The sequence below is a fragment of the Corynebacterium tuberculostearicum SK141 genome, from assembly GCF_000175635.1.
Lineage (GTDB): Bacteria > Actinomycetota > Actinomycetes > Mycobacteriales > Mycobacteriaceae > Corynebacterium > Corynebacterium tuberculostearicum_C.
Map to the genome: position 1 here is coordinate 170093 of NZ_ACVP01000012.1, position 55537 is coordinate 225629.

At 58.7% G+C, this 55537-nt stretch carries 52 protein-coding genes and 1 pseudogene (2 of these 53 cut by a window edge); 32 read left to right on the forward strand and 21 right to left on the reverse strand.

Translation table 11 applies throughout. The features are described 5' to 3' along the window. The 4 genes in view from CORTU0001_RS04280 to CORTU0001_RS04295 are tightly spaced (at most 24 nt apart) and all read left to right on the forward strand, a layout consistent with a single transcriptional unit that may run on beyond the window. Positions 1–386: the end of a THUMP-like domain-containing protein gene (locus tag CORTU0001_RS04280; RefSeq protein ID WP_005327656.1), read on the forward strand. 748 nt of this gene lie to the left of the window's left edge; 386 of the gene's 1134 nt are visible here — the last part of the coding sequence; the start codon falls outside the window, past its left edge; it ends in the stop codon at positions 384–386. Positions 387–410: 24 nt separating this feature from the next. Continuing rightward, the gene (locus CORTU0001_RS04285; protein WP_005327657.1) at positions 411–1193 is read left to right on the forward strand and encodes an electron transfer flavoprotein subunit beta/FixA family protein; all 783 of its coding nucleotides are present in this window, start codon (positions 411–413) and stop codon (positions 1191–1193) included. 8 nt (positions 1194–1201) lie between these two features. After that, positions 1202–2143, forward strand: a complete 942-nt coding sequence (locus tag CORTU0001_RS04290; protein ID WP_005327658.1) for an electron transfer flavoprotein subunit alpha/FixB family protein — start codon at positions 1202–1204, stop codon at positions 2141–2143. Continuing rightward, a complete protein-coding gene (locus CORTU0001_RS04295; protein ID WP_005327659.1) occupies positions 2143–3258 on the forward strand; it encodes a cysteine desulfurase family protein in 1116 nt (371 codons plus the stop codon). The genes CORTU0001_RS04290 and CORTU0001_RS04295 overlap by 1 nt, the downstream gene beginning before the upstream one ends. Here the strand turns inward: CORTU0001_RS04295 and CORTU0001_RS04300 are convergent. After that, positions 3255–4451, reverse strand: a complete 1197-nt coding sequence (locus CORTU0001_RS04300) for an HNH endonuclease signature motif containing protein (protein WP_005327661.1) — start codon at positions 4449–4451, stop codon at positions 3255–3257. The genes CORTU0001_RS04295 and CORTU0001_RS04300 overlap by 4 nt on opposite strands. Before the next feature lie 181 nt (positions 4452–4632). Between CORTU0001_RS04300 and CORTU0001_RS04305 the strand changes: the two genes are divergently transcribed. Continuing rightward, positions 4633–5793, forward strand: coding sequence for a glycoside hydrolase family 25 protein (locus tag CORTU0001_RS04305; RefSeq protein WP_005327663.1), 1161 nt, complete (start codon positions 4633–4635; stop codon positions 5791–5793). Here the strand turns inward: CORTU0001_RS04305 and CORTU0001_RS04310 are convergent. Beyond that, a complete protein-coding gene (locus CORTU0001_RS04310) occupies positions 5774–6610 on the reverse strand; it encodes a spermidine synthase (RefSeq protein WP_005327665.1) in 837 nt (278 codons plus the stop codon). The two genes, CORTU0001_RS04305 and CORTU0001_RS04310, sit on opposite strands and share 20 nt — an antisense overlap. 94 nt (positions 6611–6704) lie before the next feature. Between CORTU0001_RS04310 and mnmA the strand changes: the two genes are divergently transcribed. Further along, positions 6705–7790: a tRNA 2-thiouridine(34) synthase MnmA gene (gene mnmA / locus CORTU0001_RS04315; protein ID WP_034668141.1), complete on the forward strand. Its 1086-nt coding sequence runs from the start codon at positions 6705–6707 to the stop codon at positions 7788–7790. On the opposite strand, the gene CORTU0001_RS04320 is transcribed toward mnmA, so the two are convergent. Further along, positions 7783–8151 carry a PH domain-containing protein gene (locus CORTU0001_RS04320; protein WP_005327668.1) on the reverse strand — a complete coding sequence of 123 codons (369 nt, stop codon included), beginning with the start codon at positions 8149–8151 and terminating at the stop codon, positions 7783–7785. The genes mnmA and CORTU0001_RS04320 overlap by 8 nt on opposite strands. Positions 8152–8228: 77 nt before the next feature. Between CORTU0001_RS04320 and CORTU0001_RS04325 the strand changes: the two genes are divergently transcribed. After that, on the forward strand, positions 8229–9143 hold the full coding sequence (locus CORTU0001_RS04325; protein ID WP_005327669.1) for a uroporphyrinogen decarboxylase/cobalamine-independent methonine synthase family protein: 915 nt from the start codon (positions 8229–8231) through the stop codon (positions 9141–9143). Here the strand turns inward: CORTU0001_RS04325 and CORTU0001_RS04330 are convergent. From CORTU0001_RS04330 to CORTU0001_RS04345, 4 genes are all read right to left on the reverse strand, one after another. Then, entirely contained in the window at positions 9140–10261 is a 1122-nt protein-coding gene (locus CORTU0001_RS04330) for an ATP-binding protein (RefSeq protein ID WP_005327671.1), read from the reverse strand. The two genes, CORTU0001_RS04325 and CORTU0001_RS04330, sit on opposite strands and share 4 nt — an antisense overlap. Positions 10262–10601: 340 nt before the next feature. Next, complete coding sequence (locus tag CORTU0001_RS04335) at positions 10602–11594, reverse strand: serine hydrolase domain-containing protein (RefSeq protein ID WP_005327674.1); 993 nt, start codon at positions 11592–11594, stop codon at positions 10602–10604. Then, the gene (locus CORTU0001_RS04340) at positions 11594–12091 is read right to left on the reverse strand and encodes an ArsR/SmtB family transcription factor (RefSeq protein WP_005327675.1); all 498 of its coding nucleotides are present in this window, start codon (positions 12089–12091) and stop codon (positions 11594–11596) included. The genes CORTU0001_RS04335 and CORTU0001_RS04340 overlap by 1 nt, the downstream gene beginning before the upstream one ends. A 40-nt stretch (positions 12092–12131) precedes the next feature. Then, positions 12132–12803 (reverse strand): 3'-5' exonuclease, encoded by a 672-nt coding sequence (locus CORTU0001_RS04345; RefSeq protein WP_005327677.1) that lies wholly within the window; start codon positions 12801–12803, stop codon positions 12132–12134. Between the two features lie 45 nt (positions 12804–12848). Between CORTU0001_RS04345 and ligA the strand changes: the two genes are divergently transcribed. After that, positions 12849–14918: an NAD-dependent DNA ligase LigA gene (gene ligA / locus CORTU0001_RS04350; RefSeq protein ID WP_005327679.1), complete on the forward strand. Its 2070-nt coding sequence runs from the start codon at positions 12849–12851 to the stop codon at positions 14916–14918. A 10-nt stretch (positions 14919–14928) separates the two neighbouring features. Here the strand turns inward: ligA and CORTU0001_RS04355 are convergent, their stop codons facing one another. Then, the gene (locus CORTU0001_RS04355; protein ID WP_005327680.1) at positions 14929–15588 is read right to left on the reverse strand and encodes an ACT domain-containing protein; all 660 of its coding nucleotides are present in this window, start codon (positions 15586–15588) and stop codon (positions 14929–14931) included. A gap of 180 nt (positions 15589–15768) precedes the next feature. On the opposite strand from CORTU0001_RS04355, the gene gatC reads away from it, so the two are divergent. The 3 genes from gatC (at position 15769) to CORTU0001_RS04370 (ending at position 18158) form a co-directional block, all read left to right on the forward strand. After that, on the forward strand, positions 15769–16089 hold the full coding sequence (gene gatC, locus CORTU0001_RS04360) for an Asp-tRNA(Asn)/Glu-tRNA(Gln) amidotransferase subunit GatC (protein ID WP_218840749.1): 321 nt from the start codon (positions 15769–15771) through the stop codon (positions 16087–16089). Beyond that, positions 16090–17577, forward strand: coding sequence for an Asp-tRNA(Asn)/Glu-tRNA(Gln) amidotransferase subunit GatA (gene gatA / locus CORTU0001_RS04365; RefSeq protein ID WP_005327682.1), 1488 nt, complete (start codon positions 16090–16092; stop codon positions 17575–17577). It begins immediately after the preceding gene. Positions 17578–17663: 86 nt separating this feature from the next. Further along, a complete protein-coding gene (locus CORTU0001_RS04370) occupies positions 17664–18158 on the forward strand; it encodes an META domain-containing protein (RefSeq protein ID WP_005327683.1) in 495 nt (164 codons plus the stop codon). A gap of 73 nt (positions 18159–18231) precedes the next feature. Here the strand turns inward: CORTU0001_RS04370 and CORTU0001_RS04375 are convergent, their stop codons facing one another. Further along, positions 18232–18555, reverse strand: coding sequence for a hypothetical protein (locus tag CORTU0001_RS04375; protein ID WP_005323344.1), 324 nt, complete (start codon positions 18553–18555; stop codon positions 18232–18234). Between the two features lie 47 nt (positions 18556–18602). On the opposite strand from CORTU0001_RS04375, the gene CORTU0001_RS04380 reads away from it, so the two are divergent. The 3 genes from CORTU0001_RS04380 (at position 18603) to CORTU0001_RS04390 (ending at position 22083) form a co-directional block, all read left to right on the forward strand. Then, positions 18603–19979 carry an MFS transporter gene (locus tag CORTU0001_RS04380; RefSeq protein WP_034668144.1) on the forward strand — a complete coding sequence of 459 codons (1377 nt, stop codon included), beginning with the start codon at positions 18603–18605 and terminating at the stop codon, positions 19977–19979. Between the two features lie 24 nt (positions 19980–20003). Continuing rightward, complete coding sequence (locus CORTU0001_RS04385; protein ID WP_005327686.1) at positions 20004–21035, forward strand: ATP-dependent 6-phosphofructokinase; 1032 nt, start codon at positions 20004–20006, stop codon at positions 21033–21035. A 79-nt stretch (positions 21036–21114) separates the two neighbouring features. Then, positions 21115–22083 (forward strand): bile acid:sodium symporter family protein, encoded by a 969-nt coding sequence (locus CORTU0001_RS04390; RefSeq protein WP_005327687.1) that lies wholly within the window; start codon positions 21115–21117, stop codon positions 22081–22083. 13 nt (positions 22084–22096) lie between these two features. Here the strand turns inward: CORTU0001_RS04390 and CORTU0001_RS04395 are convergent, their stop codons facing one another. Then, positions 22097–22882, reverse strand: coding sequence for a DUF4261 domain-containing protein (locus CORTU0001_RS04395; RefSeq protein WP_005327688.1), 786 nt, complete (start codon positions 22880–22882; stop codon positions 22097–22099). Positions 22883–22939: 57 nt separating this feature from the next. Between CORTU0001_RS04395 and gatB the strand changes: the two genes are divergently transcribed. From gatB to CORTU0001_RS04415, 4 genes are all read left to right on the forward strand, one after another. Beyond that, positions 22940–24445, forward strand: a complete 1506-nt coding sequence (gatB, locus tag CORTU0001_RS04400; protein WP_034668145.1) for an Asp-tRNA(Asn)/Glu-tRNA(Gln) amidotransferase subunit GatB — start codon at positions 22940–22942, stop codon at positions 24443–24445. 137 nt (positions 24446–24582) lie between these two features. Continuing rightward, entirely contained in the window at positions 24583–25635 is a 1053-nt protein-coding gene (locus CORTU0001_RS04405) for an NAD(P)-dependent alcohol dehydrogenase (RefSeq protein ID WP_005327690.1), read from the forward strand. 202 nt (positions 25636–25837) lie between these two features. Further along, on the forward strand, positions 25838–27265 hold the full coding sequence (locus CORTU0001_RS04410; protein WP_005327691.1) for a YkvI family membrane protein: 1428 nt from the start codon (positions 25838–25840) through the stop codon (positions 27263–27265). Positions 27266–27282: 17 nt separating this feature from the next. Beyond that, positions 27283–28353, forward strand: coding sequence for an aldo/keto reductase (locus CORTU0001_RS04415; RefSeq protein ID WP_005327693.1), 1071 nt, complete (start codon positions 27283–27285; stop codon positions 28351–28353). Between the two features lie 18 nt (positions 28354–28371). On the opposite strand, the gene CORTU0001_RS04420 is transcribed toward CORTU0001_RS04415, so the two are convergent. Beyond that, positions 28372–29064 (reverse strand): LysE/ArgO family amino acid transporter, encoded by a 693-nt coding sequence (locus tag CORTU0001_RS04420; RefSeq protein WP_005327702.1) that lies wholly within the window; start codon positions 29062–29064, stop codon positions 28372–28374. A 70-nt stretch (positions 29065–29134) separates the two neighbouring features. Between CORTU0001_RS04420 and CORTU0001_RS04425 the strand changes: the two genes are divergently transcribed. From CORTU0001_RS04425 to CORTU0001_RS04440, 4 genes are all read left to right on the forward strand, one after another. Further along, positions 29135–30007 carry a LysR family transcriptional regulator ArgP gene (locus CORTU0001_RS04425; protein WP_005327703.1) on the forward strand — a complete coding sequence of 291 codons (873 nt, stop codon included), beginning with the start codon at positions 29135–29137 and terminating at the stop codon, positions 30005–30007. A 69-nt stretch (positions 30008–30076) separates the two neighbouring features. Further along, complete coding sequence (locus tag CORTU0001_RS04430) at positions 30077–31027, forward strand: DoxX family protein (protein ID WP_005327705.1); 951 nt, start codon at positions 30077–30079, stop codon at positions 31025–31027. 82 nt (positions 31028–31109) lie between these two features. Next, complete coding sequence (locus tag CORTU0001_RS04435; RefSeq protein WP_244262089.1) at positions 31110–31616, forward strand: hypothetical protein; 507 nt, start codon at positions 31110–31112, stop codon at positions 31614–31616. Then, positions 31609–31923, forward strand: coding sequence for a transcriptional regulator (locus tag CORTU0001_RS04440; RefSeq protein ID WP_034668152.1), 315 nt, complete (start codon positions 31609–31611; stop codon positions 31921–31923). Before CORTU0001_RS04435 ends, CORTU0001_RS04440 begins: the two co-directional genes overlap by 8 nt. On the opposite strand, the gene CORTU0001_RS04445 is transcribed toward CORTU0001_RS04440, so the two are convergent. The 3 genes from CORTU0001_RS04445 to CORTU0001_RS04455 form a co-directional block, all read right to left on the reverse strand. Then, on the reverse strand, positions 31898–33172 hold the full coding sequence (locus CORTU0001_RS04445) for a glycosyltransferase family 87 protein (protein ID WP_005327712.1): 1275 nt from the start codon (positions 33170–33172) through the stop codon (positions 31898–31900). The two genes, CORTU0001_RS04440 and CORTU0001_RS04445, sit on opposite strands and share 26 nt — an antisense overlap. 80 nt (positions 33173–33252) lie before the next feature. Continuing rightward, positions 33253–35106 (reverse strand): dihydroxy-acid dehydratase, encoded by a 1854-nt coding sequence (gene ilvD / locus CORTU0001_RS04450; protein WP_005327715.1) that lies wholly within the window; start codon positions 35104–35106, stop codon positions 33253–33255. A 52-nt stretch (positions 35107–35158) separates the two neighbouring features. Beyond that, entirely contained in the window at positions 35159–35701 is a 543-nt protein-coding gene (locus CORTU0001_RS04455; protein ID WP_005323328.1) for a PH domain-containing protein, read from the reverse strand. 377 nt (positions 35702–36078) lie between these two features. Between CORTU0001_RS04455 and CORTU0001_RS04460 the strand changes: the two are divergent. From CORTU0001_RS04460 to CORTU0001_RS04500, 9 genes and pseudogenes are all read left to right on the forward strand, one after another. Then, positions 36079–37861, forward strand: a pseudogene (locus CORTU0001_RS04460) (acetolactate synthase large subunit). Positions 37862–37863: 2 nt separating this feature from the next. Further along, a complete protein-coding gene (gene ilvN / locus CORTU0001_RS04465) occupies positions 37864–38382 on the forward strand; it encodes an acetolactate synthase small subunit (protein ID WP_005327728.1) in 519 nt (172 codons plus the stop codon). Between the two features lie 99 nt (positions 38383–38481). Further along, positions 38482–39495: a ketol-acid reductoisomerase gene (gene ilvC / locus CORTU0001_RS04470; protein WP_005327729.1), complete on the forward strand. Its 1014-nt coding sequence runs from the start codon at positions 38482–38484 to the stop codon at positions 39493–39495. Positions 39496–39607: 112 nt separating this feature from the next. Then, the gene (locus CORTU0001_RS04475) at positions 39608–41398 is read left to right on the forward strand and encodes a GmrSD restriction endonuclease domain-containing protein (RefSeq protein WP_005327732.1); all 1791 of its coding nucleotides are present in this window, start codon (positions 39608–39610) and stop codon (positions 41396–41398) included. Continuing rightward, positions 41388–42293 carry a hypothetical protein gene (locus tag CORTU0001_RS04480; protein ID WP_239454589.1) on the forward strand — a complete coding sequence of 302 codons (906 nt, stop codon included), beginning with the start codon at positions 41388–41390 and terminating at the stop codon, positions 42291–42293. Before CORTU0001_RS04475 ends, CORTU0001_RS04480 begins: the two co-directional genes overlap by 11 nt. A 63-nt stretch (positions 42294–42356) precedes the next feature. Next, the gene (serA, locus tag CORTU0001_RS04485) at positions 42357–43943 is read left to right on the forward strand and encodes a phosphoglycerate dehydrogenase (protein ID WP_005327734.1); all 1587 of its coding nucleotides are present in this window, start codon (positions 42357–42359) and stop codon (positions 43941–43943) included. 117 nt (positions 43944–44060) lie between these two features. Continuing rightward, positions 44061–45080, forward strand: a complete 1020-nt coding sequence (locus CORTU0001_RS04490; protein WP_005327735.1) for a 3-isopropylmalate dehydrogenase — start codon at positions 44061–44063, stop codon at positions 45078–45080. 178 nt (positions 45081–45258) lie between these two features. Further along, the gene (locus CORTU0001_RS04495) at positions 45259–46068 is read left to right on the forward strand and encodes a fumarylacetoacetate hydrolase family protein (RefSeq protein WP_005327736.1); all 810 of its coding nucleotides are present in this window, start codon (positions 45259–45261) and stop codon (positions 46066–46068) included. Positions 46069–46114: 46 nt separating this feature from the next. After that, positions 46115–46636, forward strand: a complete 522-nt coding sequence (locus CORTU0001_RS04500; protein WP_084771622.1) for a class I SAM-dependent methyltransferase — start codon at positions 46115–46117, stop codon at positions 46634–46636. On the opposite strand, the gene CORTU0001_RS04505 is transcribed toward CORTU0001_RS04500, so the two are convergent. Continuing rightward, positions 46633–47736: an isochorismate synthase gene (locus CORTU0001_RS04505; RefSeq protein ID WP_034668155.1), complete on the reverse strand. Its 1104-nt coding sequence runs from the start codon at positions 47734–47736 to the stop codon at positions 46633–46635. The two genes, CORTU0001_RS04500 and CORTU0001_RS04505, sit on opposite strands and share 4 nt — an antisense overlap. A gap of 100 nt (positions 47737–47836) precedes the next feature. Here CORTU0001_RS04505 and CORTU0001_RS04510 point away from each other — a divergent pair, with 100 nt between their 5' ends. Further along, positions 47837–48964 (forward strand): CE1 family esterase, encoded by a 1128-nt coding sequence (locus tag CORTU0001_RS04510; protein ID WP_244262090.1) that lies wholly within the window; start codon positions 47837–47839, stop codon positions 48962–48964. Positions 48965–49049: 85 nt separating this feature from the next. On the opposite strand, the gene CORTU0001_RS04515 is transcribed toward CORTU0001_RS04510, so the two are convergent. The 6 genes in view from CORTU0001_RS04515 to CORTU0001_RS04540 are tightly spaced (each overlapping or abutting the next) and all read right to left on the reverse strand, a layout consistent with a single transcriptional unit that may run on beyond the window. Next, complete coding sequence (locus CORTU0001_RS04515) at positions 49050–50531, reverse strand: choice-of-anchor M domain-containing protein (RefSeq protein ID WP_005323316.1); 1482 nt, start codon at positions 50529–50531, stop codon at positions 49050–49052. After that, the gene (locus CORTU0001_RS04520) at positions 50528–51436 is read right to left on the reverse strand and encodes an anchored repeat-type ABC transporter permease subunit (RefSeq protein WP_005323315.1); all 909 of its coding nucleotides are present in this window, start codon (positions 51434–51436) and stop codon (positions 50528–50530) included. The genes CORTU0001_RS04515 and CORTU0001_RS04520 overlap by 4 nt, the downstream gene beginning before the upstream one ends. Continuing rightward, on the reverse strand, positions 51433–52167 hold the full coding sequence (locus tag CORTU0001_RS04525) for an anchored repeat-type ABC transporter ATP-binding subunit (RefSeq protein ID WP_084771625.1): 735 nt from the start codon (positions 52165–52167) through the stop codon (positions 51433–51435). Before CORTU0001_RS04525 ends, CORTU0001_RS04520 begins: the two co-directional genes overlap by 4 nt. Beyond that, positions 52154–53032: a choice-of-anchor M domain-containing protein gene (locus CORTU0001_RS04530; protein WP_005327743.1), complete on the reverse strand. Its 879-nt coding sequence runs from the start codon at positions 53030–53032 to the stop codon at positions 52154–52156. Before CORTU0001_RS04530 ends, CORTU0001_RS04525 begins: the two co-directional genes overlap by 14 nt. Beyond that, positions 53025–54536: an anchored repeat ABC transporter, substrate-binding protein gene (locus CORTU0001_RS04535; RefSeq protein ID WP_005327744.1), complete on the reverse strand. Its 1512-nt coding sequence runs from the start codon at positions 54534–54536 to the stop codon at positions 53025–53027. The genes CORTU0001_RS04530 and CORTU0001_RS04535 overlap by 8 nt, the downstream gene beginning before the upstream one ends. Then, positions 54536–55537, reverse strand: the 3' portion of a protein-coding gene (locus CORTU0001_RS04540; protein WP_005327745.1) for a choice-of-anchor M domain-containing protein. 600 nt of this gene lie beyond the right edge of the window; the window shows 1002 of its 1602 coding nt (coding positions 601–1602); the start codon falls outside the window, past its right edge; the stop codon is at positions 54536–54538. The genes CORTU0001_RS04535 and CORTU0001_RS04540 overlap by 1 nt, the downstream gene beginning before the upstream one ends.

Genomic DNA, 55537 nt, shown 5'->3' on the forward strand with positions numbered 1-55537 from the left:
ACATTGGCAGTTACCTCATCGACCCGGATGGGGCCATCGTTCGTGCGGGATTGGTCCAGCACTACGCGGCCAGGGAAGGGCTGCATCAAATCGATCCGCGCATCGCATACCTGACAGGAGAGAGGATTCCGGAGGGGACTTCGGGATTTCCATTCATAGAAAAAGTACCCCTAAAGAGATTAAAATCCGTACTTAAATCCTATGACGCAGGAAGCTTAGAAATCCTTGTACGCGGGGTAGAAGTGGACCCTGACCAGCTGCGGAAGAAGATGAAGCTGAAGGGCAAGAAACCATTTGCGGTCATCATTACGCGAATTGGCTCACAGGGAATCGCCTTGCTGTGTCAACCCCGAGTATCATCGTCCGAGGATAATTACGCAACATAAATATATCGGAAAGGTGAGTGCCCAATGCCAACTATCGTGGCTCTGGTCAAACACGTGCCGGATACGTGGTCTACCAAGTCTTTGAACGATGACCACACCCTGGATCGCACCTCCGTGGATAACGTCATTGATGAGGTTAATGAGTACTCCGTGGAACAAGCCCTGCGACTGCGCGACGATAACCCCGATGCGGGCTACAAAGTCGTAGCACTGACGATGGGGCCGGCCCAAGCCGACGAGGCATTGCGCAAGGCTTTGGCCATGGGCGCCGACGATGCCGTGCTCGTCTCCGATGATTCCTTGGCCGGAGCGGATGCGCTTTCGACCGCGTGGACCCTCAATGCCGCGCTTAACAAGCTTGACGACGTCCAGCTGATCACCGCTGGCGCCGAGGCTTCCGACGCCTCCACCGGCCTGCTTGCCGGCCTGCTCGCCGAATACCGCCAGCTGCCGGCCCTTACCGGCCTGCACAAGGTAGAGCTAGCAGACGGCACCCTGCAGGGCACCCGCGAGGATGCGCGCGGCACCTGGGAACTTGAGGCGCCACTGCCAGCGATCGTTACGGTGAACGATAAGAGCGACAAGCCACGATTCCCCAACTTCAAGGGCCTTATGGCAGCTAAGAAGGCGGAAATCACCACCTTTACCGTGGCTGACCTGGGCATCGAAGCCATCGCGCCGACGACCTCCGTGGTGGCCGCTGAGAAGTGCCCGCCGCGCACCGCCGGCGAAGTTATTTCGGAGCCCAACCCGCAGGACGCAGCGAAGAAGATCGCTGACTTCCTGTCCGCTAAGAACTTGATTTAGGAGTAGATATGTCTCACGTTTACGTACTAGTTGAGCACGACGCGGACAACCTCCTTCCCGTTACCGGCGAGCTGATTACGGCCGCGCGGGAATTGGGTACGGTGTCTGCAGTGGTCGTCGGCAAGCAGGCCGATAAGTTCGATGCCGACCTTGCCGCCCTCGGTGCCGCACAGGTAGTTCAGGCAACGGCCGAGGATTATGACCAGCGTTTCCTTACCCCGGAGGTTGATGCCCTGCATGCGCTTGGCGCTGCGAACCCAGCGCCCATCGTGCTGGCCGCAACTCCGGCCAATAACGAGATTGCCGGCCGCCTTGCGGCTCGCCTCGCCTCTGGCGCGCTGGTCAATGTCAATGGCATCGCCGCTGATGGCTCCGCCCAGATGAGCATTTTCGGTGGTTCCTATGAGACCACCTCCACCGCCGCTGGCCAATGCCCGATCTACACCCTTCGCCCGGGTGCGGTTGAGGCAGCGCCACAGCAGGTGGAGGCGCAGCCGGCGCCGATGCCGTTGCCGGCCGCCACGGGCAAAGACGTCAAGGTAACTTCCTTTACTCCGGCACAGAAGTCCGCACGACCGGAAATTACCGAGGCCAAGGCAGTCGTCGCCGGCGGGCGTGGCGTGGGCGATGAGTTCGGCGCCGTCGTCGAGCCGCTTGCCGACGCCCTCGGGGCTGCAGTCGGCGCCACCCGCGACGCCGTCGATGAAGGCTTTTATGACGCTGCCTATCAGATCGGCCAGACCGGTGTTACCGTCTCGCCCGACCTCTACATCGGCTTGGGTATCTCTGGCGCTATCCAGCACACCTCTGGCATGCAGACTTCCGGCACCATTGTGGTAGTCAACCAAGACCAAGATGAGCCGTTCTTCCAGATCGCTGATCTCGGCGTCGTGGGTGACCTGCATGAAATCGCACCGGCCCTGACCGAGGAACTGAAGGCGCGCCAGTAATGCCGTACTACTTCGACTATGCCGCTACCCAGCCGATGCGCCAGAGCGCGATTGACGCGTGGGTGGCGGCGGCCGGCTCCCTCAACTCCGGCGCGCAGTATGGTTCTGGCCGAAAGGCTCGGTCCGTGCTGGATGATGCCCGTGAAAAGGTCGCTTCCCTCCTCGGTTGCGAGCCCATCGAAGTCATCTTTACTTCTTCTGGCACCGAAGCGGACAATATCGCCATCCAGGGGCTCTACGCGGCTGGGCAAACAAACCGCATTATTTCTACCGATATTGAGCACCCGGCCGTGCGCGATACCGTCTCTAAGCTGGAGAAAACCGGAGCGGCCGTCGATATCCTTCCCGTCGACCGTTCTGGGCACATCGCAGATCTGTCTGCCCTAGACACGCTTGCCGACGTCGCTACCTGCATGTGGGCCAACAACGAAACCGGCGCCATTCAGCCCATCGAAGAGCTTGCCACACGTGCGAATGCGACAGGCACGCCCGTGCACGTCGACGCGGTCCAGGCCGTTGGCAAGATCCCCATCAACTTTTCCTCGCTAGGGGTCACCAGCCTCGCCGCCAGCGCCCACAAGTTCGGTGGCCCCCGCGGCATCGGTCTGCTTTTGGCCAAGCGCAGTCCTGCGCCCCAGCCGATCGCCTACGGCGGCGGCCAAGAGCGAGGTATTCGCCCTGGCACCGTGGACGTCGCGAGCGCTTCTGGTCTAGCTGCGGCGTTGGAGGAATCCGTCTCCGAAATCACCGCCCAGGGTGAGCGAATTGCTGCTCTCCGCAATAAGCTGCGTGACGTAATCCTCGACACCATTGATGACGTAGTGGTCAACTCTGCTGAGCCGTGCTTGCCTTCCCACCTGCACGTCTCTTTCCCCGGCGCTGACGGCGATAGCCTCATCATGCTGCTGGATTCATTGCAGATCGAGGCGTCTACCGGCAGCGCTTGCAGCGCAGGCGTAAACCGCATGTCTCATGTCCTCGAGGCAATGGGTGTAAGTGAGGCGGAAGGAATCGGTTCCCTGCGCTTTACTCTCGGCAGGCTTACTTCGGAAGAGGATGTTGACTACGTCTTGGCTCATCTTCCGGAGGTCATTTCCCGAGCCCGTTCCGTCTAGCTATCATTCCTTTCCTTTGCTGCTGCCCGCCGGGCGGCGATAGCTTGGCCTACCGTTAGAGCCCAGTTCTTGTTCTTGGGCGCTAGCGGTCCTTGGGGCTCATCGTATTCCCAGCGGCCATCTTCAAAGAGCCACACAATGTCTCCGGTGTGCGGGTCCATTATGTAGAAGGCACCACCGTCGGTTTTGATGTTGTGGTGATGCTGGCAGAGTGATGCCAAGTTGCTCCCCGCCGTTTTTCCTCCCTGTGCATGGTCAATCCGGTGGTCCTTTTGGCAGTTCTCTGCGGGGCGATTACAACCTGGCCAGCGGCACACGCCATCGCGGCCTTCTACGTAGGCGCCAATGAGCGGGGGAGTGACGTAGCTTTCGCTCTCCTTTACTTTGGCACGATCCATGTCTCGCGTCTGGGTGGGGCACAGACTGTCAGCGGTCTCTGGGCTTACCCACCCGAATCCCCGGATGAATGCGGGAGCCGCCTCCTGGTCGTGGGCTCGGTACATGTGAAGAACCACTTTCGTCCGCGACTCTATTTCGCCCAGAATCAACTTGGCTAGGGCTTCAGCTTTCGTGAGGTTATGCTCTTCGGCTGCCTTACTAACGTGTTCATCGATGGCTAGCATGGTAGCTTCATCGAATTCCACAGCTAGCCCGGCCTTCCCGCCGAAACTGTGGTAGGTGAAATAGGAGTCGTTCCCTGCATTAGGCTCTTTATCTTCATTGGGGTGTGGGTCCTCCACAGCGATGAGGCCATTTAGTTTTCGCCGCACATTCGTATTCGAAGGCAGTACCTGGCCGGGCTTCGTGGGGGTCAGGTAACGCGCAAGCTCTTGGTCTATCCGCTCGAGAATCTCGGTCGGGATGTCGCCCAGCTTGCTAAGCACGGCGTCGATAGTAATAAGACGAGAGAAATCCAGGAAGTAATAGGTTTCCTGGAGCGCCTTTGTGAGTGGAAGCTCTGCGAGTCGATAAAGGGCCATTGTTATGTCTCGCGTGCGCCGCTCGCTTAAGCCCGTGCGGGTGGAAAGTGTGTGGCAAGATATATCGAAATCTTCTTCTAGGTCTGGCTTCACCTCATTCCAGAATAGGTAATCTTGTTTTCTGATTTCTGTGGCTTTAACTGCAAGTGGATCGTTGGGATCATTGACTATGTAGTAGGCGTCCAAGATTAAATCCCCCGATGTGTAGAACATGTGTGCTTAGCTTCATGGTGAATATTTTAAGGCGTACCCTGCCCCTTTGCAAGGGGTATGGACAAAAATGTGTTCTAAAGGGATGCATTCCAAGAGGGGCGAAATGAAAGTAAAGAAAATTATTTCAAGTGGTGCGTGTTAAAGATGTGACAGGAGTGAAGGCGTTGCTAGACTCACGCGCATGACTTCAAAGAAAGCACTCCGAAAGAGCATCACTGCGGTAGTTACCGTGGCTGCACTAGCTGTAAGTGGTACCGCCATTGCCCAGGCGGTGAGCTTTGGTGCACCTAAGGGCATTGACGTGGCGGCGCACCAGCATCCGGGCGGTACGCCCATCGATTGGTCTAAAGTGCGTTCCGACGGACAGTCCTTTGCATTTGTGAAGGCTACCGAAGGCGGGGATTGGGTAAACCCCCACTACGTACAGGATATTCAGGCGGCTAATGCTGCTGGACTCAAGACCGGTGCATACCACTACGCACGTCCGGCTGGCGACGCCAAGACTCAGGCGGCCAACTTCGCGGCACAGATCGCCCTTGCCCCGAATCAGACATTGCCTCCTGCACTTGATATCGAGGTGACGGAAGGGAAGTCTGCGGCACAGCTGGAGCAGTGGATTGAAGATTTTACTAGCGAGCTCAAGCGTCTTACCGGTCGCACGCCCATGATCTACACCTACAAGTACTTCTGGATGGGGCAGATGAATAACTCCCAGAAGTTCTCGGATATGCCACTGTGGCTCGCCGCCTATCAGGACCAAGCACCTGAAGCGGTGGGCGGATGGAACGAGCTATCTTTCTGGCAGCGTTCTGGTTCTGGCAAGGTAGCAGGCATTTCTACCGATGTCGACATGAACCTGTTTAATGGTTCCAAGCAGCAGCTGCAGACTTTCAGCGACGGCAATTACGTTGACGTCGGCGGCGCGCTAGAACAGCTGGTTGTGAGCGATGGGCTTGACTTGAGCTCCGATAGTACGCCGCTCATCGGTGCTATTTTGGCCCTGGCGGCGGGGCTGATTGCGATTCCGCAGCTTGCCGACGCCGCCGAAAAGTCCGGCCTCGATCCCGAAGCAGCGGAGGGCTTGGCTGCCTTCGTAAAGACCCTGCAAGACAAGGATGCCCTTCCAGTGGAGGACCTGGGTGATATGGCCAAGGGCAACTTTTCCGTCAGTGACCTAGCTATCCTGCTGGACAATGCCGGTCACGTGAACAATGTTAAGTCAGGCAACGTCTCCGAGTCGGAGGTATCGGAAGCTAAGAATGCCGCCAAGAACGCCGGCGCCGATGTTCCTGATTTTGATGCGGGTCAGGTGGCTACGCTGCTTAATCGAGTGCTGCAGTAGCACCGGTGAAAAACGCGCGGGTCCAGGCCTCGTCTTTGTAATGGGCGGGCACGGCCCCGCCAAGGAGTGCCTTTGCCAGCTGAGCGGCTTCGACGGAGCCCTCGGCTGGCATTTCTGTATCTGAGGCTACCAGGATGATGTTCCCGTAGCGCCGGCCCTTGAGCATCGGTGGGTCCGCGATGACGGCGAGGTGGTCAAATACTCGATCGAGGCCCGCCAGCTCGCTCTTTGCCAGCTGTAGATCGGAATGGTCTCCGCAGTTGGCTACGTAGAGGCCACCCGGCGCCAGCGACTGCTTTGCAGCCTGAAAGAATTCCACGGTGGTGAGGTTGGCTGGTGTCTTGTCGCCGGCAAAGACATCTCGGATGATGATGTCGCGGCTGGACGGAAGGAACCCCTCGGTTTCTGTGCGTGCTTCGCCGGCGCGGATTTTGACGGTGGGGGATCGGGGGACGTCGAAAAGCGTACGCACCAACTCGCCCAACTTGGTGTCGAGTTCGACCACCGTGTGGCGGCTGCCTGGAAGCTTGCTGGCGAAGTAGCGCGGAAGGGAGCATCCCGCGCCGCCCAAGTGGGTGACGCGAAGCTTATTCGCGGGCTGAGTATTGAGGCGCTCAACCGCCGCCGCAATCCAGCGCATGTACTCGAACTCCAGCTCTTCTGGCTCGCCGAGCACAATGTGGCTGCTCGGCACGCCATTAACGTTGAGAATATAGGCACCGTCGCGAAACTCATCCTGCACCACCTCGGCCGTGCCGGTAGAAATCTCGTAGGTGCCGGTGATTCCCGGATCGGTGGAAGCTCGCTTTCTGCCCATGTCACACAAGCTTAGGGAATGGATTCGATTTAAACCGCGTTGGGGCTAGGGAGTAGACTTTCGGGCCTGTAGTCAAGGTGAAATGGGGAGCACAATGCGAGTATTGGTTGCCATGTCCGGCGGCGTGGACTCATCGGTTGCCGCCGCGCGTGCAGTAGAAGCCGGCCACGAGGTGATTGGCGTTCACCTCGCGCTGCACAAAGACGCACAGCAGACCAGGGAAAAGGCCCGCGGATGCTGCTCATTGGAGGATTCGGCCGATGCCCGCCGCATCTGCGATAAGCTGGGCATTCCCTTTTATGTCTGGGACTTTTCGGAAGAATTCAAAGAAGAGGTCATCACGGACTTCGTGGATTCCTACGCCCGCGGCGAGACGCCCAATCCCTGCCTGCGCTGCAACGAGAAGATAAAGTTCCGGGCGCTGCTGCAAAAGGGCATGGCGCTTGGCTTCGATGCGGTTGCGACGGGCCACTACGCCACTATCGACGAGGACGGCTATATGCGCCGCTCCTTGGATGAGAATAAGGATCAGTCTTATGTGCTCGGCGTGATTTCGGCCGAGGAGTTGGAGCATTGCTTTTTCCCCATCGGCGATACCCCCAAGCCGCAGATCCGTGAAGAGGCTGCGGCCCATGGCTTTTCCACCGCGAAGAAGCCAGATTCCTATGACATCTGTTTTATTCCAGACGGAAATACGCAGGCGTTTTTGGGTGCCCGCATTGGGCTGCGCCCCGGCATGATCGTGGACCAAGAAGGCACGGAGCTCAAAGAGCACGATGGCGCATGGAACTACACCATCGGCCAGCGCAAGGGCCTAGACATCAAGGCGCCGGCTGCCGACGGCCGCCCCCGCTACGTCACCGATATTGATGCTGCTACCGGAACGGTTACCGTCGGTGCCCGCGAGGACTTGGCCGTCACCTCTATCCAGGCCGATCTCCTGAAGTACCTCCACCCAGGCATGGATGGGGACTTTGAGTGCGAGGTTCAGGTGCGCGCACACGGCTCCGTAGTGCCCTGTATCGCCCACGTTGACCGCGAGGCGGACGAGATGCGCCTCGAACTCAAGGAGCCGCTATCTGGTGTCGCCCGCGGCCAAGCAGCGGTGCTGTACTTGCCTTCGCCGGACGAGCTGGGAGACATCGTCATCGGCTCCGGCACCATCTGCGGAACTAATTAAGCACGCAGTTGGCGATGAGCCGATCTAGGGCGCGCACATCGATATTGGGGCCAATGTTGATTTTGAACTCGCCGGCCCTAGTCCACAGCTGTAGCTCCGCATTGAAGTCAAGGAGCTTTCCGGCGTTTTCCGTGGACCACATGGTGATGGAGGAATAGGGCAGGGAGTACATCTCTACCTTTTTGCCTGTAAGGCCTTGGGCATCGCGGATGATGAGGCGCCTATTGGTAAATACGGCGGCATCACGGACGGTCTTGAAAGCGCAGACAGGATATTCCTGGTCAGCCAAGACGGTGGAAATGTCCTGAGGGATTTCGCACTCGTTGTAGAAGGTCCAGCCGGAGTATTTTTCCACGCCCATAGTAAGGTTCCTTTCCAAGTGATACGTCGCGTATCGAATAGATAATTCTGAGAAATAATACTAGCGCCGAGGTGAATATGGACGCTTTTGGCTTAGGCCCCATGCCGGGATACTCCATGAGTGAGGCGGCAGACATCGTGATGGGGGAGACGGGTGGTCTTCCGCACCTTCCGCAGTTGCCGGACCGCGGGATTCACGCTGGGGCCATTGGGCGAACAGCGGGCTTGTTGGAAGCAGTCTCCATTGACCGCGGACCACGATCGTGGGTACTCAGTGATCGGCCGCAGCTCATCTCGCATCGGATTGGCGACCAGTTGAGCCGGGACCTGGACGAGATTCAGGAGGTGTGGGGCGAGTCAGTTCCGCGCATCAAGGTCCAAGCGGTAGGCCCGTGGAGTTTGGCGGCCGCTGTGGAGCTAGGAAACGGGCACCGCGCGATTACTGATTCGGGTGCGTTCCGGGACCTGTGTGGTGCTCTATTGGCCGGGATTCAGGAACACACGGCGCAGGTGGCACAGCGCTTTGGGGCAGAAGTGCGTGTCCAGCTGGACGAGCCCCTGCTTGCCGACGTCCTTTCAGGCACCCTTCCAGGCACCACCGACTTCGATACGATTAGGGCTGTTCCCGCGGACCAGGTCAATGCGACACTTGCGGAGTTTGGCGCGGATTACTTAAGGCTTCGCGAGCCACTATGGGAAGTAGCAGCGAAAACGGTGCTGCTCGATTTCGCTGGTCTAGCCTCGCCAGAGCATCTCGATGGCTTGGGGCAGTGGATTGATGGTGGCGCTCGCGTCGGATTGGGTGTGGCAGGGCACGATGCTCGCACGGAAGCTATTGCTATTGCACAGCACTTTGACCGCATGGGTTTGTCGCGGGAGCTAATTCCAGGACAGGTTGATATCTTTCCGTGGCCGGTGGAAAAGTCCGCGCACAGCTATTCTTTTGCCGCTGAGGTGGCGGGCATCCTCATCCGCGACGCCGGCGATCTTTAATCGACGCGCCCGCGGCTATCCGTGGTGGTGAAGTATTCGCCCATATAGGGAATGACATAGCGCAGCTTGCCATGTGCGGTGGGTTCGATGAGGTCGGCGTCGATAAGCCGCTGGCGGGTGGCCGACAAGGAACGCACCGTGCGGTCCATGTGGCCCGCGATGTCTGCGATAGTAGCGATGCCATCGACTTCGACTGCGGCCATCGCTTCCAGGAACTCCCGCTGCGCCGGCGGCAGGGCTAGCGTCGCAGGCTGGTGCACCTGCGCGCCCATGATCGATATTGCATCTGGGGCGATAGAGGTGATTGTCTGCTGGGAAATGCCGCCTTCTTGGTTGCGGCGACTGCGCTCCCACGCCAGTGAGCCGACCAATTGCACGAGGTAGGGGTAGCCGCGGGTGAGCGCGGCGGCGTCGGTAATCGCTTCGTGGCTAAACTCCAGCCCCGACCCCGAAGCCGTATGCTCTAGGGCCTGCTTCGCATTGGCCGGCGACAAGGGGCCGAGCACGTATTTCTGGGCCCGGCGCAGGAAGGTTACCCCGGGCAGGTCCAGCAAGTGGTTGACCCCCTGCGGCAGACCAGCGGCCACCAATGCGATATCGATTTCATCGCGCACCAAGTCTTGGTAGGCCACGGCGATGGTAGTGAGCTCTTCGACGTCGGCGTCTTGAACCTCGTCGATGGTGAGGAGGATGCCGGTGCCTTTCAGCTCGGAGGAAAGCTCGCGTAGGCGAGTATTCAACGTGGGGGTGAAGCGGTCTTCCTTCTGGTGGTCGAAGCCAATCGATCCTACGCCGCCGATGCCGATGCGGCTGATCTTCTTCTTATCGCTGGGCGAAAGCCGCTCGAGAAGCCTCGGAATCGTGGTGTTGACCAGTTCCTCCACCATGGTGGAGCGCCCAGAGGCGCGTAGCGTTACCCAACCGTGCGCTTCAGCTATATCTTCCAACTCGTTGATAAGGACCGTTTTGCCGATGCCCCTAGCTCCGCTTAGCACCATGGAACGGGAGGCATTGCCTGCCGAGCCATCGAGGGCAGTGCGGAAACTATCGAGCACGATGCCGCGTCCGACCCAGAACAGGGGAGGGGCGCCGAATGTCGGGCGGAATGGGTTGTCCATGCGGCTAGTGTAACCCGTTTTGCCGGAGATTTGGGAGACTTTCGGCTCGAAGTGGAGATTTGGGAGACTTTGTAGGTTTCTTACTGTGGAGAGAGCCTAGGCGCCAAGCGATGGCACCGATATGAAGAGAGCCAGTGACTACAATCGCGTACCACCATCCAAAATCTACTGCTCTGTACCACGGCATTGCAATGCCGACAAGAGTAATGATGGCGATCGTGAATATTGCGTCTATAACCAGCAAAGGGGAGGAAACTGGCTTCTTTAGGGTCTTCCATGCAGACCAGAGCTCGGATGCGGTAATAGCGGCGGGGATTAATGTGAGGAGCATTGTGGTTTCCTAAATCCTCTCGAAAAGCGCTTCTGCGAGGTCTTCAGTTCCTGCTGGTGAGTCATTATTTGCGAAGGCAGCGCGATTTTCCTTCGGGTCAATGATGAGCATTGTGGAGTAACCGTAGGTGCCGCCGTTGTGCCAAAAGCTCTTGCCGTCATCATTCTCTTGCCATCCATAGCTAGTGTCGCCATTTTCCATAAACCATGTAGCGAAAGCTGCCATGTCATGAGCGGTGGACCGAAGAGCTCCCGCTGCGGCGGAGCAACCTTCCATTTCCCAAGGTTCAGCTTCTCGGCCTGCGGCTGTGAGTCCGCGAGGGGCTTCGTCGGGGACGGAACCTGGTGTCATGAGGTAGGTTTCCTTCATTCCGGCGGGCTTTAGGATTCTCTCGTGGAGTAATTGTTCGTATGGCGTATCGGCAGCCGTTTCTAAGGCGTGGCCGAGCAGTGCGTATCCCAAATTGGAATAGGATTCTGTGCCACGATCTGCAAGATCCGATTCGGTTGCTGAATCTACGATGTCTTGTGTGGATACACCTGCGTACGGGTTTGAACCGGTGATGCTAGAGACAGCAGATGAGAAAGTCATGGCTTTTGCCTGTCTGGGTAAACCCGAGGTGTGATCGAGTAGCTCCCGAACTGTTACGTCGGAGACTGGTGAGTCACCGACCTCGAGGACTTCACCCATCGTGGTGTCGAGGTGTATCTTTCTCTCTTCTGCCAGTTGGTGGGCAATTTCTCCGGTGAACATCTTAGTGACAGAACCGATTTCTACCTCGGTGTGTTCATTGGCGCCGAGTCCGGCGAAGGTGGCTTTTCCCTGATCAAGGGTAAAGGCAGTGAGGTTGTTGAAACCAGCTTCCGAGTGTTCCCGTAGGTGTGTGGAGAGTTCTGGATCTCCGGTTGCGGTATCGGCTATCGAGATTCGCTGGGGCCCAACAATGAGTAAGAAGGCGGCCGATACCACGGCTACGACGGCGGCGAGGGCTATTCTGCGCATTAGTGAGCCTCGCTTGCGGTAATGATGGTCAGGAGGGGAATCACTCGGGCAGGGCGAAGTGAGTATTTTCCGCCTGTTTTGGTGGTCCAGCCCGCGCTAGTGAGGGCGCTCAGGTGGTGATAGGCCGTGCCGGTAGACGTGACGATTTCTTCTTCGACAAGTTCTGTGGCGCTGACCGGTGCGGTAAGGAGCCGGCGCAGGATGTCGCCACGAATCGGGTGGGCCAAAGCGGCAAGGCGGTCGAGGTTGTCGGACCAGTCGCCATGTGTAACTGCTTCAGTTGGCCGCTGCCATTGGTAGATATAGGAACTCTCACCGATAGTGAGGTTGCCGCCAAAGATTACGGACCCTTCAGGAAGCTCTTCAGAAGGCTCGAGGGCGTCCGCAAGCCACATGGTGGACTCGCCTGTGGGAGCTTCCGCCTGAGTTGGTGTGGGATTTTCGAGCTTGGCGACGCGCTTCTCGAGGGCTAAAACTCGGGATTCTATAGATTCCATAGTTCTAGAATTCCAAAACTCTAGAACTTTGGCAATGAGTTTAAGAAATTAGCGGCCACGCCGTCGAGACATCCGAGGCATCGCGGCCCTTGCCTTCCAAGTACTTCTTGAAGGCGACGCGGTCCTCGTACCACTTGACGGCTTGGAACTCCATGAGCTCGTTATCATCCATCTGTGCCAGGTTGGGGTAGTGCTGGCGAACCTGCTTCCAGGCCACGCGGGCGGCCGCGAGGGCGTCGGCAGTAGCTTCGTGAGCATTGCCAAGCTCAACGCCGTAGTGCTCGCACACGGCGCCAAGGGTGCGCTTTCCTTTACGCCACTTATCGCTGACACGGTCAATTACGTAGGGGTCATAGACCGGGCCGGTCACCGTAAAATCGCCGGTGAGGCTGCGCAATACGGTGAGATCAAATGCTGCGTTGTAGACGATCAGCGTCAGGCCATCCTCCCATGCGGCTTTAATTGCTTCGACCGTATCCTTCAGCACCTCCTCGTGCGGGCGGCCCTCGGCGCGGGCCTTTTCCGTAGTGATTCCGTGGACATTGGTCGCTTCCTGCGGAATTTCGATTCCGGGATCGGCAAGGTGCTCTACTTTTTGCACATCACGACCGTCAATGCGGACTAGGGCAGAGGTAACAATGCGGGCTTCTTTAGGGTTGGCCGAGGTGGTCTCAAGGTCGAAGGCGAGCATGCGGGAGGCGTCGAAATTCATGATCCATACCTTAGTAGCTAGCCCCGACACGAGGGATAGCTACACTTGGGCAGCGTGACTAATCCAGTTGATCTGCACCGTGAATGGAATGACCTCGCGCAGGAAGTGCGCCGCCACCGCAACCTGTACTACAACGGTGAGCCGGCTATTCCCGACGCCGACTTTGATGCACTTTTCCAGCGCCTTCTTGCGCTAGAAGAAGAGCACCCAGAGCTCGCCGTGCCTGATTCGCCCACCCAGCAGGTGGGTGCTGCCCCGAGCGTCGGCGAAGATATCGAGCACCTTGAGCGCATGATGAGCTTGGACAATGTTTTTAGCGCTGGCGAGATGCAGGATTGGTTGGATAGAACTCCGGCTAAGACCTATCTCACCGAGCTCAAGATTGATGGCTTGTCTATCGACTTGGTTTATCGCAATGGGCGCTTGACCACCGCTGCTACTCGTGGCGACGGCACGGTGGGCGAGGAGATCACCGCCAATGCCCGCGTAATCGAGGATATTCCGCATGAGCTTACGGGAACTGCTGAATACCCTGTCCCAGAGCTTATCGAGATCCGTGGTGAGGTTTACATGCGCCCCGAGGACTTCGAGGAGATCAATGAGGAACGCGCGGCTGATGGCAAAGATAAATTTGCCAACCCGCGCAATGCCGCGGCCGGTGGACTTCGCATGAAGGATTCCGCCGAGGTGAAAAAGCGCCGCCTGAAGATGGTGTGCCACGGCTTGGGCGCGCGCGAGGGATTTTCGCCCACCTCACAGCACGATGCCTATAAGGCGATTGCGGCTTGGGGGCTACCCGTTTCCCCGTATACCAAGCAGGTGCACTCGGCCAAAGAGGTTCAGGACGAGGTAGCGCACTGGGCAGAACACCGCCACGACGCCATCTTTGAAATGGACGGACTCGTGGTCAAGGTGGATGACTTGGCGTCGCAGCGCGCGCTGGGTGCGACTTCCCGCGCACCGCGCTGGGCCATTGCCTACAAGTATCCGCCGGAGGAAGTGACCACGAAGCTCAAAAACATTGAGGTGGGTGTTGGTCGCACCGGGCGAGTAACCCCGTACGCAGTGATGGAGCCAGTCTTCGTTTCCGGATCTACGGTGGAGATGGCTACCCTGCACAACCAATCCGAGGTCAAGCGCAAGGGCGTGCTCATTGGGGATACCGTCATTATCCGCAAGGCGGGCGAAATTATTCCGGAGGTCCTCGGGCCGGTGCGCGAGCAGCGCGATGGTAGCGAGCATGAGTGGACCTTCCCAGAGAACTGTCCTGCGTGCGGCACGAAATTGGCCCCGCAGAAGGACGGCGATGCTGATTGGCGTTGCCCCAATACGCAGTCCTGCCCGGCGCAGCTCTCGGCACGGTTGGAGTATCTGGCCTCCCGCAAGGCGCTGGATATTGAGGCCTTGGGCGAAAAGGGCGCGATGGATCTGATCGACAACGGCATCCTCGTCGATGAGTCGGAGCTCTTTGAGCTCACTGCGAAAAAACTCTTGGCCTCCGATGTCTATACCGCAAAGAAGGACACCAAAGACAAGCGCTCCAAGAAGGAGGGCAACGTCAAGGTCAATACGGCTGGCCAGAATTTGCTAAACAACCTGGAGGAGGTCAAGGGACGCGACTTCTGGCGCGTCTTGGTCTCGCTGTCCATACGTCACGTGGGCCCGATTGCGGCTCGGGCGCTTGCTTCCCGCTATGGATCCATGGACAAGCTGCGCGCTGCGAAGACGGAGGAGCTTGCAGAGGTCGATGGCGTCGGCATGACCATCGCGCAATCCTTCCACGATTGGTTCGAGGTGGATTGGCACCGCACGATTGTGGACAAATGGGCTGCTGCGGGCGTGGCCATGGAGGTAGCGGCCGAGGAACACAAAGAGCAGACCCTCGAGGGCTTGACCATTGTGGTTACCGGCAGCTTGGAGAACTTCACCAGGGATTCCGCGAAAGAAGCTATTGTCTCTCGTGGCGGCAAGGCCACCGGTTCGGTGTCGAAGAAAACCTCCTATCTAGTAGCAGGTGCAAACGCCGGCTCGAAGGAGGATAAAGCTCGCGAGCTGGACATCCCGATTCTCAACGAGTCGCAATTCCAGCAACTACTAGAAACCGGCGAAGTCTAATTCGCTTCACTTACTTCAGGAAGCTGCCCAAGATAGTGCCGATGTGGCCCAAGTGCTCGACCTCGGAGGCGAGGTAGTCAGGGCCGCCGGTTCGCCCCATGGCGATGACCAACCCGGTATCGCCGAGTGGGGCGGCGGCGAGTGCGGAGTCAAGCAGGGACCAGCTTTTCGGCACCCACTCGTCGCGCTCGGGCTGGAGGACGCGGGCGCTTTCGACCTCAATGTCGTGAGGAACGGTGCCGTCATCTTCCGGGGCGGCGTTGGAGGAGGCCAGGCGGCGGATAGGCTCGTTATTGTCAATGACGATGCACCAGGTGGAGGTGAGTGCCTTCGGGATAGCCGCGACAACCTCTTCCATAGCCGCAGTGACATTGGTGGCATGAGCTACGCGCGCGAGCAGCTCGATCTGGCCGCGGCGGTCTACCCGGCCGCTAAACGGGCGGATGGAGTCAATTTCCACACCGTCGACGGAGGAGGCGGCGGTGATAAGCACATCGGCCATGGTGCCTTGGGGCAGCTCAATGACGATGTCGTCCATAACGGTGCCGTCGGGGAAGTTTTCTACGATATCGACCGATTGGATATTGCCGTCGACGAGTCCAAAGGCGTCGGCAAGCTGGCCCAGGCTGCCAGGGGCATCGGGGAGCAGTACACGGATCAAAAAGGACATGGTCTCGCACGCTTTCGGTAGCTTGTAGTCCCAAACATGATACGTGCGTCACAATGCGGGCTTCAAGCAACGCAAATTTGGGGTGACGCGGCAGCCGTCTCGGTAGGTGCAGTACCATGGGTCGTTAGCAATTCACATAGTACATGCATGGTGTGAATATTTTTCACCCGCATGTCGATTATGCAGATAAAGGATGGAGTTCGCGTGTCTGAGATTTCGCGTGATGAGGTAGCCCACCTCGCCAAGCTTTCCCGCCTGGCCCTCAGTGAGGAAGAGCTAGCCCAGTTTGCAACGCAGATTGATGAAATTGTTGATTCCGTTTCCGCTGTAGGAAACGTGGATACCGAGGGTGTGGAGCCGATGAGTCACCCGCACTCCGTGGACGCCCCGATGCGCGAGGACGTTATTGTGCGCACCCTTACTGCAGAACAGGCTTTGGATCAGGCGCCGGCCGTAGAAGATGAGCGCTTCGTCGTGCCACAGATTTTGGGAGGAGAATAAATGTCTAACCTGACCGTTCCTGCGGAGGGCTTGACCTCCCTGACCGCCGCCGAGTTGGCGGAAAAGATTCACTCCCGCGAGATTACCTCCCGCGAGGTTACTCAGGCCTTCCTGGATCGCATCGCAGAGACCAATGAGGAGCTTAATTCCTTCCTGCACGTGGGGGCGGAAGAAGCCCTCGCGGCTGCCGACGCCGTGGATAAGGCTCTCGATGCCGGCCAAGAGCCTGCTTCTGGTCTGGCAGGCGTGCCCCTGGCGCTGAAGGATTTGCTCGTTACCACCGATGCGCCGACCACCGCAGCGTCCAAGATGCTGGAAGGCTACGTTTCTCCCTACGACGCCACCGTGACTAAGCGTCTGCGCGAGGCCGGAATTCCGATCCTGGGCAAGACCAACCTGGACGAATTTGCCATGGGTTCTTCTAATGAGAACTCTGCCTTTGGTCCGGCTCATAACCCTTATGACACCGAGCGCACCCCGGGCGGCTCGGGTGGCGGTACCGCAGCTGCACTCGCTTCCGGCCAAGCGCCACTCGGCATTGGTACCGATACCGGCGGCTCCATCCGCCAGCCAGCCGCGCTGACCAATACTGTGGGTGTTAAGCCAACCTACGGCACCGTGTCCCGCTATGGCCTTATTGCTGCTGCATCTTCCCTGGATCAGGCCGGCCCCTGTGGCCGCACGGTCCTGGATACCGCGCTGTTGCACGAGGTTATCGCTGGCCATGATGCTTTCGATGCGACCTCCGTGGATAAGCCGGTAGCACCGGTTGTCGCCGCCGCACGCGAAGGCGCCAAGGGTGACCTCTCTGGTGTCAAGGTCGGTCTTATTAAGCAATTTGAGCGCGATGGCTGGCAGGAAGGCGTGATGGAGAACTACCACGCTGCCGTCGATCAGCTGCGCGAGCAGGGTGCCGATATTGTTGAGGTTGATTGCCCCCATTTCGATGACGCCCTGGCGGCGTACTACCTGATCATGCCGTGTGAGGTCTCGTCCAACCTAGCCCGCTTCGACGGCATGCGCTACGGACTGCGCGCTGGCGATGACGGCTCCCACTCCGCGGAGCAGGTCATGTCCCAGTCCCGTGCAGAGGGCTTTGGCCCCGAGGTAAAGCGCCGCATCATGCTGGGCACCTATGCGCTGTCCGTTGGCTACTACGACGCCTACTACCTGCAGGCGCAGCGCGTGCGTACCCTCATTGCGCAGGACTTTGCCCGCGCCTTCGAGCAGGTTGACGTGCTCGTTTCCCCGACCACCCCGACTACCGCATTCAAGCTGGGGGAGAAGGCCGAGGATCCGATGGCAATGTACAACTTTGACCTGTGCACCCTGCCGTTGAACCTGGCCGGCCTGTGCGGCATGTCTGTGCCCTCCGGTTTGGCTAGCGATACCAACCTGCCCACCGGCCTGCAGATCATGGCTCCGGCTTTCGAGGATGACCGCCTCTACAAGGTGGGCGCTGCCTACGAGGCTGGCCGCGATAAGTAAAACGCCGCCTGTGGAGTCCCTGACGATTCCATAAGGATTTCTTTACCCCCGTTGAATTTATATTCGGCGGGGGTAAATTATTGGGCATGCATTTCAAAAAGACCGCACTATTTTCGTTGTCCGCCGCTGCACTGATGGGCGCTGGTGCCGCCAACGCCGCGCAGGTCCCCGACATCGATCCGGGGTTTAGCATGACCGCGCCGACTCAGTCTGACCTGATTTCTCCGCTCCCGGAGGGTCCCGAGAAGCTGGAGCCTCACGTGGAAGGCCAGACCATCACCGGCGAGCTCCACTCCGTCAAGGAAGATGGCAAGCTGAGCGTCACCTTTGCCAAGGACCGCACCTTGGTAGTCAATGATGGCTGCAATATCTACACCACTACCTACGAGGTGGCTAAGGACGGCACCATCAGCGTGGGCGAATTCAACTCCACCCGCGCGGCTTGCGACGAGCATACGCAGCAGCTTTCCGACGCCCTTCGTGGCCTCCTCGACTCCAACCCCTCCTTCTATAACCTCCCCGGCGGCACCGTTGCCTTGGGCAGCGAGGATGCTGCGGTTGAGTTCACGGTGGCCAAGTAGAAACTAGCGGCACGCAGGATAAAAGAATGCGCACCATGTCTAGGGACGTGGTGCGCATTGGTGTGGGTGGGGACTATTTGGCGTCGGAAAGCGCATAAGCCGCGCCCGCCGAGGCTGCGGTGACGCTGAGTACCGCCGGCCACGCACCGATCTTCTTGGCCAGCGGGTGGGAGGCGCCGAATGCGCCCACGTAGAGTGCGCACAGGCCGGCGGTGGTAGCCGGGGTGGTTTTCTTGGCCCAAGAGCGCCCCGCCCATACACCGGCAGCGGCGAGGATTACGCCGCCCAGCGGGCGAATGCCGGTCTCGCGGGCGGTGACCCAGCCACCGATAAGGCCGAGGGTGACAGTGGTGGCGGTAGAAACGTCTTGGGGCTTTTTAATATCGATCATGGACATGTGACCAGTCTAGGTCGACATTCCTCGGCCCGCTAGACTCTAAGGCCATGACTGTGGAGACGCATCTGCCGCCCGAGCGCCAAGCATGGCGCGCCATGTTTGCATTGTCCCTCGGATTCTTTGTATCCCTGCTGGACCAATCCATGGTGGCGGTGGCGCTGCCTGACCTGCAACGCGAGCTGAACGCGGGGGTAAACCACACCATGTGGGTATCCGCGGCCTATTTGTTGGCTGTGGTGGTGCCGCTGCTCTTTGCCGGCCGCTTGGGCGATGTTTTAGGCCAGCGCCGGATGTTTTGTTTGGGCGTGGGCATTTTCGGGCTGGGTGCGGTGGCGTGTGCCGTGGCGCCCACTGTGGAAGTGCTCATTGCGGCGCGTGCGGTGCAGGGCGTGGGTGCGTCCCTCCAGATGCCACAGACCATGTCCGTTATCAATCGCATCTTCGCGCGTGAGCGCCGTGGGCGCGCATTGGGCGTGTGGGGCGTCATCGGCTCGGTAGCTGCACTTGCCGGCCCACTCGCCGGTGGCTTTCTGGTCGGGCACTTTGGGTGGCAGGCCGCCTTTTGGATACACGTTCCCTTCGTGGTGCTAGCCATTATCTTCGCGCTGCTGTGGGTGCCTGAGCTACCCACGACCGCGCAGTCTATCGATGCGCCCTCGGCCATCGTTTCGCTCATCGCCTTGGCGGCAATCGTCTTTGGTATTCAGCAGGGCCCGGTGCTTGGCTGGGGATGGACCATTTGGCTGATCCTGCTCGCCGGAGTTGCCGCTAGCGTCTGGTTTATTCGACTGCAGGCAACTGCCCAGGCCCGCGGGTCGAGTCCGCTGGTGCCGCTGGCGCTATTTAGTGACCGCAATTATTTGGCGGGCTCGGTAGGCATCATCGCAATGGGGTTTATGGCTGCCGCGGTGATGCTCCCCATTATGTTGTGGCTGCAGACCATGCAGGGAGTGCCCGCGGGCGAAGCCGGCATCATCGTGGCTCCTATGGCGCTGGTGTCTCTCCTGATATCTCCGCTCGCTGGCATCATGGCGGATTATGTTAACCCGCGGATCCTGGGGGTGTTGGGATTTTCCATCCTGATACTTTCGCTCCTTGCGGCATGGTGGGTCATGCAGGTCGACGCCCTTCCGTGGGTCCTCGGTCTGCCCATTGCCGGGCTCGGCGTGGGACAGTCCTTCATTTGGGGTTCCAACGCAGCTACCACCTTGCGCGATATCTCGCCGGAGCTTATGGGCGCTGCCTCCGGTGTGTATAACACCTCCCGCCAGGTGGGTTCCGTGGTGGGAGTTGCCCTGGTATCCGCAGTTATGCAAACGGGTAACCCAGAGGCGGCAATTATTAATTCGCTGCTCGTCATCGTGGCTGCGCTGGTGGTGGGCCTGGTTTCTGCCCTAGGTTTTAGGGACACTCTGCAGGCCTAAAAATCGCGCGCTAGATTGGTAGATATGCGTCTAGGTGTTTTAACGTCCGGCGGCGATTGCCCCGGCCTCAATGCTGTAATCCGTGCGGTAGTGCGTACCGCGTCCAATGAATTTGGAGATACCGTTGTAGGTTATGAAGACGGCTGGGTCGGTCTGATGGAAGACCGCCGCCGCGATCTTTATGACGATGCGGAAATCGACCGTATTTTGTTGCGCGGCGGCACCATCCTGGGTACCGGCCGCCTGCATCCGGATAAGTTCAAGGCCGGCCTTGACCAGATTAAGTCCAACATGGCGGATGCCGGGGTGGATGCCCTTGTCGCCATCGGTGGTGAAGGTACCCTCAAGGGCGCAAAGTGGCTTTCTGATAACGGCGTGCCAGTAGTGGGCGTGCCGAAGACCATTGATAATGACGTTAACGCCACCGACTACACCTTTGGTTTCGATACCGCCGTTTCTGTGGCCACCGATGCTATCGACCGTCTGCACACCACCGCAGAGTCCCATAACCGCATCCTGATCGTGGAGGTTATGGGCCGCCACGTGGGATGGATTGCCCTGCACGCGGGCATGGCCGGCGGCGCGCACTACACCGTGGTACCGGAAGAGCCCTTTGATATCGCGGAGATTACGAAGGCGATGGAACGCCGCTTCCAGATGGGCGAGAAGTACGGCATTATCTGCGTGGCAGAAGGCGCCCTCCCGAAGGAGGGGACTATGGACTTCGAGGCCGGCGGCGTCGATCAGTTTGGGCACCAGACTTTCAACGGCATCGGCCAGGTAATCGGCGATGAAATCAAGGCACGCACCGGGTATGACGTGCGTACGACCGTGCTGGGGCATATCCAGCGCGGCGGCACGCCGACGGCCTATGACCGCGTGCTTGCTACTCGCTACGGCGTGCACGCAGCGCGCGCCATCCACGAAGGCAAGTCTGGCATGTGTGTTGCCCTCCATGGTGAGGATATTGACCTCGTCCCGTTGGAAGATGCCGTGGGTACGCTGAAGACGGTACCGGAATCGCGTTATCGCAACGCCCAGGCGCTCTTTGGCTAGAGGCATACTGCGTTCCGAATATTAAGATAGCGCTCCCACTGAGTGGGAGCGTATTCTTTTGCCTATGAGTATCGATAGTATGACAGATAATCGGGTGGAGGCGAACGCTGCGCCCTCCTCAGCACAAGACCGTCAAGCACTTATTGCAGCGCTAGGCTTTCCCGTGCTCGTGATTATCGGTGGCGTGGTGGGATACCTCGCGCCAGAGACCGCAGCTTCCTTCGCCCCGCAGGTCACCCCGCTGCTGGGTATTGTCATGTTCGGTATGGGCCTAACCCTCAAGCCGGTGGATTTTGCCTTGGTGGCTCGCCGTCCGCTGCCCGTTCTCATCGGAGTGTTGGCGCAGTTCGTCATCATGCCGCTGGTGGCGCTGCTGGTGGTCGCGGTGATGGATCTTCCCCATGCTGTAGCTGCCGGTGTCATCCTGGTGGGCTGCGCGCCCGGCGGCACGAGTTCCAACGTGGTGTCTTATCTTGCACGCGGTGATGTGGCTCTGTCGGTGACCATGACGTCCATTTCCACCCTGTTGGCGCCGGTCCTTACCCCAGTGCTGACCTTGTGGCTGGCAGGGGAGTACATGCCGGTCTCTGCCTCCGCCATGGCGTGGTCCATTGTGAAGGTCGTGCTCATTCCGGTTGTCGCCGGCATTCTCATCGGAATGCTGGTTCCGCGCGTGGTGGCAAAGATTAACGCGGCGCTGCCGTGGATCTCGGTTGCGGCCATTTCGGCCCTTGTGTGCATCGTGGTCGGCGGCGCGCACGACACCATCGCTACCGCAGGCGTACTCGTCTTCGCCGCAGTGGTAATCCACAACGGCTGCGGCTACGGCTTTGGCTACCTGGCCGGAATGCTGACCAAGCAGCCGATCGCCGCGCGGCGCACCATGGCCGTCGAGGTGGGCATGCAAAACTCCGGCTTGGCCACCTCCCTGGCATCGACCTATATGAACCCATTGGCCGCCCTGCCAGGTGCCGTCTTTTCGGTGTGGCACAACCTCTCTGGTGCGGTGCTGGCAGCCATCTGCCGCTATTCGGATTCCCGGAAGTAGGACCGGGAACCCGCTATAAATTAATCGTGACCGCAGGATAGGATTCGTCTACAAACCAGGGTTCTTTCTGCACGGTCAGGGGTGGCTGGCCTTGCTCGAAAGATAGGGTGTCGCCGTCTTTGACGGTGGCGCCCTGGAGCACGTGGTCTGCGATATTGGCCAGCTTGTAATACAGATCGGTGGGATCCATGGATTCGGTGGCCGCCTGGATTTCGGGGTGTCCGGCTTGGACCAGCCCAACGGTATAGCCCAAGATTTTGTTTTCTTTTTGGGTAAGCCACACCGGAGCGATGTGCATTGGGGCAAGGTTGTCTCGAACGGCCTCGAGGAATGTATTCGGCGCAATGGATACGTTTCCGCGGGGGTTGTGAACAATCAAGCAGTCGGGGTGCTCGGCTACCACCGCAGTGGCCTTGGAGAGCAGTTCAAGGTGATCGCGGCGGGCCTCGCGGAATTGCTTCGCGCGATCATGTTCGGTCTCTTGGGGAAGCACGGACACGAGGATTTGTGCGGTGGCAGAATCGAGGCCGCGGGCATCCGCGCTCAAAATGGGGTGGAGGCCATAGCTATCGCGAGTGGGAGGGGTATCGACGGCTTGGTAGTGCAATAGGAAGGAATCATCAAGCTCGACCATGATGCTTCCCGGATTCTTGCCCGGCATGATATCTCCCAGGCGATCGCCAAAAGTGGTGGTCAGGCGTTCGCTTACCTCCTCAGGGGTAGGGGCAGTGCGGAAGACTGCGATGTTGATCAAAGGGGCATCGATAAGCGCGGCATCAACGCTATGTGGTGTAGTCATAATATTCAGCTTAGGGGCGTGAGCGCGCGGGCGCATCGACGTATTAAGATGGCACGCATGACTGCTGCGATGTATGACCTGATGGACTTCGATGAGGTCCTAGAAAAGTTCGAACCGGTAATGGGCATGGAAGTCCACGTAGAGCTGGATACGGAAACCAAGATGTTTTCTACCTCTCCTACGAACTTCAACGCAGCGCCTAATTCCAACGTTGACCCGGTCTCCCTGGGCCTGCCCGGTGCGCTGCCGGTAGTTAACTCCAAGGGCGTGGAGGGCGCCATCAAGATTGGCCTGGCGCTTAATTGCTCCATTGCGGAGTCCTCTCGCTTTGCCCGCAAGAATTACTTTTACCCGGACCAGCCGAAGAACTATCAGATTTCCCAGTACGACGAGCCGATTGCCTATGACGGCTACCTGGACGTTGTACTGGAAGACGGCACCGAGTGGCGCGTGGAAATCGAGCGTGCCCACATGGAGGAAGACACCGGCAAGCTGACCCACCTCGGTGGTGCAGACGGCCGTATTCACGGCGCCACGGCATCCCTGGTGGATTGTAACCGTGCGGGCATTCCTCTCATTGAGATCGTTACCAAGCCGATCATTGGCGCCGGTGAGCGCGCGCCCGAGGTGGCTAAGGCCTACGTTTCCGCGCTGCGTGAGCTCGTTGCAGCCTTGGGCGTTTCCGACGCCCGCATGGATCAAGGCTCTATGCGTGTGGACTCCAACCTATCCCTGCGCCCGGTGGGCCAGGAAGAGTTTGGTACCCGCACCGAGACCAAGAACATTAACTCCCTGCGTTCCGTGGAGCAGGCGGTTCGCTTCGAAATGCAGCGCCAGGCGCAGGTGCTCGAAGATGGCGGCACCATTGATCAGGAAACCCGCCACTATCAAGAGGCCGACGGCACCACCTCCAAAGGTCGTCCAAAGGAGACGGCGGAGGACTACCGTTACTTCAACGATCCGGACCTGCCGCCGGTCATCGCACCGCGCGAGTGGGTAGAAGAGCTGCGCCAGACCCTTCCGGAGCTGCCATGGGTGCGCCGTGCGCGCATCCAGGAAGAGTGGGGCATTAAGGATGAGGAGATGCGCGACTTGGTCAACGCCGGCGCCCTCGACCTCATCGTGGATACCGTTGAGGCCGGCGCGAAGCCGGACGAGGCGCGCTCCTGGTGGGTTTCCTACCTGGCCGGCAAGGCCAACGAGCAGGAGACCGATCTTGCTGGTCTGTCCATTACCCCGCAGCACGTGGCGCGCGTTATCGCGCTCGTCAATGAGGGCAAGCTGACCACCAAGCTCGCACGCAAGGCCGTTGATGGTGTGTTGGCGGGCGAGGGTGACGTCGACGAGGTCGTCGAGAAGCGCGGCTTGGAGGTTGTGCGCGATGACGGCGCCATCGAGAAGGCCGTAGATGACGCGCTGGCCGCCAACCCGGACATCGTGGAAAAGTACCGTGCCGGCAATAAGAAGGTCACCGGTGCCATCGTGGGTGCGGTCATGAAGGCCACCCAGGGCAAGGCCGATCCGGGCCAGGTCAATAAGCTCATCGCAGAGAAGCTGAACTAAGACCCCCACATAGCCAGCCGCGTTTATCCCTCTTCAACCGAAGGGACGTGGCTGGCTTTTTGGTTTTCCTTCCCTGCCGGAACTGGTGATAATTTTCGTTAGGCGAGGTCAGTGGGGTTAAGCGTAGGGTCGTGGGCATGACAATTAAGAGCAAAGTATTGCAAAAGGAAAGCCCTGAAGCTCCATTCAAGGTCGTAGAAATTGAGCGCCGCGATCCGCGCGAAGACGACGTGGTCATTGATATCAAGGCTGCGGGCATCTGCCACTCCGATATTCACACCATCCGCAACGAATGGGGTCAAGCCCACTTCCCGCTGACGGTGGGCCACGAGATTGCCGGCGTCGTGGAAGCCGTGGGCGATAAGGTCACGAAGTTTAAAGTCGGCGACCGCGTTGGCGTTGGCTGCCTGGTCAACTCCTGTGGCGAGTGCGAACAGTGTCGCAACGGACAGGAGCAGAACTGCCTGAATGGCAATGTGGGCACCTATAACTCCGAAGACGTAGATGGCACCATTACCCAAGGCGGCTACGCCCAGAAGGTAGTCGTCAACGAAAACTTTGTGTGCACCATTCCGGAGGGTATCGACTTTGATGTCGCAGCCCCGCTGCTGTGCGCCGGAATCACCACCTATTCGCCGCTGGCTCGCTGGCAGGTCAAGGAAGGCGACAAGGTTGCCGTAGTGGGCCTAGGCGGCTTGGGTCACATGGGTGTGCAGATCGCTGCGGCAAAGGGTGCGGAAGTAACCGTAATTTCCCGCTCCCTGCGCAAGGAAAAGGAAGCCTATGAGCTGGGTGCGAAGCATATTCTGGCCACCGGTGAAGAGGAAGACTTCTTTGCCAACCACCGCGGCGAATTCGATGTCATCCTGTCCACCATTTCTGCCCAGTACTCCCTCGATGACTATCTGCAGCTACTGAAGCCGCGCGGCATCATGTCCGTTGTCGGACTTCCGCCGGAGGAGCTGGGGATCCATATGAGCAGCCTCGTCGGCGGCGGCAAGGTGCTTACGGGCAATAACATCGGCGGCATTGCAGAGACCCAGGAGATGCTGGACTTCTGTGCCGAGCACGGTATCGGCGCCGTCATTGAAAAGATCGGCGTTAACGATGTTGATGACGCCTATGAGCGCGTGGTGGCAGGCGATGTAAAGTTCCGCTTCGTGATTGATACCGCGACCTTCGACGACTAAAGCGTTAGGTTGATTTCGCCTAATCACCAAATGTGATTTATCACAACATCGGTATGTGTCAGTAGGTGTTTAACGGGTCACTTACGTACCATTCCTTAAGGAACGCATACCGGTGTTGTGGGACCCACGTGCTGGGGAGTGGGGGACAAGGGGCCGCGCGCACCAGTATGCGAGAGATATTCGCTACAAAAGTTAGGCAACCGTGTCTTCTAAAAACATTATCGCCATTGCCATGTCCTTCGTGGGCTTGTTGGTGGGCGCCGGCTTTGCCACGGGCCAAGAGGTGGTGCAGTACTTCACTGCCTTTGGTTCTTGGGGTATTCCCGGCATCATTATCGCCGCACTCATCATGACCCTTGCCGGTACCGTGTTCTTGCAGCTGGGCAGTTACTTCCACGCTTCTGAGCACAACACCGTTTTCCGCAATGTCACCCACCCGATCGTCTCCAAGTTGCTGGACATCGCGGTCATCATCACCCTCTTTGCTATTGGCTTTGTGATGTTGGCTGGCGCGGGTTCCAATATGGAGCAGCAATTTGGCTGGAAGACTTGGATCGGCTCCACGCTCATGCTGGTCTTGGTTTTGATTGTCGGCATGCTCGACGTGGACAAGGTATCCAAGGTTATTGGTGCCGTAACGCCGACCATCATCATTGCGGTCATCGGCGTGGCCATCTACACCGGCCTCAATATGCCGGATGACATCGGCGCCGCTATGGACGCCTCCAGCCAGATCGACACCCCGATTGGTAACTGGCTCATTTCCGCACTCAATTACAACGGCCTGGCGCTGATGCTCGCCGTGTCCATGTCCCTGGTTATCGGTGGCGACAATATCAGCCCACGCGAGGCCGGTTGGGGCGGCGTTGTAGGCGGCGTCATCTACTCCATCATGATGGGCCTTGCCGGATTCTCCTTGCTGATGAACTCGGACAAGGCACAAGGCTCCGATATTCCGATGCTGTCTTTGGTAGATAGCGTTAACCCGACGCTCGGCTCCATCATGGCGGTCATCATTTACATGATGATCTTCAATACCGCTATCGGCATGTTCTACGCGCTGGGCAAGCGCCTATCTGCCGGCCATGAGAAGCGCTTCCCGGTTATCTTTATCGTTGGCTGCTTGGCCGGGTTCGCCGTGTCCTTCGCCGGCTTTAAGACCCTGATGAACTACATCTACCCAGTCATCGGCTACATGGGCATTCTGATGGTGGCCATCTTGGTCTTTGCTTGGTTCCGCAGCCAGTCTCAAATCCAGGATGAGGCTGTGCGCCGTGAGCGCGTGCGTGCCCTCATGCACCTGAAGCTGCACCCAGACAAGGACTACGACGCCGAGCGCTACGACGATGAGATTGGCCAGCACATCGAGGACTCCAATATGGACAATGAGGCCCTCTACGATGAGCTGGTGGAGGAAGTCACCGAAGAGCTCGATGGTGACGACGACGTGGACTTTGACAAGGAAAAGTACGAAGAAAACCGCCACGACCACTCTTACTACACCGAGCGTGATGCGGTAGAAACTGACCGCACCCCGGAAGAAATTGAAAAGTGGGTCGAAGAAACCGGCGCATCCGGCGACCCTGAGGAAGATGAGGAGCTACCAAAGGCTGACAATTCCAAGAATTAAGCGGACAATGGGGTGCTATGAGTATCTATGCACCCGCATCTGACCGTTATGATTCGATGGAGTACCGCCGAGTAGGCAACTCTGGGCTGAAGCTGCCGGCCATTTCCCTTGGCCTATGGCAGAACTTCGGTGACGACCGTCCCCTGGCCACGCAGCGCGACATCCTGCGCGCGGCGTATGACCGGGGGATTACTCATTTCGATTTGGCCAATAACTATGGCCCTGAACCAGGTGCCGCCGAGGACAACTTCGGACGCATCTTCGCCCGCGATTTCCGCCCCTTCCGCGATGAAATGATCATTTCCTCCAAGGCCGGCTGGGTGATGAATGATTCGCCCTACGGCTTTGGTGGCTCCCGCAAGTACTTGGTGAGCTCCTTGGACGCTTCCCTGAAGCGCATGGGCTTAGATTATGTGGACATCTTCTACCACCACCGCCCGGACCCGGATACCCCGCTGGAGGAGACCTTGTACGCGCTGCGCGATATCGTAGCTTCCGGCAAGGCGCTGTATGTGGGCATTTCTTCCTATGGCCCGGAGCTCACCGCAGAGGCCGTGGAGTTTATGGAAGATGAAGGCTGCCCGTTGCTGATTCATCAGCCCAGCTATTCCATTTTGAACCGCTGGATTGAGCGCCCGGGCGAAGACGGCGAGTCGCTGCTTGATGTTACGGCGCGCAGCGGCCTAGGCGTCATCGGCTTCGGCCCGTTGGCGCAGGGCATGCTGACGGACCGCTATATCGACGGCATCCCCGCAGATTCGCGTGCGGCGAAGAATAAGACCCTGGAAAAGGACTGGCTCAATAAGGAAAACCTTTCCATGATCCGCTCGCTCAACGATATTGCAGGCCAGCGTGGGCAGTCTCTGGCACAGATGGCTATCTCGTGGGTGCTGCGTGATCAAGGTGATCGCACGCTTACCTCGGCGCTGTTGGGTGCTTCTTCGGTGGAGCAGCTCGAACACAATCTGGGCGCGCTGGATCACCTTGACTTCAGCGCGGAGGAGCTGGCTGCGATTGACGACGCCGCCCATGACGCCGGCATCAATCGCTGGGCCGGCGCCACTGCGTCGCGCGTGCGCGGCAACTAGGCGGGCGGAATCCCGGCCCTAGAGCAGGAGCAACTTGAGCGTTAGGCCAATCATGATGACGCCGATGCCGAAGTTAATCCAGCGCCACACTGTGGGCCGGGACAGCACGTGGGAAAAGCGCGCCGCTCCAAAGCCGATGAAGGGGAACCAAGTGAAGCTGGCGCAGATTGCACCCACGGCGAAAAGCCAGCGCCCCGATTCGCCATATTGATTAGCGATGCTGCCGAGCATGACCACTACGTCCACGTAGGCGCCTGGGTTAAGCCACGTTAAGGCCAGGGCGGTAAGCAGCGGCTTAACCCAGGAGGGGGATCGCTTGATCTCGACGCGAGTTGCGGTCTTGGTCGTGTTGCGTGCCTGAGAGCCATCGAAGGAAGCGACTTCCTGCGGTACCTTCGGCTGCGTGGATTCCACCTCGATGGCCTCGCCTTTGGTCTTGAGCGCATCGCGGAAGCAGGTAAAGGTGAAATATGCCAGGTAAGCGGCGCCAACATATTTCAAAACCTGCAGGGCGTTGGGGAACTTTTCTACCAAATAGCCCACGCCGGCCGTGCCGGAGGTGATCAGGATGACGTCGGAAAGCGCGCAGACGACAATGATGAGGCCAATGTGGTCGCGGCGGATGCCGTATTTGAGCAGCATGGCATTTTGCGGACCGACGGCCACGATGAGCGATAATCCCAGGAAGAAACCAGCAAGCACGATGGACATGCCTTCTAGTGTGAATTGCCGGCCTGAATTAGTCCAGTTAATGAATCTACAGTTGGTTTAGAATAGCTTCATGAACCCGGTGCACCTAGAAACATTGCTCGCCATCGTGGACGAAGGCAGCTTCGATGTTGCCGCAGCCGTGCTCGGTATATCGCCGTCTGCGGTAAGTCAACGAATCAAGGCCCTAGAATCGAGCACCGGTCGAGTGCTCCTTCGCCGTGCCACTCCGGTAACCGCGACAGAAGCGGGGGAGATCCTGGTGCAATCCGCACGCCGTATGGCGTTGGTGCAGGCCGAAACGGACGCGCGCCTGGGCCACCGCCTAGCCCGGGTCCCGCTCTCTGTTGCAGTGAACTCGGATTCCCTAGCGACATGGTTTCGTAGGGTCCTTAGTGATACCGCGCGGCGGGGCGATGTCGCCCTGCGCATCCGGATTGAGGATGAGGCGCGCACCTTAGCCAAGCTGCGGCGGGGCGATGTGCTTGGCGCGGTGACGAGGGAAGCCACACCGGTCTCGGGCTGCGAGTCTAGCTTCTTAGGTACGATGCGCTACTTCCCAGTCGCGGCACCACATATTGCAGAAAGCTTCCATAATGGCCACCTGACCTGGGAAACTATGCCCCTTGTTGGCTATGGTCCCAACGATCAGGTGCTGGATGATGCGATGCGGGAGCGCTTCATTGATTCGGCCGTGGTGCGTGCCCGGGTATCGCAGATTCCCTCTTCCGAGGGCTACCTCGAGGCCGTTCGCGTTGGTCTGGGGTGGGGACTTCTGCCCCAGGCCCAAGCGTTGCCCCTATTGGCGGCAAAAGAGCTGGTGCTTCTCGACGACTCCCCGCTCGATATCGACCTTTACTGGCAGCGTTGGCGCTTGGAATCAGAGGTTTTGAGCGAACTTACGCGTTCGGTTCTCGAGGCTGCGAGCGACTTGGTGGCCACATAGCGCGCAAGCTGGTGCGGCGCGCCGTGGTGGGTACCACAAAAGTGCAGGCACGTGCCCTAAGTTGGAGCTATGAGCGATAAGCAGCAACCGGATAAAGCCACCCCGTTTGATGAGGATATGGACGTGCCTACCTACAACGCGAAGCCCGCTAGTAAGGATTCTGCTTCCGGCCAGGGAAAGTCGAAGCCCGGCCTTTTCGAGCGCGCCGGCCGCGCTGAGCCGCAGGAGATCAAGCCTTCCCAGGCGCAGCAGGACCACCCTGAAACCGAGGTGCTGTCCTATTCCAGTGCCAATGAAGCCGCACGTCAGGACAGTGGCGCCGGCGAAGAGACCGTAGCCTTCGCGCAACCGGAGTCCACCACGCCGGCTAGCGCAGAGCAAGAAACGGCACTTGCTACTGCCGACGCCCCCGTAGAGAGCACCCTCAGCACCGAAACCGCGGAGGATCGCGAGGCACGCCTGCAGGCAGAGCAGGAGGAAAAGGAAGGCTACCAACGCTATGGTCGCCGCGGCACCATCGACTTCGGCCTGTTTTTCATCCGCTTGGCGCTGAGCGCTTACCTTATCGTCGCGGGAGCAAAGACCTTCTTCACGCTTGGCGATAGCGAGGGCTTGTCCGGCCTGGAAGGCGATTTTGCCAACTATGCCTGGGATACCGCACTGTCTATCGCGGTGCCGACCATGCAGCTTATCGCTGGTGTGTTCTTGCTGCTCGGCCTCATTACGCCGCTGGCGGCCATGATTGGTCTGGTAGTGACCGGCTTTACCGCCGTCCACGAGCTCGCCCAGACCGATGCTGGCCTGGATGTCTTTAGCTGGCCGGAATCCGTATGGCTTTCCTTGATCCTCTTTGTCATCGCAGTAGGCCTGCAGTTTACTGGCCCAGGCTTTATCTCCCTAGACTTCAAGCGCTCCTGGGCGCGCCGCCCGCTGGGTACTTCCTGGGCCTTTGTTCTCATCGGCATCGCCATCCTCGCCGCCCTCTGGTTCTTCGGCGCAGGCGTTAATCCGCTGAACTAATCGCCAATAGCTGTCCGTCGCAATTGCGGCGGATTTTCTTTTGCTCTTGCTTTCCATGGCGGAAAGTATGATACTTTCTAAAGTGGAAAACAACGAAAAGTCGAAGGTGAAAGGAACGGCGAGAATGGATGAAAGCGTGCACGAGGCACTGTCCTTCAACGAGGAAGTGGAGAAGGAGCAAAGCGGCAAGAGGCGGACCGTGATTAATGCCTCGCTCGCAGTAGTTCTTGCAGGAAGCTATTTCGTTATGAGCCAGTGGGAAGATGATATTCCTCTGTGGGCGTTCCTCGGCTTCATGATGTTTGGCCTCGGAGCGGCAATGTGGGTGGGTAGCCATCAGGGTGATGTGCGTCCGAGCTATAGGCAGGATCCATTCAACCAGCCGGAGCCGGATAAGAAATACTATTTCGGAATTTTTCTAATGTTTGCCCCTACGTTCTTCCAGACCTTTCTCGAAGGGCACATGGTAATTGCGGCCATCGTATTCACGCTGTGGGGCGTGGGCGTGTTTTGGGCTCTCAATTCGGGAGCAATGGATATGTCCACGCGTGGCCATGAAGACGGCAAGCAGGCGAGCGGTGATGAGTGAGCTTGATCCAGTAATTCACCCGCTCAACCGATTTAAAATTTGTGCGGTGCTCAACGCGGCTGGCGCAGTGGAAGGCGCCATCAACAAAGAGATGCGCTTTGCTGCGATTCGGGACAAGGTGAATCAATCCGATGCCACGCTGTCTAAGCAGCTAAGCGCACTGGAAAAAGAGGGGTATGTCAGTCGTTTTCGTGAGTATGGATCCTCGCGTGGCAAGGACACGGTATGGGTGATGCTCACGGCTAAAGGTAAGGCCGCATTCGATTCGCACCTTGCGGCGCTTAAGACGCTAGCGGGGCAGGAGTAGCGGTATTCGCGTTCCGGCTATTGCGCTGGGAGGCATAGAAAGCGGCTGCGAAAAGTGCGACGGTCAGTATGGTTAGCCACACGAAGTCATCCACCCAGAACTTCTGGTAGCGCTCCATGGCGTGGACATCGACTTGATCGCCCCACCACCACTTGGGCGGGACGGTCAGCAGCATGGCTGACCAGGCGACGAGGACGGTCAGCAGGCTGCCCGCGGCCCATCCAGATGGCAGCCAGGTCCAGGCGCGGTAGACAAAGACCGGGATGATGAGCGTGAGCCAGACCCAGTGGTGCGACCAGGAAACCGGGGAGATGAGCAGGAGGGTGAGGGCGGTGACCAATTGGGCGTCGACAAGCAGGTGCTCCTCGCACAGCCGCTTGATAAGCCACGCGGCGAATGCAATTACCACGAGGGAGGCGGCGATCCACGCGATGTTGATGGCCAGCCCATTGGCGTCCATGGCCTCGGAAGAAGAATACATGCGCTGAATGGCGCCCTTGATAGAGCTATTGGACTGGTAATCAGTCCCCACGCCGAAGTCGCCGCCAGAGCCCATATCGAGCAATTTGGAACTGAAGAACTCCACGAACGCGTCCCAGCGGAAGGCTGCGGCAAGGAGGGTGGCCGCAACAGCGGAAAGGAGCGCTGTGGCAATCTGCTTCCACTCCTTGCGCACGAGGAAATACAGCAACATAGCCAGTGGGGTAATTTTGATTGCGGCGGCCAAGCCAATCAAGATACCTTGGGGCAAGAAGCGCTTGCGCGGAACGAGGTCGAGGATAACCAGCGCCATCACCACGATATTGATCTGCGCAAAACCATTGTTGAGGTCAACTGGTTCGAAGCGCAAGGCAATGGCCCAAGTAATGGCGGTGACGGGCAGGAGGAACTCTGGCTTTTTCAGGACTGCCTTGAATACAAAGTAGAGGCATAGGAGCACGAGAAGGTCAGACAGGACGACCACGATGTCGCCTGCCATATCGTGGTCAATGCCGTCAAAGGCCGTGATCGGAACCATGACGAGCGCGCCAAAGGGCGGATAAATGAAGGGAAGTTCAATGTCCCCGGCCAGCATGGGCTCGCTATAGACGGAGCGATGCTCAAGGAAGGCCTTGACGCCCTCGCGGTAGACCACCATGTCAATGGGAAAGTCCGTGATGCGGGTGTCTTGAATAATCTTGCAGGCGCCAAAAATGAGGCCCAGCAGAGCTAAGGCATAACGAAAAAGTGGGGTGCGCGCGAGTTTCATCGCAGTACACTTTATGCGATCTGCAGGCAAACGGGCGTGCACCCCACCGAGGCTCATAGGGATTTAGCAGTTAATACTGGCTAATTCACATGGCCATCGACCGCGCGCACCGCGCCGCGATCGGCAGAGGTGGCCATGGCTGCATACGCACGCAGCGCCTTAGTGAACGGTCGGTTGCGGCTCACTGGGGTCCAGGGGCGCTCGCGCTGTTCTTGGGCAGCGCGGCGGCGCTCCAGCACGTCCTCGTCCACATCCAGGGTTAGTTCGCGTTCGTGGATATTGATTGTGATGGTGTCGCCATTTTCGATGAGCCCGATAAGGCCCTGGTGGGCTGCCTCCGGGGAGATATGGCCGATGGAAAGGCCTGAGGTGCCGCCGGAAAAGCGGCCGTCGGTAATCAAGGCGCATGCCTTTCCCAAACCGGCGCCTTTCAGGAAGGAGGTGGGGTGGAGCATCTCCTGCATACCCGGGCCGCCGGACGGGCCTTCATAGCGAATGACCACCACGTCGCCCGGCTGAACTTCCTTGTTCAGGATTATCGATACGGCCTCTTCCTGGGATTCGACCACACGGGCAGGTCCAGAGAATGTCCACAGCTCTTCTTCAACGCCCGCTGCCTTGACGATGGCCCCGTCTGGAGCCAGGTTTCCGCGCAGGACAACTAGGCCGCCGTCGGAAGAAAAGGCGTGATCGGCGTCGTGAATGCAGCCATTGGCGGCGTCAGTGTCGAGCTCGTCCCAGCGGTTGGATTGGGAAAAGGGTTCGGTAGTGCGCACGCCGCCCGGCGCGGCGTAGTACAGTTCGCGAGCCTCATCGGTGGCGTGCGGGTTGCGGATATCCCAGTCATCGAGCCACTGCTCGGCGTTGTCGTATAGCGCCGTATGCACCTTCAAGTTCAGGTGCCCGGCGCGGCGAAGCTCTCCCAAGATAGCGGGGATACCGCCGGCGCGGTGGACATCCTCAATGTGGTAGGTGCCATTGGGCGCGACCTTGGACAGGCAGGGCACGCGGTAGGAGATGTCATTAATGTCATCGAGGGTGAAATCCACCTCGCCCTCCTGTGCGGCCGCGAGCGTGTGCAGGATGGTGTTGGTGGATCCGCCCATGGCCATGTCAAGCGCCATGGCATTGGTGAAGGCTTCCTTGGTAGCGATATTGTGGGGGAGAACGGATTTGTCCTCCTCGCCGTAATAGCGGCGGCACATATCGACGATGGTGGAGCCGGCCTTTTCAAAAAGGCTGCGGCGAGCCGTGTGGGTGGCCAGGGTGGTGCCGTTGCCGGGCAGCGCCAAGCCGAGTGCCTCGGTCAGACAGTTCATGGAATTGGCGGTAAACATGCCGGAACAGGAGCCGCAGGTGGGGCAGGCGGATTCCTCGACCTGGGTCAAGCCTTCATCAGATACCGCGTCATTAGCGGAGGCGGTGATGGCGGTGATGAGGTCGGTGGGGGCGTGGGCAACGCCATCGACTACGACGGCTTTGCCGGCCTCCATCGGTCCACCCGAGACGAAAATGGTGGGAATGTTCAGGCGCAGTGCCGCATTGAGCATGCCCGGGGTGATCTTATCGCAATTGGAGATGCATACCAGGGCGTCGGCAGTGTGGGCATTGGCCATGTACTCGATGGAATCGGAGATGATTTCGCGCGAAGGCAGCGAGTAGAGCATGCCGCTGTGTCCCATGGCGATGCCATCATCGACGGCGATGGTATTGAATTCCTTGGGCACGCCGCCAGCCTCGCGCACGGCGTCGGCGACGATATCGCCAACGTTTTTGAGATGTACGTGGCCGGGGACGAATTGGGTGTAGGAGTTGGCGATGGCGACGATCGGTTTGCCAAAGTCATTTTCCTTGGTGCCGGTGGCCCGCCAGAGGGCGCGGGCGCCAGAGGCTTGGCGGCCGACGGTAGTTACTTTTGAACGCAGCGGGAACATGGTTTTCAGTCACCATTCCTTCAAGGATGTGGGGGGAGTGTAGGCGGCGTATTTAGTTTTCGGCCGAAGGCTTGAGCTCGGGGTGGCGCTCGAGGTAGTCCTCATACTCTTCTTTGCTGAGGAGGACTTGTTGGCCGTCACGGTGGACAATTACCACCTTGTCATCTGCCGCTTCACGGCCCTGGGTAAGGGCGTCAGGGATGCGGCCGCGGGAGGCCTCCGAAAGTCGCGGGAGCGAGTTAAAGGTAACGCCGGGCAGGCTGTGCTCCGCGCCGGCCTTGGTGCGGGCGAAGGTGCGGGCGCGTTGGAAGCCGATTCCGGCAAAATCGTCCCATGCGATCTGGATATTTTTCCGGAATGCGTAAGAGATAGCGATTCCAGATTCGGAGACTTTTGTGCGGGATTTTATGACCCACCACAATCCGAGGATGGGGATTATGAACAGCCATGCGAGGTATTTGGGGGCCCATCCGATGCTCAGCAGAGCAATGGCGGACAGGATGAGGATGCCCAAGATGTGATCGCGGGATGGCTTGAAAACCTCTGCCTGGGTGGTGGACTGACGAGGTTGGTTGTCCTTAGGTGGTGGAGTCATAGTGTGCAAGCCTAATTCACTAAGGCCGGCAAGGGCGAACCTATTTTTCAGGCGTGTCCCACCAGGTGGGAATCGGATCCCAAAAGGGGGTAATTACCACGAGTGCAATACCTATCAATGTATAGTCAGGCCCATGATCATTATTCGACTTCAGGCAGTACCAACGCGGTGGTGACCGCGACGCTTCATGACGTCGACGCATTTCGCCTCCGCAGACAGAAAAGCCCGCGGGGGCTTTGTTCATATCTGGAGCCGGTGCCAATGATGATCAGGACCTGTAATAGACCATTCCAAGGAGCACATTAACCGTGGTTACGACAACTTCGCCCACGCCCGCTTCGGTGGCTGCAGCCTCACGCGCCCACGCTCCGGAGCGGATGAGTGGTGCTCACGCCATTGTCCGCACTCTCGAAGACTTGGGAACCGATATCGTCTTCGGCATTCCAGGCGGTGCCGTGCTTCCTCTATACGATGCCTTGCACACCTCGACCAAGCTGCGCCATGTGCTCACCCGCCATGAGCAGGGTGCCGGCCACGCCGCCGAAGGATATGCCCAAGCTTCCGGCAAGGTAGGCGTATGCATTGCCACCTCCGGGCCGGGTGCGACCAACTTGGTGACAGCGCTTGCCGACGCCAACCTGGACTCCGTTCCCATCGTCGCCATCACCGGCCAGGTGGGCAGCAACCTCTTGGGAACCGATGCCTTCCAAGAGGCCGATATTCGCGGCGTGACGATGCCGATTACCAAGCACAACTACATCGTGACGGAACCGAGCCAGATTCCAGCTGCCATTGCAGCCGCATTCCATCTGGCGTCTACGGGCCGTCCGGGGCCGGTCTTGGTGGATATCCCGAAGGACGTGCAAAACGGTGAATTGGAATATTCTTTCCCGGCTACGTTTGAACTGCCCGGATATAAACCGACGACCAAGCTGCACCATCGCCAGATCGTGCAAGCGGTTGAGCTCATTGCACAGGCAGAAAAGCCGGTCATCTATGCCGGCGGCGGTGTCATCAAAGCCGAGGCGGCCAAGGAGTTGCGCGAGTTTGCGGAATTTTCCGGAATCCCTGTCGTGACTACGCTCATGGCCTTGGGGGCCTTCCCGGAATCTCATCCGCTCCACATGGGTATGCCGGGCATGCATGGCACCGTCCCTGCAGTTGCGGCCATGCAGCGAGCTGACCTGTTGATTACTATCGGCGCGCGATTTGATGATCGAGTAACCGGTGATACCTCCACTTTTGCTCCTGAGGCCCAGGTAATTCATGCTGATATTGACCCGGCTGAAATTGGGAAACTCCGCGACGTTGCCGTGCCAATCGTGGGTGATGCCCGCAACGTGTTGGCAGGTCTCTTAAAGGAGTCCCGCAAGAACTCCGCGGTGAAATCTCCGGAAGTAGGCCCATGGCGGGATTACCTCGATGGGCTCAAGGAACGGTTCCCCCGTGGCTATGATCCCACTCCGGATGGGCAGCTCAATCCCCAATTTGTGTTGGAAAAGCTGAGTGAAACCGTAGGTCCTGAGGCTATCTACTGTGCCGGTGTGGGACAGCACCAGATGTGGTCGGCACAGTTCATTGATTTTGAGCATCCACGCTCTTGGATCAACTCCGGCGGTGCCGGAACCATGGGCTATGCCGTGCCGGCGGCCCCTTGGTGCCAAGGTAGCATGCCCGGATAAAGAAGTATGGGCGATTGACGGTGACGGTTGCTTCCAAATGACCAATCAGGAGCTCACCACCGCGGCATTGGAGGGCTTTCCGTTTAAGGTTGCCGTCATTAACAACGGCAACCTCGGCATGGTCCGTCAGTGGCAGACACTGTTCTTTAATGAGAACTACTCCAATACCAAGCTGCGAGAACGAGATGTCTATACCCCAGACTTCGTCCGCCTGGCAGAGGCGCTGGGATGCGAGGCCATCCGAGTCACCTGTGAGGAAGAAGTAGTGCCGGCCATTGAACGGGCCCGCGCAATCAATGACCGCCCAGTGGTCCTTGACTTCATCGTTGGTGAAGATGCCCAGGTCTGGCCAATGATTGGCGGTGGGGCGTCTAACGAAGAAATTCAATATGCCCGTGGCTTGCGCCCGCTTTTTGCTGACAATGAATCGGCAGCAGAAGCTCCTGCCGATATCGACGAGACTATCCAGGAGGTATAGGCATGGCACCCAGTGACGTTTCCCGGCATACTTTGTCGGTCCTGGTAGAAGACGTAGAGGGAATTTTGTCGCGCGTGACCGGCATGTTTTCCCGGCGTGGATACAGCATCATTTCGCTGGTTTCTGCCCAAACGGAAAATCCAGGGATTAACCGGTTAACCATCGTGGTCGATGCTTCCGAAAGAATTATGGAACAGGTGACCAAGCAGCTCAACAAGATTGTGCCGGTCATCAAGGTGGTGGAGCTCGAAGCGGACTCGACCGTGGCGCGAGCCCTGATGCTGGTCAAGGTGGCTGCGAATAACGCCAATCGGCCGCAGGTGGTCGATGCCGTTAATATCTTCCGTGCCCGTGTGGTAGACGTGGCACAAGAATCAGTGGTGGTGGAGGCCACTGGTACCCCTGGAAAGCTGGCGGCCCTTCTCGATGTCCTGGAGCCATTCGGTGTGCTCGAGCTGGTGCAGTCTGGTGACGTGGCCTTGGGGCGTGGTCCGAAGGCGATGGCACCCCCGCGAAATTAAATCCCACTATATGAACACTATGTCTCGCATAGTGGTATAGTGTTAGGTGGGACGTTGATTCATTGAACTTACAATTACTACAGAATTGAGGACTACGATATGGCTATTGAAACCTTCTACGACGATGATGCGGATCTGTCTATCATCCAGGGTCGTAAGGTAGCCGTTATTGGCTACGGCTCCCAGGGGCATGCACACTCGCAGAACCTGCGCGATTCTGGCGTCGAGGTTGTTATTGGTCTGCGTGAAGGTTCCAAGTCGGCGGCCAAGGCCGAGGAAGCAGGCTTTGCGGTCAAGACCGTCGCAGAGGCTGCCAAGTGGGCAGACGTAATTATGCTGCTGGCACCAGATACCTCTCAGAAGCAGATCTTTGAAGATGAAATTGCCCCCAACTTGGAAGACGGCAATGCGCTGCTGTTTGGGCACGGCTTGAATATCCACTTTAAGCTGATTGAACCGCAAGCCAATGTCACCGTTGGCATGGTTGCACCTAAGGGGCCTGGCCATTTGGTTCGCCGCCAGTTCGTTGATGGCAAGGGCGTTCCGTGCCTCATCGCTACCGAACAGGATCCTAAGGGCGAAGGCCACGATCTGACCCTGTCTTATGCAGCAGCCATCGGTGGTGCGCGTGCCGGCGTTATCCCGACGACCTTCGAAGCAGAGACGGTTACTGACCTCTTCGGCGAGCAGGCTGTCCTGTGCGGTGGCGTAGAGTTCCTGATTCGCACCGGCTTCGAGGTTCTGACGGAGGCTGGATACGAGCCAGAAATGGCCTACTTTGAAGTGCTGCACGAGATGAAGCTCATCGTGGACCTGATGTTTGAGGGCGGCATCGCCAACATGAACTACTCGGTATCTGATACCGCCGAGTTCGGCGGCTACATTTCTGGCCCTCGCGTAATTGATGCCGATGCCAAGCAGCGCATGAAGGATATCTTGTCCGATATCCAGGATGGCACCTTCACCAAGCGCCTGCTGGCCAATATTGAGGGCGGCAACAAGGAGCTCGAGAGTCTGCGTGAGGAATTTGCGCAGCACGAAATTGAAAAGACCGGCACCAAGCTGCGCGATTTGATGAGCTGGGTCAAGAACCCGCTGGATGCTACTGCCTAGGAATAAAAGGCGGCGTCTATAGTGCACACCCACGGTGAACAGGCATGTTTACCGTGGGTTTTGCCTTATTTGTGTCAGGTAAAACTCCGGTGCGGGGAGTAGGATGAGGGCCATGGGTTTTACGACGCCAAGCTATGACCTCAAAGACCTCTTTGCACGAATTGATCGCGGGGATATCCAGTTACCTGACTTCCAGCGCAGCTATGCCTGGGATGAAGATCGTATTCGATCTCTTATTGTTTCCGTGCTGCGCGGCTATCCCATCGGCGCGCTCATGGCTCTTGACACCCGAAACGAAAAGATGCGCTTTCGTCCCCGTACCCTTGCGGGCGCACCTGACACTGGCGTCGACCCCGGCTTGCTCCTTTTAGACGGGCAGCAGCGCCTGACCACCCTGTATCACTGCTTCAACGGCGAGGGCTTCGTAGACACCACTGACTTCCGCAAGAAGAAGATTCACCGCCGCTTCTTTATCGATATTCGCGCGGCCGTTCGCGGAGATCTAATGCCGGATGATGCCATCTTCGCGGTCAATCAAGACGGAAAGATTCGCTCGCACTTTGCACCAGCAATTGAGGGCGATATCCTAACGCGCGAAGATGCGCTAGAGAATATGTGCATTCCCGTGGCTTCTCTGCTCAGTGAAGACGGCGTCGGCATGCTTTTTGAACTTGCGGCGACCAAACAGGAATACAGCGCGGAACTGGCTGCCTTTAATAATCGCATCATTCGGCCATTGTCCGGTTATGACCTGCCAATGATTCGACTTTCCCGCGAGACGGAGCGAGCCGGCATCGGCTCGATTTTTGCCCAAGCGAACTCGGCCGGCTTGCAGATGGACGTGTTCGATCTGCTCACTGCCGTCTTTGCCTCTGAGGACCCCAGCTTCCACTTGGCCGCTGATTGGCAAGAAGTGGAAAAGGATCTGCGTAAGTCCCCAGCCTTGGATGGAATTGGGCGCACCGAGTTCCTCTCTGCAGTATCGCTTCTGGTCTCCGGTGAAAAGGGCTGTGCAGGTGGCCAGCGCGAGGATATTTTGAAGTTGTCATTGGCGGAGTACAAGTCGGCAGCCAACGATCTGCGCATTACCTTCCGTGAGGTATCAGAGTTCTTGGCGCAGCGCTGCATCCTCAGCATGGATCAGGTTCCGTTTAATGAGCAGATTGTTCCCCTGGCAGTCATTATCGCCCGCCTGGCCAAGCGCGGGGGAGCGCTTTCTACCGAGCAGTCCTGGAACCGCATCAACCAATGGTTCTGGTGTGGCGTCTTTGGCGAGCTCTACGGCTCTTCTGCAGTGCAGCTGCGTGCAGCTCGCGACGTAGATGAGGTCACCGAATGGGTAGCCGGTGCAACGGATGAGACGCCGAAGACCGTCGCTGATGCCACCTTCCGTGAATCCCGGCTGCTTTCCGTAGATGGCAAAGATGGCGTATGGCACGGACTCTATGCCCTCCTTATGGCGCGCGGCGCGAAGGACTGGCGCACCGGAAAGGCCTTCACCCGGCATACCTTTGAAGAGCTCAAGCCAGGCTTTTTCCCTGTATTCCCGCTCAATTGGTGCAAGCGTCACGGAGTTGATCCCGTCTTGGCGGAGTCGGTGATGAACTACACCCCGATGGGCAAACGAACCGAGGTAGTGCTCGACGGTTTCGCCCCCAACCGCTACCTACCTCGCGTTCAGTCCAAGTCCATCATGGAAGATGCGCAATTTGATGAGGTGCTAGCATCCCACGAAATGGACCTGGACTTCCTGCGCGCATCACAGCCGCGTGAATTCCTTGCGGACCGCCGTCACCGTTTCTTGGGCATTGTGGAATATGCTTTAGGTAAACCCGTTATCCGCGATGTGGATGAAGCAAACCTTTTTGGTGGAGAGGAAGGTCCGCAAGCTTTTGATCGCTAAATCTGTGCGCTTGGCCGCTACAGTGCTTGTTGCTTCCCTAGCGCTAGCAGCCTGTGGCACTCCGGTCACAGAATCCAAGCTGGTCAGGCGTGGTCTATCCGATCTGGATGAGTCCGAAATCGATCTCAGCAAGGCCAAGGCGGAAAACCAAAACCGTCTTATTGATCCGAAATTTGATGGCAAGTTGGTCATTGTTAATGACCCCATTGGAATTGAAGCCAGCCGACTATTTTTTGAAGATTCGGATTCGCTTGTCCTTTTTGCTCCGGACGATAAATCTATTCTTCGTGCAGCAACCTTGGCGGTAAACCAGCATTTGCCAGCGGTGCAGTATGACGATGCTAGGCGTTTGGAGATCCATAAGTTGCTCACGGACTTGGGAGTAAGTCGCTTGGTGGTAGTAGGTGACGTGCCGTGGACGAAAACCTCTGGTGAATTCAGCGTGATCAAGGATCCAGGAACGCATAAGGCACTAGGGGAGTTCACGGCATTCCAATATGGTTCCAAGGTGGTAGCCTCGCCGGAGCAGATGGTAAAGGATATTGCACGGCTGGATAAGACTCCCCATATGGAGCTGCGTCCTGCCTGGGTGCCGTATGAAGGCGAACTCGATGCCGGAGAGGAAAAGAACCAACCCATCCCAGCACAGTCCCGCAGGGACGGTCAGATGGCGCCAAATATCGTTGCCACTAAGGATAGTCCCATCGCGAACGTTATTACTGCGGCAGCCTACGGTGGAAGAGTTTTGGTCGTGCCGACTGCCGATCCGCTAGCGGATAAGCACAGCATGGCTGCTGTTGCGGGCCTTGAGGACGGCGCCTTAGTAGCTTTGGGGCCGGAATTCGGTCGAGTGAAAGAATTTAAGGCAAAAATCAAGCAGGGCACTCCTGACTGAACTACACTTCCTTGACACGCGGGCAACCCGCGTGCACCGCATTTTATTTAAGCGAAGGAAGATATGTCGAAGCCGGTAGTCCTTATTGCCGATAAATTAGCCCAGTCCACGGTTACGGCCTTGGGGGATTCTGTTGAGGTCCGTTGGGTGGATGGGCCGAATCGTGCCGAGCTCCTCGCCGCGGTTCCGGAGGCAGAGGCTTTGCTGGTGCGCTCTGCCACAACCGTTGATGCAGAGGTATTGGAAGCGGCTACAAAGCTCAAGATTGTGGGGCGTGCCGGGGTGGGGCTGGACAATGTCGATATTCCGGCGGCCACAGACAAGGGCGTCATGGTGGTCAATGCGCCAACATCGAATATTCACTCTGCGTGTGAACAGGCAATTGCACTGCTCTTAGCGACGGCGCGCCAGATCCCAGCAGCCGACCAATCCCTGCGCGAAGGGGAGTGGAAGCGATCTTCTTTCAAGGGCGTAGAGGTCTATGGAAAGACCATCGGAATCGTTGGCTTTGGGCACATCGGCCAGCTCTTTGCCCAGCGACTGAAGTCCTTTGAGACGACCATTATCGCGCACGATCCCTATGCCAACCCGGCTCGCGCGGCAGCGTTGGGCGTGGAATTAGTTGAGCTAGAAGAGCTGATGTCGCGTTCGGATTTCGTGACCATTCACCTGCCAAAGACTCCGGAGACAGCCGGAATGTTTGATAGGCAGCTTTTGGCAAAGGCCAAGCAGGGGCAGATTCTCATTAACGCAGCGCGAGGCGGTTTGGTAGATGAAGCGGCCCTGGCTGAGTCTATCGAGTCGAGACACCATCGAGGTGCGGGCTTTGATGTCTATGCCACGGAACCGTGCACTGATTCTCCGCTCTTTAAGCTGCCGCAAGTCACCGTATCTCCGCACCTAGGCGCCTCCACTGTAGAGGCCCAGGACCGTGCGGGAACCGATGTAGCAGAGTCTGTCTTGAAGGCGCTTGAAGGAGAGTTTGTGCCGGATGCGGTCAACGTCTCCGGCGGGGCAGTGAGAGAAGAGGTTGCAGGTTGGTTGGACCTCGCCCGCAAGCTAGGACTTACTGCTGGCCGCCTTTTGGGTCAGGCTCCCGTTGCCGTCGAGGTGGAGGCCTGTGGCGAGTTGTCTACCGAAGATGTAGAGGTGCTAGGACTTTCTGCCGTCCGGGGTTTGTTTAGCGGGGTGACTTCGGAGCCGGTGACCTTTGTCAATGCAATGCAGATCGCTAATAGTCGCGGGGTAGAGGTGGAGGTATCTACCAATGCGGAGTCCAAGGGGCACCGCTCGTCCCTGCAGGTGAAGGTTATTGGCGCCGATGGCGAGACATCCTCGCTCACCGGCGCACTTATCGGTGTCGATGGAACCGAAAAGTTCATTCGCATCAACGGCCGCGGCGTAGATATGCGTGCTACCGGCCGCAATCTTTTCTTCCGTTACGCGGACGCCCCAGGTGCATTAGGAACGGTGGGTACCAAGTTGGGCGCTGCGGGAATCAACATCGTGGCGGCCGCACTTACGCACGGTAAACAGGAATCTGATGCTGTGCTAATTCTGCGCGTGGAAGCCGAGGTACCAGAGCATCTCATCGCCGAAATTAACGCAGCCTTGGGTGCCGAATGCGAGCAGCTAGACATGGAAGCCTAGGCCCGCCGACTGCCTAAGAATCTAATCCCGCGTAGTTACAGGTATCTGCCTGCGCTACGCGGGTTCTTTTTGGTAGGGTAAGTCCATATCCACTCTGTGAGAAAGGGATCCTACATAATGAAACTAGCGGTCATTGGCGGCGACGGAATTGGACCAGAAGTGACGGCCGAGGCGCTCAAGGTTCTTCGCGCCGTTCGCTCCGATATTGAAGTCACTGAGTATGACCTGGGTGCGCGGCGTTATCTGCGCAATGGGGAGCTTCTCACGGACGCTGATTTGAAGAGCCTGCGCGAACACGATGCGATCCTATTGGGAGCGATCGGCGCCCCAGGTGAGGTGCCACCAGGCGTGCTGGAGCGGGGGCTGTTGCTTAAGATGCGGTTTGCGCTGGATCATCACGTGAACCTGCGCCCCTCCAGGCTCTATCCCACCGCTTCCTCGCCGCTGGCTGAACCGGGCGATATCGATTTCGTTGTGGTGCGCGAAGGTACCGAGGGTTTGTACTGTGGAAACGGCGGTACCTTGCGAGAAGGAACTGAGCACGAGGTGGCCAGCGAGGTATCGCAAAATACTCGTTTCGGCGTGGAGCGTGTAGTGCGCGATGCGTTTGCGCGGGCAGCGCAGCGCCGTAAGCATCTGACCTTGGTGCACAAAAAAAATGTCTTGGTCAATGCTGGTGGGTTGTGGCAGCGCACCGTTAATGAAGTCGCCGCCGAGTTTCCAGAGGTTCGGGTGGATTACCAGCATATTGATGCTGCAACCATCTATATGGTGACAGATCCGGCGCGCTATGACGTTATTGTCACCGATAACCTTTTTGGAGACATTCTCACCGATTTGGCGGGCGCGGTAACTGGCGGTATTGGCCTTGCTGCCTCCGGAAACATCGATGCCTCTGGCGCGAATCCTTCCATGTTCGAGCCGGTGCATGGTTCTGCGCCAGATATTGCGGGAAAGGGGATTGCAGATCCAACGGCGGCAATCTTGTCCGCCGCCATGCTGCTTCGCCACGTAGGCGATGAGTCCAACGCCCAGCGGATTGAGGATGCTGTGGCACAAGATGTTGCGCACCGCGGCGATGGGCCGCTAAAGACCGTCGAAGTCGGTGACCGAATCGCCCAGCTTCTCGTCGCATAGAGGTGGGCTTCTTGTGCTGGGCGCTTGCCGACGCCCCAAGTGTCCAGCGTTTCCTAGCGTAGTCGGCACTGGGGTTAGTAACGGTGAGTAAGGGGCAACGACGATTTACTCAAATTAACTAATTAACACCGTATCCTTTGCACACATGTGAAGGTGGCTATTGAGTAGGATTGCCGCTATGCGTTTAGGACGAATTGCACACCCCGAAGGAATCTGTTTCGCCATTATCGATGGGCCAAAAGACGCCCCAATGGAAGAGTTGGTAGCAAAGGAAATTGCTGGCACGCCCTTCACCCCGCCGGAGCCAACCGGCCGTGAGTGGAAGCTTAACGAGGTTCGCCTCTTGGCGCCGACCCTTCCCACCAAGGTGGTAGCGCTTGGACGCAACTATGCGGACCACGTTGCCGAGGTTTTCAAAAAGTCTGCCGATAGCCTGCCTCCCACCATCTTCATCAAGCCATCTACCGCGGTCATTGGCCCGGATGCAGCGATCAAGATCCCGGACTACGCCACCAACGTCGAGTTTGAGGGCGAGCTTGCCGTGGTCATTTCTAAGCCGTCGAAGAATATCAAGGCCGAGAACTGGAAAGACCACGTGCTGGGCTATACCATCTGTAACGACGTTTCCTCCCGCGACCTGCAGTTTAAGGATGGTCAATGGGCTCGTGCCAAGGGGATTGACACTTTCTGCCCGCTCGGCCCGTGGATCGAAACCGATCTGGATAGCTTGAATCTAGACGATCAGAAGATTAATGCGTATCTGACGCACGAGGGTTCTCGCGAGCAAAAGCAGGATTCCAATACGGACCAGATGATCGTGAAGATGGGCGGCATTTTGGAGGAGATCTCCGCTGCCTATACCTTGCTGCCTGGTGATGTCATCACCACCGGCTCCCCGGCTGGCACCGCTCCTATGGTCCCAGGTGACACCATCGAGATCGAGATCCCGGGCCTCGGCACCCTGCGCAATACCATCCACCGTGCGTAACCCAAGCCACCACGAACACCGCGGCTACGTGCCCACCTCCGAGGAAATGGAGGAACGCTACCAGAGTACTGAGCGGGTGTGGTCGGGCAATCCCAATGCGACCCTTGTCGATTACGCCGCGGGGCTTAAGCCCGGTACCGCCCTCGACATTGGGTGCGGGGAAGGTGCGGATGCGCTCTGGCTAAAGAACCACGGCTGGGATGTCTTGGGCATTGATTTCGCCCCGACTGCCGTCGCACGCACTAGGGCCCGCGGTGTCGCGGCGCAGGTCGCAACGTTTAGTGACTTTAGCCATGAGCCCTTTGACTTGGTCAGCGTCCACTATGGCGGGGTACGCGCCACGCCAGAAGAGGTGGAGAAGCTAGAGCGTTTGGTGGCTCCAGGCGGAACACTGCTCTTTGTCCATCACGATATGGAGTCGGCTGAGATAGCGATGCCCGAATGGCTAGCGGAGAATCTGCAAGAGCTAGAGGCCGTCGAGCTGACCCGCCGCGAGCGCCACCTGACAGAAGGCGCCGGTGCGCACCACCGCAGCGACGTCGTGCTCGTCGCCAAGCGTGCAGCCTAGAGGCTGAGCGCCTTCAAAATGGTGCGCAGCTTGGCAGTGGTTTCTTCCAGTTCGGCCTGAGCGTCGGAATCGCCTACGATGCCGCCGCCCGCCCACGCGCGCGCGGAAAGTCCATCGCCGGCCACTTCTGCGCAGCGGATAGCTACCATGTACTCGCCGTCGCCGGAGCTATCGCACCAGCCGACCGCTCCGGCATAGAATCCACGGTCCGTTTCTGCCGTCTCAATGAGAGCTTGGGCGGCCTCTGCAGGGGTGCCACAGATAGCCGGGGTGGGGTGCGCTGCCAAGGCAAGCTCGAGCGCAGTCAAGTCTTTATCCTTGAGGGTTCCGGAAATTGGCGTGCCTAGGTGCCACATCTCATTGGTGCTAATAAGTTGCGGAGCGTCCGGGATATCTAGCCGCTCGCATAATGGGCTAAGCACCCGGCGCAGGTGCTCCACTACAAAGGAATGCTCGTGGAGATCCTTGGCAGAGTGCAAGAGATCTTGGCCTGCGATGTGGTCCTCGGCCGCTGAGGCGCGGCGCGGAGACGAGCCCGCCAGGGGGAAGGCAGAAACGGTCGAGCCCTGACGCTTGACCAAAACCTCTGGGGAAGAACCAACCAGCATCGCGCCCGGCCGGCCAGCAGGGGAGAGATCGGCGATGAACCCATCGCGGTTAGCGGAAAGGTCGATAAGGCGTGCCGCGACCAGGCGCGGATCAATTGCCTCAGGGAATTCGATATCTACGGCGCGGGCCAAAACCACCTTGTCCAGTTTGGAGGTCTCGATGGTACCGATGGCTGCCTCTACGCGGCGCAGGTGCTCTTCGGGTTCCGGATCGAATCCGACCACTCGCGAGTTCAGACTCTTATTCCGGTAGTAGGCGTGCGGCTCCAAGGGGCCCTCTTCGCGAATGATGGCCTCCGGTACCGTCAGTGCAGCGGGCGTGTCAGAGTCGAACGGAATCGCGCCGACCACCATGTCTACATCCTTGCTACGCAGGGCGGAAATCGCCGCGTCGGTGTCATTAAAAGTGCGGCGCGCACCTTGGGTACGGACAGACCCCGTTGCTCGCGAAAGCAAAAAATCGGGGGCGGTGCTTGGTCTGTCTTCGTGCATGGGGATCTAGCTTAGTGCCTTGGGCTTTTCTTACAGAATTGAGTATGCACTGGGCGTGTAAACAGTGAATCAAGTGAATGATGTGGTTAATTTTAACCTTGTGGCTAATGTTACTAAGTTTCTTCATCGTTCCCTGTACCTGATCCTCGCTGCTGCACTGGCAAGCGCTGCGCTTGTGTGCGCTGCTCCTGCCTATGCACAGGAAGGTCCAGCGCCCGTACCTGCTCCTGCGCCTGCACCGGCCCCGGCTCCAGCACCTGCTCCCGAAAATGCAAAGCCGGTTACCCCGCAGCCCGATGGGTCCCACCTAGTTCCCGAAGGTGTTAAGGAATCCACCCCGGCACCAGTAGAAGGCGGCAGCAGCGATGACAATGCAGCGCCTGGTCCTGAGGGATCGTCTCTTCCCGAGCCAGCGCCGCGGCCGGCAATGGTAGATACCAGCATCAATCCCAACCCGCCGTTTGCGCCGGGTTCCATGCAGTCCCTAGAAATGGAGCACGAGGGCAAGACCCGCAGGTACTTGTTGCGTATTCCTAACCACTATTCGCCGGAAAAGGCCGCGCCCGTTCTCTTCGGCTTCGGTGGGTGGGGAGATTCCCCGGAGAACTACTCCAGCTATGCACGCATGCAGACCACTGAGGCCAATAACGAGGCCATCATCGTCTATCCAGAGGGATTCGAGCGCGCCTGGGAGGCTGCGCCTTATGCTAAGACGCGCGATGGGGAGGATATCCGCTTTATCAAGCGCATTCTTGATTCGGTAGACAAGGACTACCACGTTGATCGAAACCGCGTATACGCCATGGGCATGTCTAATGGAGGCGGCTTTACCTCGGTGCTTGGCTGCCACGCACAGGACACCTTTGCCGCTGTAGCGATGGTTTCGGGTGCCTTCTACAACCCAGTTGAGGTCAACTGTGCCGATGCGCCGATGAATACCCTCATCATGCACGGCGTTAACGACAAGATGATGACCTATGAGGGCGGTGACCGGCACGAGGCTGGATACCTCCCTGTTCGTACGGTGCTCGGCGGCTATCTGAAGCGCAATCGCTGCGATATGACCTTCCAGTCCACTCCGGAGGCTGGCGGTTCAGAACGCTTGAGTTTTAACGGCTGCCAAAAGGATGTGCAACTGGTTAAGGTTCCGCAAGACCACACCTGGTTCTGGCAGCCAGATACTCCACGGGTGGTCTGGGACTTCCTCTCGTCCAAGACCAGGGTATAAAAACAGCGGCGCTTAGCCACGGATTAGGCCCAGAGGAGAGATCCTCTGGGCCTAGTTCTATTGTTGGCCGATGACTAGCACTGGGCTAGTCGACGCGCGGCAAGTTTGCCGTGGCATCATCGGCCGGCTGCTGCGCTGGGGCCTTCTTCTTGCGGAAGAACTGGACATAGACCAACAGGCCGATTCCGAGCACCAGAGCGAATGCGCCTAGTCCGGCTAAAAGGCCCGCCCAGAAGCTGCTTTTAGCCAGAGTGGCGGTATACGCAGCGGCATTAGTCAGTACATTCTCAGAGTCCCTGCCTTCCGCAGCGCCAGCATCCGGCACCCTCTGTGCACCAGCGGTGCCTGCGGCCTTGCCCTTGGTACGCTTTGCGGACTTTGCGTCCCGAGAGCCGGTGGACTTTTTGGCCGTCGAGTGGGAAGAACCGCTGGTGGAAGCAGAACGGTGCGAGCCCGTGCCAGCGCCTCCGCTTTTTCCGGATTTCGCAGTGGAGGCAGAATCATTAACACGGCTAGCCGAATGGTGGGTCGTAGCCCCAGAACCAGCACCAGACTTTCGAGTAGTACCAGAGGCGTGAGCCGAACCCGTGGACGGCGTCTTACGTGGCGCTCCATCCTTCCCAGCGTCTTTTTCCTTGGTGCGGGAGGGCTGCTTGCGCTTGCCCGCGCTGTCCTCGTCAGAACCCTTCTTGTCTTCTTGTGTCTTGCCACCTTCTAGGAATTTCTGGCCCTCCTGCAGGGTATTGTCGAGCTCTTTGTCCAACCCGGCGATGGCTTTGTCTACGTCTTTGACGTCTTTTTCCAGTTGCTTGGGGCGGCTATTTGAGTCACCACTGTTGCCGGAAGCACCATCCGCATCGGCATAGTCCACACCGCATAGATCCTTCGCATCTGCCTGCTCGCCGACGAGGAAGCCGGCATGCAAGTGGTGTCGGGAGCCGTCGGGAAGCTCGAAGGTAAAGCTCACTGCGTAAGTACCCGGCTCGGTAAAGGCAAAGGCCGGGTGGGAATGGGAGTTGCCGGGGTAGTCCCAGGCAGAGCCATCGGCAGTGTCCATAAGCACCTTGGGGTCACCAAGATTCACCTGGTAGGCCAGGATGCGGCCATCCTCAGGGCCCTGTGCGATAGCCATGCTCAAAGTAGCGGTGTCTCCAGCGGTGAGGAGATCCTGAGACAGCTCTTGGGTATTAAAACCTAGCCAAGGAGCATCGGGGTCTTGCGTTTGCGGCAGAATCCAACCTTCATCGGGCAGGGAAGAATCACCGAGCTCCGATAGCGGTTGTTTAAGGTCATCAGATACCTCAATGGCAAAGGACTCAGAGTCATGCTCGATGTCCTTATCATCATCTTTGACCTGGAAGCTGAGATCGCCGGAATCGCCGCTGAGCGCCATATCCTGGTGGCCCTTGGTGATGAGGTCGAAGTCGCTGGCAGAGCAAGAATCGGTGGATTCTTCTGCATATGCGGTGGCGGGCGCGAAGAGTTCTACTCCCGCTCCCGGAAGGGCGCCGAGGCTTATCAGTCCCGCGGTGCCAAGGGCCACCGCGGTGCGGCAGACAGGTTTCATGAGGAGACGGATTCCTTTCGTGGGGTGGGGTGTGGGGCGTCGGAAAGCGAGGCACCTGCGTGCTTGCGGGCGCCGAGCAGTGGATGGATGGCCCATACAACCAAGAAAATGGCGGTGAGGGTGAGCACGATGGTGGCGCCGGCCGGCAGATCAATGGCCCACGCCAGGTAGATGCCGAGGAAGCTCGACAGCGCACCGATGAGGGCAGAAAGGCACATCATGGTCTTTAGATTTGTGCTTAGCAGGCGTGCTGTCGCGGCCGGAGTGATAAGCAGCGCGAGAACCAAGATATTGCCGATGGTGCTCACGGAAATGACCACTGCGGCCGTGACACACAGGTACAAAATGATGTCCAAAACAAAGACAGGCAAGCCCATTGCGCGGGCAGTTTCCCGGTCCAAGCACGTGGCGTTGAGCTGGGGGCCAAAGGCAATAACGATGGCGACAACTACGGCGCACACGCAGCCCGCGACGATAATATCGGTGCGGGAAACGCCAGTGAGTGAGCCGAAGAGGAAGCTTGTCAGCGAGGCACTATAACCATCGGTGCGCGAGATTATCACCATGCCCAAAGCGAAGGCCGCGGCGAAGAAGATACCGATGATGGAATCCGCGCGCACGTGGCGGCGCTGCGAAAAAGCGGCGATGAGCAAGGCCACAACCGCACCGGCGACTGCGCCACCCACGAGCACCGAGGTTTGCAGGGCGAAGGCAATGGCTAGTCCCGGGAATACGGCGTGGGAGACGGCATCGCCAATAAAGGCCATGCCGCGTAGCACGACATAGCAGCCGATGACGCCGCATACGATGGCCGCAAGCAAAGAGATGCCTACCGCGCGGGCGAGAAAGTCAAGGTGGGGATTGACCAGGTCGCGCAGGAAATCGAGGAAGGAAATTTCTATCATGCGCTGACTCCAATGGCAGAAAGCAAAGGGGAACCGGCACGCACGCCAAAGGTTTTAGTCCACGGATCCGTCTGGTGAAGAAGGGTCGACGCAGAATCATCGGCTACCACGGTGCCGTTAAAGAGAATGAGGCGGTGGCAAGAATGTGCGGCTTCAGAAAGGTTATGAGTGGACATAATGATGGATGTTCCGCGGTGGGAAAGCTCTTCAAAAAGCTCGAGGAGCGATTCGGTATTGGGCGCATCTAGTCCGGTAAAGGGCTCATCGAGCAGCAGCACGTGTGGTTGTGTGGCGAGGGCCCGGGCGATGAGCACGCGCTGGCGTTGACCACCGGAGAGTTCTTCGATGGGGCGGGTAGAAAATTCTTCCATGTGAACCAGTCGGAGCGCCTCTGCTGCTGCGGCATGATCCTTAGCGCGCGGTCGCTTCAGCCAGCCGATAAGGCCGGTCCGGCCGCTGAGCACGGTGCGATAGACATTGATGGGAAAGCCCCATTCCACCTCGTGACGCTGGGGAACATACCCCACGGTGCCGGAGATGCTGCGAGTTCCGGAGGAAGGGATAAGCCCTAAAATGGCGCGCATAAGCGTGGTCTTGCCCGCGCCATTGGGGCCTAAGAGCCCAATGAATTCTCCCGGGTGGACCTCTAGGTTCGCACCGGTGATTACGCGCCGGTGGGATAGCGATACGTCCAGGTCGGCAACGGAAATGAGCGGTTTAGCCACGGCTATCGCCCCGCTTGGAAGAGCGCAGTACTAGGCCAAGGGCCAGCAGGAGTACGACGGCACCCACGCCGGCGAGGATAAAGACCCAAGTGGGGATGGAAGAGCCTGTGGTCTGGGCATCGTCTGGATTCCAAGTAGTATCTTGGGCCGCTTGGACATCGGCATCATCGCCCACGGCAAAGGTGAGCACGCCATCGGTGCTGAAATCGGCGCCATCTTTGGTCTTGCCTTTGACCCTGATACCTACCTGATGGGTGCCTGGCTCTGTAAACGTCCAGTTGGCATGGGTGTGGGTATTGAGGTCTACCCAGAAGTCTTCGTCGCTTTTTTGCGCGGTAGACCACAACAGCTGTGGTGCTTCAAAACCGCCGTTTTGCAGGAAAAGGGAGAAATCGCCGGGCCCGGAGTGGCCGAGGAATTCCATGGTGACTCCGCGATCGGCGGCATCGACAAGCGAGGGCGCTTGGGTATTCCAACCCAGCCAGGGAACCCCGACCTGCTCGGTTTGGGGAACTACCCAGACCTTTTCGCCGGAATCGGCGCCTACAAAGCCAAAGTCATCGGTCTCCGGTAGGGTTTGCTGTGCCTTATCGCCCACGGCAAAGACAAGATCATCTAGGTGGCGCCAGACGGGCTTGTCGCCGGCATCATCGCGGGCCATGAGTTCGGAATCGGTGCCGTTGAGCAAAGCGCCAACGTCAACGTGGCCGGTGTCGATGACCTTGTCCTCGCCCTGTGGGGCGACCTGTTCCTCGGCGCCGACGACTTGTGCGAGGTCGCCGGCCCAGGCAGGGCTCGTAGAAAAAGCAAGGCCGGCAGTAAGGGCGCAGGCGGCGGTGCGAATAGCGGTACGGGTAGCGAATTTAAGCATTGTTTTCTCCATTAGTGGAATTGGGGTTCAGGCAACGCTGGAGTGAATCAGCGTTGAACTTCATGAGGTCGATATAGGAGCCGACGGTGTCGTCCAGCGTGTCGCCATAAATGGGGCACAGCGCCACGCCTTGTTCCGCGGCGGCCTGGGTAAGGGTGTCGGCGCTGGCCTGTTGTACGGGCTCGACAAAAACAGCAGGCAGATGCAGGTTCTCCAGCGTGCGGCGCAACGCTATGACCTCCCGCGGGGAAGGCTCGATGGCCGGGTTGGGCGTGACGAATCCTGCCACCGAAATGTCATAGCCCTGCTCGAGGTAGGCGTAGCCATGGTGCGTGGTCACTAGATGCCGGTTTTCAGCAGGGATAGAGGCAATGGCGCGGCTTACATAGTCATCCGTGTCCCGCAGGCGCTTGGTATAGGCCGCTGCCCGCTGCCGGTAGGCGGCACCGTGGGAGGGATCTGCTTGCGCCATCTCCTCCGCAATGACATCCACGTAGGCGATAGCGTTGTCCACGTTGTGCCATAAATGCGGATCCACCTCGCCGTGGATGTGCTTGCCCAGCACGGCCTGCGGCAAGAGGTAGGTATCCGAGCCCGGCGCGCCGAGGAAGCGGTAGGCAGGATCCGGCGGGATGGGCTGCAGCACTGACGAGGGGATAGATACCGCGGTGGTGGCGGGGTCAAAGCGCTTGTCTTGGTCGCGCAGGTCAATGCGGTGCTGCGCCAGGTTTGCCTCAATATCCAGGTGCCCGGAATCAATGGCCTGCATTCCTTTAGGTGGGTTGACGCCCACGGCCACGGTGAGGTGCTGGACTTCGGTGCCGTCGGCCTGAAACCCAAGGCGGTAGATCCCAGGTTGGGAAAAGCCCCAAGAGACGTGGGTGTGGGCGTTGGCAGGAAGGGTTACTGCGTCTTCCTTGCCATCGACGCCATCGGCCGAGTTAAAGAGGACCTCCGGGGTACCGAAGGCGGAGACCACATAGGCCGCCACGTCGCCCGGCCCGTCGGCTGAGACCATGCGAAAGTCTACCCCGGAGGAGTGTTGCGCGGCGCCGCTGATGCGCAGTCCTAGCCAAATGGCATCCAAGGATACATCTTCTACCAGCGGCACCAGGGTGGCACCGCGGGTGGAGGCAGCGTCGGCGACCTCCACCACGGGAGCGTCGGTGGACTCGTGCAGCGTATCGATAAGAGCTTGCGGTTCCAGCAGGTAGCCGTTGCTAAGCGCCAGGTTGGCATTGGCAATATCGCGCACCGTGCGCAGCGTTGGCTCGAAGGTATGCGGATCCTTGCCGCTGGGGATGAGGCTTTTGACCTGGGCATCTTCTCCTGCCACGTTGCGCGCTAGGTCTGCCAGGATTGGGGTGGTGGCCACCACGCTGAATCCTTCTCCGGTCCCAGCATCATGTGCGGCTGAGGACGCACAACTAGCGGTGAGCAGGCAACTGGCCAAAAGTGCTCCTACGGTAAGGTGCCGGCGATTGTGGGAACATGAACGCCCCATTAGTCCGCTGCCTTAGCTACGGCCAGCCGCGCAATGCCCAGGCCGAGGAAGAGCATGCCAAGGCCCAACACCCCGATGCCGAGGGGCACGATGGGGGTCCCAGTATTGGCTAAAGAACCGCCCGTGCCTTGTGCCTGCGCCGACTGACCGTTGCTGGATCCGGTGGGTGAGGTAGAGCCGCTAGCGCTTGCCGACGCCCCACCTGCCGCCGCGCCATTCCCACAGTCGCCGCCGTCTGGATTCACGGCAGCTCCCAGGTCGAAGTGCCCGTTATCAAACGCCTTGGCCGGTTCATCGCCGCCGACGACGAAATGGAGAGTTGCCTCACCGGCAACCTGTTTTCCCTCACCGGTTTGAGCCACTTGGCGGATGGTGACGTCATAGGTTCCCTGGGCGCCAAAGACCCAGTTGGGGTGCACGTGAGTATTCGGGGCGATGGAATGGGTGCCTTCCGCCGCATCAGCGTTGCCGCGGAACCACTCCTCGCCAACGACCTTGCCCAGCCCGCCCTGGGAGTAGACCATCATCGGGCCGGGGCCCTTGAAGCCCACCAGCTCCCAGGTGACATCGCCGGGGATATTTTCGCGCATCGATGGGCTTTGGGTATTCGCCCCTAACCACGGAACACCGTCGACCTGGGTAGAACCAATCATCCAGGCCTTTCCTGCTGGCACTGGTCCTACTTCTTGGGGGAGATCCACGCTGGATTTATCGGAGAGGTAGAAGGTGGCACCATCGGCATCGCGCCACTCGGAGGGCGAGACCGTATCGTCCTTGATTTGCGGGGTCATGCCCGGGGTGCATTCTTCGCCTGTTGCTGCGCCGGACGTGCCCGAGCCTGCCGCGTCGCTCTTGCCTGCAGGTCGCTTTGTATTTGTATCTCCCTGGTCAGTGGTGCCATCGCCGGAGTCAGCCGCGCGATCCGCGGTGGAGGCATCGCCGCCGTCGCCTACCTCCCAGGTGTAGGTCACCGCATTGCTGGACTCGCCATTGGAATGGGC

What these genes read in the sequence shown, in the direction of transcription:
- CORTU0001_RS04475 (WP_005327732.1), top strand. Translation starts at nt 39,608, where the DNA reads ATGGGTTTTACGACGCCAAGCTATGACCTCAAAGACCTCTTTGCACGA.
- CORTU0001_RS04340 (WP_005327675.1), bottom strand. Translation starts at nt 12,091, where the DNA reads ATGGAATCTATAGAATCCCGAGTTTTAGCCCTCGAGAAGCGCGTCGCC.
- ilvD (WP_005327715.1), bottom strand. Translation starts at nt 35,106, where the DNA reads ATGTTCCCGCTGCGTTCAAAAGTAACTACCGTCGGCCGCCAAGCCTCT.
- CORTU0001_RS04335 (WP_005327674.1), bottom strand. Translation starts at nt 11,594, where the DNA reads ATGCGCAGAATAGCCCTCGCCGCCGTCGTAGCCGTGGTATCGGCCGCC.
- gatC (WP_218840749.1), top strand. Translation starts at nt 15,769, where the DNA reads ATGCAGATAAAGGATGGAGTTCGCGTGTCTGAGATTTCGCGTGATGAG.
- serA (WP_005327734.1), top strand. Translation starts at nt 42,357, where the DNA reads ATGTCGAAGCCGGTAGTCCTTATTGCCGATAAATTAGCCCAGTCCACG.
- CORTU0001_RS04300 (WP_005327661.1), bottom strand. Translation starts at nt 4,451, where the DNA reads ATGTTCTACACATCGGGGGATTTAATCTTGGACGCCTACTACATAGTC.
- CORTU0001_RS04415 (WP_005327693.1), top strand. Translation starts at nt 27,283, where the DNA reads ATGAGTATCTATGCACCCGCATCTGACCGTTATGATTCGATGGAGTAC.
- CORTU0001_RS04375 (WP_005323344.1), bottom strand. Translation starts at nt 18,555, where the DNA reads ATGTCCATGATCGATATTAAAAAGCCCCAAGACGTTTCTACCGCCACC.
- CORTU0001_RS04505 (WP_034668155.1), bottom strand. Translation starts at nt 47,736, where the DNA reads ATGCACGAAGACAGACCAAGCACCGCCCCCGATTTTTTGCTTTCGCGA.
- CORTU0001_RS04490 (WP_005327735.1), top strand. Translation starts at nt 44,061, where the DNA reads ATGAAACTAGCGGTCATTGGCGGCGACGGAATTGGACCAGAAGTGACG.
- CORTU0001_RS04515 (WP_005323316.1), bottom strand. Translation starts at nt 50,531, where the DNA reads ATGAAACCTGTCTGCCGCACCGCGGTGGCCCTTGGCACCGCGGGACTG.
- CORTU0001_RS04520 (WP_005323315.1), bottom strand. Translation starts at nt 51,436, where the DNA reads ATGATAGAAATTTCCTTCCTCGATTTCCTGCGCGACCTGGTCAATCCC.
- CORTU0001_RS04355 (WP_005327680.1), bottom strand. Translation starts at nt 15,588, where the DNA reads ATGTCCTTTTTGATCCGTGTACTGCTCCCCGATGCCCCTGGCAGCCTG.
- CORTU0001_RS04405 (WP_005327690.1), top strand. Translation starts at nt 24,583, where the DNA reads ATGACAATTAAGAGCAAAGTATTGCAAAAGGAAAGCCCTGAAGCTCCA.
- gatB (WP_034668145.1), top strand. Translation starts at nt 22,940, where the DNA reads ATGACTGCTGCGATGTATGACCTGATGGACTTCGATGAGGTCCTAGAA.
- ilvC (WP_005327729.1), top strand. Translation starts at nt 38,482, where the DNA reads ATGGCTATTGAAACCTTCTACGACGATGATGCGGATCTGTCTATCATC.
- gatA (WP_005327682.1), top strand. Translation starts at nt 16,090, where the DNA reads ATGTCTAACCTGACCGTTCCTGCGGAGGGCTTGACCTCCCTGACCGCC.
- CORTU0001_RS04390 (WP_005327687.1), top strand. Translation starts at nt 21,115, where the DNA reads ATGACAGATAATCGGGTGGAGGCGAACGCTGCGCCCTCCTCAGCACAA.
- CORTU0001_RS04530 (WP_005327743.1), bottom strand. Translation starts at nt 53,032, where the DNA reads ATGCTTAAATTCGCTACCCGTACCGCTATTCGCACCGCCGCCTGCGCC.
- ilvN (WP_005327728.1), top strand. Translation starts at nt 37,864, where the DNA reads ATGGCACCCAGTGACGTTTCCCGGCATACTTTGTCGGTCCTGGTAGAA.
- CORTU0001_RS04295 (WP_005327659.1), top strand. Translation starts at nt 2,143, where the DNA reads ATGCCGTACTACTTCGACTATGCCGCTACCCAGCCGATGCGCCAGAGC.
- CORTU0001_RS04305 (WP_005327663.1), top strand. Translation starts at nt 4,633, where the DNA reads ATGACTTCAAAGAAAGCACTCCGAAAGAGCATCACTGCGGTAGTTACC.
- CORTU0001_RS04395 (WP_005327688.1), bottom strand. Translation starts at nt 22,882, where the DNA reads ATGACTACACCACATAGCGTTGATGCCGCGCTTATCGATGCCCCTTTG.
- mnmA (WP_034668141.1), top strand. Translation starts at nt 6,705, where the DNA reads ATGCGAGTATTGGTTGCCATGTCCGGCGGCGTGGACTCATCGGTTGCC.
- CORTU0001_RS04495 (WP_005327736.1), top strand. Translation starts at nt 45,259, where the DNA reads ATGCGTTTAGGACGAATTGCACACCCCGAAGGAATCTGTTTCGCCATT.
- CORTU0001_RS04285 (WP_005327657.1), top strand. Translation starts at nt 411, where the DNA reads ATGCCAACTATCGTGGCTCTGGTCAAACACGTGCCGGATACGTGGTCT.
- CORTU0001_RS04370 (WP_005327683.1), top strand. Translation starts at nt 17,664, where the DNA reads ATGCATTTCAAAAAGACCGCACTATTTTCGTTGTCCGCCGCTGCACTG.
- CORTU0001_RS04430 (WP_005327705.1), top strand. Translation starts at nt 30,077, where the DNA reads ATGAGCGATAAGCAGCAACCGGATAAAGCCACCCCGTTTGATGAGGAT.
- CORTU0001_RS04380 (WP_034668144.1), top strand. Translation starts at nt 18,603, where the DNA reads ATGACTGTGGAGACGCATCTGCCGCCCGAGCGCCAAGCATGGCGCGCC.
- CORTU0001_RS04310 (WP_005327665.1), bottom strand. Translation starts at nt 6,610, where the DNA reads ATGGGCAGAAAGCGAGCTTCCACCGATCCGGGAATCACCGGCACCTAC.
- CORTU0001_RS04535 (WP_005327744.1), bottom strand. Translation starts at nt 54,536, where the DNA reads ATGGGGCGTTCATGTTCCCACAATCGCCGGCACCTTACCGTAGGAGCA.
- CORTU0001_RS04325 (WP_005327669.1), top strand. Translation starts at nt 8,229, where the DNA reads ATGGACGCTTTTGGCTTAGGCCCCATGCCGGGATACTCCATGAGTGAG.
- CORTU0001_RS04385 (WP_005327686.1), top strand. Translation starts at nt 20,004, where the DNA reads ATGCGTCTAGGTGTTTTAACGTCCGGCGGCGATTGCCCCGGCCTCAAT.
- CORTU0001_RS04345 (WP_005327677.1), bottom strand. Translation starts at nt 12,803, where the DNA reads ATGAATTTCGACGCCTCCCGCATGCTCGCCTTCGACCTTGAGACCACC.
- CORTU0001_RS04455 (WP_005323328.1), bottom strand. Translation starts at nt 35,701, where the DNA reads ATGACTCCACCACCTAAGGACAACCAACCTCGTCAGTCCACCACCCAG.
- CORTU0001_RS04330 (WP_005327671.1), bottom strand. Translation starts at nt 10,261, where the DNA reads ATGGACAACCCATTCCGCCCGACATTCGGCGCCCCTCCCCTGTTCTGG.
- CORTU0001_RS04320 (WP_005327668.1), bottom strand. Translation starts at nt 8,151, where the DNA reads ATGGGCGTGGAAAAATACTCCGGCTGGACCTTCTACAACGAGTGCGAA.
- CORTU0001_RS04440 (WP_034668152.1), top strand. Translation starts at nt 31,609, where the DNA reads ATGAGTGAGCTTGATCCAGTAATTCACCCGCTCAACCGATTTAAAATT.
- CORTU0001_RS04445 (WP_005327712.1), bottom strand. Translation starts at nt 33,172, where the DNA reads ATGAAACTCGCGCGCACCCCACTTTTTCGTTATGCCTTAGCTCTGCTG.
- CORTU0001_RS04500 (WP_084771622.1), top strand. Translation starts at nt 46,115, where the DNA reads ATGGAGGAACGCTACCAGAGTACTGAGCGGGTGTGGTCGGGCAATCCC.
- CORTU0001_RS04290 (WP_005327658.1), top strand. Translation starts at nt 1,202, where the DNA reads ATGTCTCACGTTTACGTACTAGTTGAGCACGACGCGGACAACCTCCTT.
- CORTU0001_RS04425 (WP_005327703.1), top strand. Translation starts at nt 29,135, where the DNA reads ATGAACCCGGTGCACCTAGAAACATTGCTCGCCATCGTGGACGAAGGC.
- CORTU0001_RS04420 (WP_005327702.1), bottom strand. Translation starts at nt 29,064, where the DNA reads ATGTCCATCGTGCTTGCTGGTTTCTTCCTGGGATTATCGCTCATCGTG.